This window comes from Kitasatospora sp. NPDC033851 (genome assembly GCF_055576085.1).
Genome location: NZ_JBVIRL010000023.1, coordinates 1 through 55,171 on the forward strand (window position 1 = coordinate 1; position 55,171 = coordinate 55,171).

General features: G+C 72.3%; 52 protein-coding genes and 4 pseudogenes (1 of these 56 cut by a window edge). 34 read left to right on the plus strand and 22 right to left on the minus strand.

All coding sequences use genetic code 11. The features are described from left to right. The first annotated feature begins 631 nt into the window (after positions 1-631). A complete protein-coding gene (locus tag ACZ51D_RS33020; protein ID WP_360508977.1) occupies positions 632-994 on the plus strand; it encodes a hypothetical protein in 363 nt (120 codons plus the stop codon). Positions 995-1,280: 286 nt separating this feature from the next. Next, positions 1,281-1,898: an RNA 2',3'-cyclic phosphodiesterase gene (gene thpR / locus ACZ51D_RS33025; protein ID WP_465664325.1), complete on the plus strand. Its 618-nt coding sequence runs from the start codon at positions 1,281-1,283 to the stop codon at positions 1,896-1,898. 177 nt (positions 1,899-2,075) lie between these two features. On the opposite strand, the gene ACZ51D_RS33030 is transcribed toward thpR, so the two are convergent. Continuing rightward, positions 2,076-2,393: a hypothetical protein gene (locus ACZ51D_RS33030; protein ID WP_465622441.1), complete on the minus strand. Its 318-nt coding sequence runs from the start codon at positions 2,391-2,393 to the stop codon at positions 2,076-2,078. A 274-nt stretch (positions 2,394-2,667) separates the two neighbouring features. Here ACZ51D_RS33030 and ACZ51D_RS33035 point away from each other — a divergent pair, with 274 nt between their 5' ends. The 5 genes from ACZ51D_RS33035 (at position 2,668) to ACZ51D_RS33055 (ending at position 7,236) form a co-directional block, all read left to right on the plus strand. Further along, positions 2,668-3,219, plus strand: coding sequence for a YceI family protein (locus ACZ51D_RS33035; protein ID WP_465622440.1), 552 nt, complete (start codon positions 2,668-2,670; stop codon positions 3,217-3,219). Positions 3,220-3,382: 163 nt separating this feature from the next. Continuing rightward, positions 3,383-3,967, plus strand: a complete 585-nt coding sequence (locus tag ACZ51D_RS33040; RefSeq protein WP_465664326.1) for a TetR/AcrR family transcriptional regulator — start codon at positions 3,383-3,385, stop codon at positions 3,965-3,967. A gap of 90 nt (positions 3,968-4,057) precedes the next feature. After that, positions 4,058-5,038: a zinc-binding dehydrogenase gene (locus ACZ51D_RS33045; protein WP_465664327.1), complete on the plus strand. Its 981-nt coding sequence runs from the start codon at positions 4,058-4,060 to the stop codon at positions 5,036-5,038. A gap of 214 nt (positions 5,039-5,252) precedes the next feature. Then, a complete protein-coding gene (locus ACZ51D_RS33050) occupies positions 5,253-6,482 on the plus strand; it encodes a hypothetical protein (RefSeq protein WP_465664328.1) in 1,230 nt (409 codons plus the stop codon). Next, on the plus strand, positions 6,466-7,236 hold the full coding sequence (locus tag ACZ51D_RS33055; protein ID WP_465622581.1) for an alpha-ketoglutarate-dependent dioxygenase AlkB: 771 nt from the start codon (positions 6,466-6,468) through the stop codon (positions 7,234-7,236). Before ACZ51D_RS33050 ends, ACZ51D_RS33055 begins: the two co-directional genes overlap by 17 nt. A gap of 172 nt (positions 7,237-7,408) precedes the next feature. Here ACZ51D_RS33055 and ACZ51D_RS33060 read toward each other — a convergent pair whose 3' ends face one another. Next, a complete protein-coding gene (locus ACZ51D_RS33060; protein WP_465664329.1) occupies positions 7,409-8,383 on the minus strand; it encodes an ArsR/SmtB family transcription factor in 975 nt (324 codons plus the stop codon). A 67-nt stretch (positions 8,384-8,450) separates the two neighbouring features. Here ACZ51D_RS33060 and ACZ51D_RS33065 point away from each other — a divergent pair, with 67 nt between their 5' ends. Then, the gene (locus ACZ51D_RS33065) at positions 8,451-9,704 is read left to right on the plus strand and encodes an MFS transporter (RefSeq protein WP_465664330.1); all 1,254 of its coding nucleotides are present in this window, start codon (positions 8,451-8,453) and stop codon (positions 9,702-9,704) included. 25 nt (positions 9,705-9,729) lie between these two features. On the opposite strand, the gene ACZ51D_RS33070 is transcribed toward ACZ51D_RS33065, so the two are convergent. Further along, complete coding sequence (locus ACZ51D_RS33070; protein WP_465622433.1) at positions 9,730-10,587, minus strand: EamA family transporter; 858 nt, start codon at positions 10,585-10,587, stop codon at positions 9,730-9,732. A 73-nt stretch (positions 10,588-10,660) separates the two neighbouring features. Between ACZ51D_RS33070 and ACZ51D_RS33075 the strand changes: the two genes are divergently transcribed. Continuing rightward, the gene (locus ACZ51D_RS33075) at positions 10,661-11,539 is read left to right on the plus strand and encodes a MurR/RpiR family transcriptional regulator (RefSeq protein WP_465664331.1); all 879 of its coding nucleotides are present in this window, start codon (positions 10,661-10,663) and stop codon (positions 11,537-11,539) included. A gap of 695 nt (positions 11,540-12,234) precedes the next feature. Here the strand turns inward: ACZ51D_RS33075 and ACZ51D_RS33080 are convergent. Further along, entirely contained in the window at positions 12,235-13,773 is a 1,539-nt protein-coding gene (locus tag ACZ51D_RS33080; protein ID WP_465664332.1) for an FG-GAP-like repeat-containing protein, read from the minus strand. A gap of 42 nt (positions 13,774-13,815) precedes the next feature. Then, on the minus strand, positions 13,816-15,063 hold the full coding sequence (locus ACZ51D_RS33085; protein WP_465664333.1) for an FG-GAP repeat domain-containing protein: 1,248 nt from the start codon (positions 15,061-15,063) through the stop codon (positions 13,816-13,818). A 496-nt stretch (positions 15,064-15,559) separates the two neighbouring features. Between ACZ51D_RS33085 and ACZ51D_RS33090 the strand changes: the two genes are divergently transcribed. After that, entirely contained in the window at positions 15,560-16,618 is a 1,059-nt protein-coding gene (locus tag ACZ51D_RS33090) for a helix-turn-helix transcriptional regulator (RefSeq protein WP_465664378.1), read from the plus strand. 221 nt (positions 16,619-16,839) lie between these two features. On the opposite strand, the gene ACZ51D_RS33095 is transcribed toward ACZ51D_RS33090, so the two are convergent. From ACZ51D_RS33095 to ACZ51D_RS33105, 3 genes and pseudogenes are all read right to left on the minus strand, one after another. Beyond that, positions 16,840-17,202, minus strand: a complete 363-nt coding sequence (locus tag ACZ51D_RS33095; protein ID WP_465664379.1) for a response regulator transcription factor — start codon at positions 17,200-17,202, stop codon at positions 16,840-16,842. Between the two features lie 966 nt (positions 17,203-18,168). After that, a pseudogene (locus tag ACZ51D_RS33100) lies at positions 18,169-19,101 on the minus strand (IS5 family transposase). 268 nt (positions 19,102-19,369) lie between these two features. Next, entirely contained in the window at positions 19,370-20,047 is a 678-nt protein-coding gene (locus tag ACZ51D_RS33105) for a hypothetical protein (RefSeq protein ID WP_465664380.1), read from the minus strand. Positions 20,048-20,621: 574 nt separating this feature from the next. On the opposite strand from ACZ51D_RS33105, the gene ACZ51D_RS33110 reads away from it, so the two are divergent. Next, positions 20,622-21,164 carry a hypothetical protein gene (locus ACZ51D_RS33110; RefSeq protein WP_465664334.1) on the plus strand — a complete coding sequence of 181 codons (543 nt, stop codon included), beginning with the start codon at positions 20,622-20,624 and terminating at the stop codon, positions 21,162-21,164. A 340-nt stretch (positions 21,165-21,504) separates the two neighbouring features. On the opposite strand, the gene ACZ51D_RS33115 is transcribed toward ACZ51D_RS33110, so the two are convergent. Then, positions 21,505-21,897 carry a hypothetical protein gene (locus ACZ51D_RS33115; protein ID WP_465622427.1) on the minus strand — a complete coding sequence of 131 codons (393 nt, stop codon included), beginning with the start codon at positions 21,895-21,897 and terminating at the stop codon, positions 21,505-21,507. Between the two features lie 410 nt (positions 21,898-22,307). Between ACZ51D_RS33115 and ACZ51D_RS33120 the strand changes: the two genes are divergently transcribed. Continuing rightward, positions 22,308-22,493, plus strand: a complete 186-nt coding sequence (locus ACZ51D_RS33120) for a KOW motif-containing protein (RefSeq protein WP_465664335.1) — start codon at positions 22,308-22,310, stop codon at positions 22,491-22,493. 113 nt (positions 22,494-22,606) lie between these two features. Here the strand turns inward: ACZ51D_RS33120 and ACZ51D_RS33125 are convergent, their stop codons facing one another. After that, positions 22,607-23,266 carry a TetR-like C-terminal domain-containing protein gene (locus ACZ51D_RS33125; RefSeq protein ID WP_465622425.1) on the minus strand — a complete coding sequence of 220 codons (660 nt, stop codon included), beginning with the start codon at positions 23,264-23,266 and terminating at the stop codon, positions 22,607-22,609. A gap of 111 nt (positions 23,267-23,377) precedes the next feature. Between ACZ51D_RS33125 and ACZ51D_RS33130 the strand changes: the two genes are divergently transcribed. Next, entirely contained in the window at positions 23,378-24,595 is a 1,218-nt protein-coding gene (locus ACZ51D_RS33130; protein WP_465664336.1) for an alpha/beta hydrolase family protein, read from the plus strand. Between the two features lie 41 nt (positions 24,596-24,636). Here the strand turns inward: ACZ51D_RS33130 and ACZ51D_RS33135 are convergent, their stop codons facing one another. Next, positions 24,637-24,948 (minus strand): cupin domain-containing protein, encoded by a 312-nt coding sequence (locus ACZ51D_RS33135; protein WP_465664337.1) that lies wholly within the window; start codon positions 24,946-24,948, stop codon positions 24,637-24,639. 380 nt (positions 24,949-25,328) lie between these two features. On the opposite strand from ACZ51D_RS33135, the gene ACZ51D_RS33140 reads away from it, so the two are divergent. Beyond that, a complete protein-coding gene (locus ACZ51D_RS33140) occupies positions 25,329-26,390 on the plus strand; it encodes a hypothetical protein (protein ID WP_465664338.1) in 1,062 nt (353 codons plus the stop codon). A 205-nt stretch (positions 26,391-26,595) separates the two neighbouring features. On the opposite strand, the gene ACZ51D_RS33145 is transcribed toward ACZ51D_RS33140, so the two are convergent. Continuing rightward, positions 26,596-26,967 carry a winged helix-turn-helix transcriptional regulator gene (locus ACZ51D_RS33145; RefSeq protein WP_360508949.1) on the minus strand — a complete coding sequence of 124 codons (372 nt, stop codon included), beginning with the start codon at positions 26,965-26,967 and terminating at the stop codon, positions 26,596-26,598. Between the two features lie 92 nt (positions 26,968-27,059). Between ACZ51D_RS33145 and ACZ51D_RS33150 the strand changes: the two genes are divergently transcribed. After that, entirely contained in the window at positions 27,060-27,899 is an 840-nt protein-coding gene (locus ACZ51D_RS33150) for an SDR family oxidoreductase (protein WP_465622419.1), read from the plus strand. 329 nt (positions 27,900-28,228) lie between these two features. Then, positions 28,229-28,900, plus strand: a complete 672-nt coding sequence (locus tag ACZ51D_RS33155) for a hypothetical protein (RefSeq protein WP_465664339.1) — start codon at positions 28,229-28,231, stop codon at positions 28,898-28,900. Positions 28,901-29,199: 299 nt separating this feature from the next. Here ACZ51D_RS33155 and ACZ51D_RS33160 read toward each other — a convergent pair whose 3' ends face one another. Together ACZ51D_RS33160 and ACZ51D_RS33165 are read right to left on the minus strand one after the other, a co-directional pair. Continuing rightward, positions 29,200-30,042, minus strand: coding sequence for an alpha/beta fold hydrolase (locus ACZ51D_RS33160; protein ID WP_465622416.1), 843 nt, complete (start codon positions 30,040-30,042; stop codon positions 29,200-29,202). Between the two features lie 4 nt (positions 30,043-30,046). After that, positions 30,047-30,688, minus strand: a complete 642-nt coding sequence (locus ACZ51D_RS33165; RefSeq protein WP_465622415.1) for a dihydrofolate reductase family protein — start codon at positions 30,686-30,688, stop codon at positions 30,047-30,049. A gap of 597 nt (positions 30,689-31,285) precedes the next feature. Here ACZ51D_RS33165 and ACZ51D_RS33170 point away from each other — a divergent pair. From ACZ51D_RS33170 to ACZ51D_RS33205, 8 genes and pseudogenes are all read left to right on the plus strand, one after another. Beyond that, complete coding sequence (locus ACZ51D_RS33170; RefSeq protein WP_465664340.1) at positions 31,286-32,593, plus strand: hypothetical protein; 1,308 nt, start codon at positions 31,286-31,288, stop codon at positions 32,591-32,593. A 670-nt stretch (positions 32,594-33,263) separates the two neighbouring features. Further along, positions 33,264-36,686 (plus strand): hypothetical protein, encoded by a 3,423-nt coding sequence (locus tag ACZ51D_RS33175; RefSeq protein WP_465664341.1) that lies wholly within the window; start codon positions 33,264-33,266, stop codon positions 36,684-36,686. Positions 36,687-36,710: 24 nt separating this feature from the next. Beyond that, positions 36,711-36,893 (plus strand): annotated as a pseudogene (locus ACZ51D_RS33180) (IS630 family transposase); the annotation flags it as partial. 440 nt (positions 36,894-37,333) lie between these two features. Further along, a complete protein-coding gene (locus ACZ51D_RS33185; protein WP_465622411.1) occupies positions 37,334-37,975 on the plus strand; it encodes a DedA family protein in 642 nt (213 codons plus the stop codon). 198 nt (positions 37,976-38,173) lie between these two features. Then, the gene (locus tag ACZ51D_RS33190; RefSeq protein WP_465664342.1) at positions 38,174-40,498 is read left to right on the plus strand and encodes a CRISPR-associated endonuclease Cas3''; all 2,325 of its coding nucleotides are present in this window, start codon (positions 38,174-38,176) and stop codon (positions 40,496-40,498) included. 312 nt (positions 40,499-40,810) lie between these two features. After that, positions 40,811-41,602 carry a hypothetical protein gene (locus tag ACZ51D_RS33195; RefSeq protein WP_465664343.1) on the plus strand — a complete coding sequence of 264 codons (792 nt, stop codon included), beginning with the start codon at positions 40,811-40,813 and terminating at the stop codon, positions 41,600-41,602. 73 nt (positions 41,603-41,675) lie between these two features. Next, a complete protein-coding gene (locus ACZ51D_RS33200; protein WP_465622407.1) occupies positions 41,676-42,044 on the plus strand; it encodes a winged helix-turn-helix domain-containing protein in 369 nt (122 codons plus the stop codon). A 38-nt stretch (positions 42,045-42,082) separates the two neighbouring features. After that, a pseudogene (locus ACZ51D_RS33205) lies at positions 42,083-42,502 on the plus strand (transposase); the annotation flags it as partial. A gap of 69 nt (positions 42,503-42,571) precedes the next feature. Here the strand turns inward: ACZ51D_RS33205 and ACZ51D_RS33210 are convergent. Then, positions 42,572-43,003 (minus strand): VOC family protein, encoded by a 432-nt coding sequence (locus tag ACZ51D_RS33210; protein WP_465622405.1) that lies wholly within the window; start codon positions 43,001-43,003, stop codon positions 42,572-42,574. 248 nt (positions 43,004-43,251) lie between these two features. Here ACZ51D_RS33210 and ACZ51D_RS33215 point away from each other — a divergent pair. The 3 genes and pseudogenes from ACZ51D_RS33215 to ACZ51D_RS33225 all read left to right on the plus strand — a co-directional run. Further along, positions 43,252-43,416 (plus strand): annotated as a pseudogene (locus ACZ51D_RS33215) (IS630 family transposase); the annotation flags it as partial. A 55-nt stretch (positions 43,417-43,471) separates the two neighbouring features. Continuing rightward, positions 43,472-44,041, plus strand: a complete 570-nt coding sequence (locus tag ACZ51D_RS33220) for a maleylpyruvate isomerase N-terminal domain-containing protein (protein WP_465622404.1) — start codon at positions 43,472-43,474, stop codon at positions 44,039-44,041. A 425-nt stretch (positions 44,042-44,466) separates the two neighbouring features. Continuing rightward, a complete protein-coding gene (locus ACZ51D_RS33225; RefSeq protein WP_465622402.1) occupies positions 44,467-44,898 on the plus strand; it encodes an ester cyclase in 432 nt (143 codons plus the stop codon). 197 nt (positions 44,899-45,095) lie between these two features. Here ACZ51D_RS33225 and ACZ51D_RS33230 read toward each other — a convergent pair whose 3' ends face one another. Further along, entirely contained in the window at positions 45,096-45,503 is a 408-nt protein-coding gene (locus tag ACZ51D_RS33230; protein ID WP_465622401.1) for a hypothetical protein, read from the minus strand. A 69-nt stretch (positions 45,504-45,572) separates the two neighbouring features. Between ACZ51D_RS33230 and ACZ51D_RS33235 the strand changes: the two genes are divergently transcribed. Further along, the gene (locus ACZ51D_RS33235) at positions 45,573-45,950 is read left to right on the plus strand and encodes a nuclear transport factor 2 family protein (RefSeq protein WP_465664344.1); all 378 of its coding nucleotides are present in this window, start codon (positions 45,573-45,575) and stop codon (positions 45,948-45,950) included. An 80-nt stretch (positions 45,951-46,030) separates the two neighbouring features. Here ACZ51D_RS33235 and ACZ51D_RS33240 read toward each other — a convergent pair whose 3' ends face one another. Then, a complete protein-coding gene (locus tag ACZ51D_RS33240; protein WP_465664345.1) occupies positions 46,031-46,777 on the minus strand; it encodes a helix-turn-helix domain-containing protein in 747 nt (248 codons plus the stop codon). A 48-nt stretch (positions 46,778-46,825) separates the two neighbouring features. Here ACZ51D_RS33240 and ACZ51D_RS33245 point away from each other — a divergent pair, with 48 nt between their 5' ends. Then, a complete protein-coding gene (locus ACZ51D_RS33245) occupies positions 46,826-47,155 on the plus strand; it encodes a hypothetical protein (protein ID WP_465664346.1) in 330 nt (109 codons plus the stop codon). Positions 47,156-47,237: 82 nt separating this feature from the next. Here ACZ51D_RS33245 and ACZ51D_RS33250 read toward each other — a convergent pair whose 3' ends face one another. Next, complete coding sequence (locus ACZ51D_RS33250; RefSeq protein WP_360506616.1) at positions 47,238-47,606, minus strand: hypothetical protein; 369 nt, start codon at positions 47,604-47,606, stop codon at positions 47,238-47,240. A 97-nt stretch (positions 47,607-47,703) separates the two neighbouring features. Between ACZ51D_RS33250 and ACZ51D_RS33255 the strand changes: the two genes are divergently transcribed. Together ACZ51D_RS33255 and ACZ51D_RS33260 are read left to right on the plus strand one after the other, a co-directional pair. Next, positions 47,704-48,273: a transposase gene (locus ACZ51D_RS33255; RefSeq protein ID WP_465664381.1), complete on the plus strand. Its 570-nt coding sequence runs from the start codon at positions 47,704-47,706 to the stop codon at positions 48,271-48,273. Beyond that, positions 48,227-49,492: an alpha/beta hydrolase family protein gene (locus tag ACZ51D_RS33260; protein ID WP_465664347.1), complete on the plus strand. Its 1,266-nt coding sequence runs from the start codon at positions 48,227-48,229 to the stop codon at positions 49,490-49,492. Before ACZ51D_RS33255 ends, ACZ51D_RS33260 begins: the two co-directional genes overlap by 47 nt. 28 nt (positions 49,493-49,520) lie before the next feature. Here ACZ51D_RS33260 and ACZ51D_RS33265 read toward each other — a convergent pair whose 3' ends face one another. Then, positions 49,521-49,730, minus strand: coding sequence for a hypothetical protein (locus ACZ51D_RS33265; protein WP_465664348.1), 210 nt, complete (start codon positions 49,728-49,730; stop codon positions 49,521-49,523). 195 nt (positions 49,731-49,925) lie between these two features. On the opposite strand from ACZ51D_RS33265, the gene ACZ51D_RS33270 reads away from it, so the two are divergent. Continuing rightward, positions 49,926-50,102, plus strand: a complete 177-nt coding sequence (locus tag ACZ51D_RS33270; RefSeq protein WP_465664349.1) for a hypothetical protein — start codon at positions 49,926-49,928, stop codon at positions 50,100-50,102. Positions 50,103-50,141: 39 nt separating this feature from the next. Then, the gene (locus ACZ51D_RS33275; RefSeq protein WP_465664350.1) at positions 50,142-51,800 is read left to right on the plus strand and encodes an immunity 49 family protein; all 1,659 of its coding nucleotides are present in this window, start codon (positions 50,142-50,144) and stop codon (positions 51,798-51,800) included. A 103-nt stretch (positions 51,801-51,903) separates the two neighbouring features. Here ACZ51D_RS33275 and ACZ51D_RS33280 read toward each other — a convergent pair whose 3' ends face one another. From ACZ51D_RS33280 to ACZ51D_RS33290, 3 genes are all read right to left on the minus strand, one after another. Further along, complete coding sequence (locus ACZ51D_RS33280) at positions 51,904-52,578, minus strand: hypothetical protein (RefSeq protein ID WP_465664351.1); 675 nt, start codon at positions 52,576-52,578, stop codon at positions 51,904-51,906. A 165-nt stretch (positions 52,579-52,743) separates the two neighbouring features. After that, positions 52,744-53,067: a hypothetical protein gene (locus ACZ51D_RS33285; RefSeq protein ID WP_465624593.1), complete on the minus strand. Its 324-nt coding sequence runs from the start codon at positions 53,065-53,067 to the stop codon at positions 52,744-52,746. A gap of 257 nt (positions 53,068-53,324) precedes the next feature. Further along, positions 53,325-54,260: a LysR family transcriptional regulator gene (locus ACZ51D_RS33290; RefSeq protein WP_465624595.1), complete on the minus strand. Its 936-nt coding sequence runs from the start codon at positions 54,258-54,260 to the stop codon at positions 53,325-53,327. Between the two features lie 138 nt (positions 54,261-54,398). On the opposite strand from ACZ51D_RS33290, the gene ACZ51D_RS33295 reads away from it, so the two are divergent. Beyond that, positions 54,399-55,171 carry the 5' portion of an MFS transporter gene (locus ACZ51D_RS33295; protein WP_465624597.1) on the plus strand. Its footprint extends 472 nt past the window's final position, so the window shows 773 of its 1,245 coding nt (coding positions 1-773); its start codon is at positions 54,399-54,401; the stop codon falls past the right edge of the window.

The window sequence follows — 55,171 nt, forward strand, 5'->3', positions numbered from 1 at the left end:
CAAGACCCGCACCCTCTACGACGAGGCGACCGCCTGGTCACACCACGCCCAACCCATTGCCGCTTGACACCCAACGACATGGGGTGTCTGACCTGACCTGACCTGACCTGACCTGACCTGACCACTCCCGCCCCGGGCCGACCAAGGCAGCTCGGCGACGGCCGGCGCGGACCGGGCCCGACACCGGCCGCCCGCACCGGGGGCCGGTGCAGAGGGTGGGCGTCCGTCCGTGACGATCCGTCACCGTCCCACGGGGAAGGGAGCTCCCGCAGGTCCCGTCGCCATGGCCTGTCCGGATTCGTGAGACGTCTCAACCCGCAGGTCAGTGGCGTGTGAACAACTGAGACGTTGAGACAGCGGATCAAGGTTGCCGCCGTCGTGCGCCGCCCGACAGAGTGGGTGCCGCACCCCCTGGCCGCATGTGTCACTTCAGACCCGCGGGCGACGCCCGACGACGGCGAACCCCCGCACGCGGGACGGGCATCATGCATCGCCCGACACGCCTGCACATCAAGCACGCCTGCACATCAAGCACGGCGGCGCTCACGGTGCGCGGCAGCACCGCCATCACCCGGGGGATCCCTTGCGCCGACGCGGCGGACGGACGCCCATGGAGAAGAAGAGGAAAACCATGCGAAACGTACTCAAGAAGCTGGCAGCGACCGGCGTCGTCGCCGCCTCCGCGCTCGCCATGTCAATGGTCGGGGCCACGAGCGCCGAGGCCAACAGCCAGTACGGATGCCCGTACCCGTACGTGTGCATCTACGGCGGCGGAGGCTCGTCCTACCCGATCGTCGCGGAGTTCAAGGACGTCACCGACTACTTCCAGAACACCAACCACGGGGACGTCTGGTGGGTCGTCAACACCCGGAACCAGGACTACACCCACATCCAGCGGTCCGACGGCTTCGTCTTCTGCGTCCCGCCGAACGGCAACCTCGGTGGAGGAGGCACCATCACCGGGATCATGATCAGCAACGGCGGTTCGTGCTGACCCGGCTCTGACGCCACCGCCCCGGCCGGCGGGCCCCGGCCGGCGGCGCCGACCGTCGAGGTGTCGCGCCGCCAGGCACTCACCGGGTGCTGCTGATCCGCAGCGGTACCCCACACGGCGAGGCCCCGCCTGCCCGCCTGCCCGCCCGCCGACCCGTCGGGCGGGCGGGTGCGTTTCGGCCGGCGCGGCCGTGCCGGGGCGGCCGTGCCGGGGCGGCCTGGGCCCCGGTCGGTGGTCCGCACACCGGTGGGCGCAGGCGACCTGGCCTCGGCTAACCTCCCCCCTCGTGGACGATTCCCCCGAGCCCTCGACCCTGCGCGTCTTCGTGGCACTGGCGCCGCCCGACGACGCCAAGGACGAACTGGCCCGTGCCTTGCAGCCCGCCTACGCCAGGTACCCGCGGCTGCGGTGGAACCGGATCGAGGACTGGCACATCACCTTGGCCTTCCTCGGTGAACTGCCCTCCACGGCCCTGCCGTTGCTGCGGTCGGTGCTGGCCGGTTCGGCCGCGTCGCGCCCCGCCCTGCAGCTGGGCCTGCGCGGGGGCGGCCACTTCGACGAGCGACTGCTGTGGAGCGGGATCGACGGGGACCTGGAGGGACTGCACCTGCTCGCCACCGACGTCCGGGAGCTGGTCAGGTCCTGCGGGATCGAGTTCAGGGACCGCCCGCTGCGGCCCCACCTGACCCTGGCACGGTCCCGTCGCGACGATTCCACCAGTGTGCCGCTGGCCGCGGCCGGGCTCACCGGGTTCGTGGGCCGGCCGTGGCGGACCGAGCGACTTCACCTGGTCGGCAGCAACATCGGCCGCGGCCCCGGGCCGATCCGCTATCGCGACATCGAGGCGTGGCGATTCGCCGCCGCCGTCCGGACCGGAGGCGACGGCGCTCCCACCGAGCCGTAGCCGGCAGGCGGGCGCCCGCTGGGCGGAAGGTGACGGGCAGGGGGCGACGGAACCCTGCCCGGCTGCTCCGGCCCGCCACCACCGGCCCGCCACCACCGGCTCGTCGACGGCGCCGGACTGCCGACGAGCGCCCCGGCGGTGTTCACGCCCTGGCGGGGTTCACGCCCTGGCGGGGTTTCAGGGGATGCGGCTCGGGGAGGGCGCGAACGGAGCCCCGACGGCCCCGGGGACGAGCGGGCTGCCGGCTGCGGCGCTCTGGCACGTGCTGCAGGTGGTGCAGGTGTACCGGCCCGGCCGGCTGGGCGGGTACGGGGCGATGGTCATGTCGGAGGTGGCCAGGCCGCAGAAGGTGAGGGGGCTGCAGGCGCCGGAGGGTTCCGCGGGGGCCTGGTGCGCGCGGCGCACGGCGTTCTCGGGGTCTGCCGGTGTGCGGTCGGGCTGAAGGGCCCGAACGTTGGTCGGCGTATTCATTTCCAGCACGACGACGATGTCCATCTCCCTACGGTGGCCGCGGATGCGGCGGGCCGCACCCGTACGGTGGCATCCGGATGGACGGCGGCGTCGCCGCAGCCCTGCGCACCGGAGGCCGGGACCCTGTGCGAGGAAGGCGGGCAGCGGCCGGCCGGTGGCCCGTGTTCGCCGGCCGGAGTGCATTGCGCGGGCCCCTCGGTGCGTCCGGCCGACGGGGGAATCGGCGCGCCCTAGCGTGGGCCCGGAACGATCCGGCCGTACCGGCGCCGCGATCCTGGTCTTTCGGAGGCACCTCACTGTGACTGCCACAATCTCTGAGCTCACCGGGGACTACGTCCTCGACCCCGCCCACACCCGGATCGGCTTCGTCGCCCGTCACGCGATGGTGACCAAGGTCCGCGGCGCGTTCCACCGGTTCGAGGGCACCGCCCACCTGGACGGCACCGCGCCGGCCCGCTCCACTGCCGAGGTCGTGATCAAGGCGGAGAGCATCGACACCGGCGTCGAACAGCGCGACCAGCATCTGCGCACCAACGACTTCCTGGACGCTCCCAACTTCCCCGACATCACCTTCCGCAGCACCTCGGTCGAGCCGCGCTCCGATACCGAGTACCGCGTCACCGGTGATCTGACCATCAAGGACACCACCCGCCCGGTCACCATCGACTTCGAGTACACCGGCAACGTCGTCGACCCCTCCGGCGACCTGCGGGTCGGGCTGGAGGGATCGGTGACCATCTCCCGCAAGGAGTTCGGCGTGACCTGGAACGCGGCTTTGGAAGGCGGCGGCGTGCTGGTCGGCGACAAGATCGTCCTGGAGTTCGACATCTCCGCGATCAAGAAGGGTTAGCAACGACCGGCCCGCGGACCGGACCACCGAGCGGACCAGCGAGCGCATGCTGCCCGGCGGCCGGGTCGTGCGGACGGCCCCGTGCCGGCCCGGCCGCCCGGTCCCGCAGGTTCGGCGCAGTGACGGCATTGTTCTTGAATGAGCATTCATGTATCTTCGTCCCATGCCCAGGCCTCGCGAGTTCGAACCCGACGCCGTACTGAACGGAGCCATGCTGCGCTTCTGGAAGCGCGGCTACCGGGCCACCTCGATCGAGGACCTGGTGAAGGCGACCGGCGTGAAGCCGGGCAGCATCTACAGCGTCTTCCCCGGTGGCAAGCGGGCACTGTTCCTGAAGTCGCTGGAGCGCTACTCCCGGTTGGTCGTGCCGCAGAAGCTCGGCGAGCTGGAGGCGGCCGGCGCGGGCCTGGCGGAGCTGCGGGGCTACTTCGACGGACTGGTGCGGGACCTGCTCAGCCCGGAGGGGCGGCAGGGGTGCCTCCTGGTGAACACCGCGATCGAGGACGCAGCCGAGGACGACGAGGCCGCGGCCGTCGTCCGCGGTCACCTGGCCCGACTGGAGCGCTGCATGACCACGGCGCTGGAGAACGCCCGCCGTCGCGGGGAGGTCCGCGAAGCGGTGGACCCGGCCGGCAGTGCCAAGCTGCTGGTCGCGACGTGCCAGGGGTTGATGGTCGTCGGCAAGGCCAACCCGGACGAGGCGCTGCTGCGGGCCATCACGGACAACGCCTTCGCCGCCCTCGTCTGAGGGGCGGGCGGAGCGGACAAGGGCCACCGGACAGGGTGGCCCTTCTTTCGGCCCGATAGTTGAATCACCATTCAAGAACAGGAAGCGATCATGAAGGCCATCACCATCTCCGCCTACGGCGGCCCCGAGGTCCTCGCCGTCACCGAACTGCCCGACCCCGTGCCCGCCGCCGGCGAGGTGCTGATCCGCGTCAAGGCCATCGGCCTCAACCACGCCGAGGCGTACATGCGCGCGGGCGCCTGGGGCGAGGTCGCGCCCGTCACCGGGATCGAGTGCGCCGGAACCGTCGAATCCGACCCGTCCGGCGAACTCCCCACCGGCACCACGGTCGTGGCGATCCTCGGCGGCATGGGCCGCACCCGCAACGGCAGCTACGCGGAGCTCGTCACCGTACCCGCGACCAACGTGGTACCGGTCCGCTCCACCCTCGGCTGGGCCGACCTGGCAGCCGTCCCCGAGGTCTACGCGACCGCCTGGAGCGCCCTGTTCGGCACCCTGGAACTGCGCCCCGACGAGACGGTCCTGGTCCGCGGCGCCACCTCCTCGCTCGGCCAGGCCGCCGTCGACCTCGCCGTCGACCACGGCGCCCGCGTCCTCGCCACCACCCGCAACCCCGCCCACGCCCCCCTGCTCAGGGACCTCGGAGCCGAAGACGTACTCATCGACGACGGCCGCCTGAGCACCCGGGTCCGGGACCGCGGCATCCTCGTGGACGCCGTCCTCGACGTCGTCGGCAACAGCGTCCTGCGCGACTCGCTCGCCAGCGTCCGACCCCGCGGACGGGTCTGCCAGGTCGGCTTCCTCGGTGGCTTCGCACCGGTAGCCGACTTCGACCCCATCGCCGACCTTCCCAGCGGCGTCCGGCTCAGCTTCTTCGGCAGCGCCTTCGTCCTCGGCAGCCCCGAATTCCCGCTCTCCGACATACCGTTCGACGCCATCTACGCCAAGGTCGAGACGGGTGCCCTGCGCGGCCGCCCGACCCGGACCTTCCGCTTCGAGGAGATCGTCGAGGCCCACCGCGTGATGGAGAGCGGTCAGGCCCTCGGCAAGATGACCGTCACCGTCGACTGACCGCACCGCACCGCACCGCATCGCATCGTTGGCCGGCCGGCTGGGTGGGTGGCAGAACCCGTTGCCCGCTGTCGAGCCCCCGTGAGAGCATCAAGGTTCAATGGTCCGTCTCCTTCCGTTTACGCCTTGCCGCGCAAATGAAAGAGTGCGGGCCGTTGCCATGTCCACGATTTTGAGCAATCCACCAAGATCTGCGAATGGCAGGTACGGTTTGATGTACACGGCAGGGCCGGTAGAAGCCCGCATCGAGGATGCGAGCAACATCCTGGTTGCGCCTTCGGCGTTGCAGGATCATGACGTGGTCGGGGAATTCTTCGGGTCCACAATCACGCCGGAGGACCTTGCTTCCGGTTCGCCCGACCTCGCGCAGAAGACCGTCTACCTGTGTGGCGACATATCCGGGATCAGCGGCCGCCGACTGCGTGCGGCTGCCCGGGTGTTCGTCATCCGGGAGCTGTCGCACGGCTACCGCGAGGGCCTCGACGAACCTTGGACCTTCGTCGACCTCGGCCGGGTCCCCGTCCGCGTACACGGCGTCGGCGTGTACTACCGCCGCTTTTTCGGACTCGGCGCCGATCACTTCGGACGGATCCGTGCGGAGCACGCGTTCCAGTCCCTGACGGAGTCCACGAAGCCCGGAACGGCCCATCGCAGCGGAATCTATCTGACGCCCGTCACACGGAACGGCGACGAACTGCATTTCCGCCTGCTCCGGTGCTCCACGAATCTCTCGGGGCCGACCGAGGGCTTCCGCCCGACCGACACGCACATCGTCGAGGCTCTGAACCGCGAGGCCGCCGCCGTCTTCCGGGGGCAGGCGCCGCTGAATCACGTCCTCGCTCAGATCTACCACAACACCCTTGCCACGGCCGAGCGCAAGCAGTCCAAGGCCAAGATCTCGGCGCATGCCGACAAGACCAAGGACATGCCCGACAACGGCATCATGGCCTTCTGCACCTTCTATGACGGGCTCGACAAGCTGCAGCCCCTGGCCGAAGACGTCTTCGACCACGGGGTGAAGGGCGCCAGCGGGCTGACCAAACTCCACTTCCGCCTCAAGGAGCCGACCGAAGGCCGCGACGGGGTCGCGCTCCCCCCGCAGTTCACCCTGACCCTCTATCCCGGCTCCGTGTTCTTCATGCCGCTGTCCACCAATCGCCTGTACACGCATGAAATCCGGCCCTCGGCGTTGGACGCCGAGCTGCTCCCGACCCGCCTGGGGTACGTGGTGCGCTGTTCGAGCGCCGAAGCCGTTCACAAGAACGGCCACACGTTCCTCAAAGTGGCCGGGGATCTGGTGCAGCTGGGCCCACCCACACCGGCGGGAATGGCAGAGCTGCGCAGGCTGTACGCCGAGGAGAACAGGACCTCGTCCTTCATCGACTACGGCGACGAATTCCTCTTCAGTATGAACACGGGAGACTATGTTGCCCCCCAGGTCTAGGATCTCGGACGAGATCCTCTCGTGCGCTTTGCCGGCCGAGGACAATCTCTTTGCGGAACTGTCCGCGTCGGCTCGTCTGGAAGACGTAGGAAAAGGCCGGAGGGGCGCCGTACTCGCCAAGATCGACGAGGCGGGCGGTGTTCCTCTCGTACGGACGACCACTCGGTACGGCAGTCCGACGCAGCGTTTTCTGGCAGTGCATGAGCAGCTGGCGCAACGGATCCGGGAACGCGCGGCACTTTCGGTCGGCTTCAACAACGCTCTCATCGAGAGCTACACGAACGCCTACACGACCATGGGCAGCCATTCCGACCAGGCCCTCGATCTGGCCGACGAGTCGTTTATCGCCGTCTTCTCCTGCTACCGGCGTCCCGAAGCGGGCCCGCCGAGGAAGCTGGTCTTCGAATCGAAGGGGTCCGATGGCGAGAAGTTCGAGATCCCCCTCGCCCACAACAGTATCGTCGCGTTTTCCGTCGACTTGAATCGGCGGCTCAGGCATAGAATCGTATTGGACGCGCCCGCCCACGCGGCGGACAACCAGTGGCTGGGTGTAACCTTTCGAACGTCGAAGACCTTCGTTCGGTTTCGCGACGGACACGCATACCTCCCACAGGGTGTGCGCCTCATGTCGGCCGACGAGGAGCAGAGGCGCGAATTCTACCGACTACGGCGCCGTGAGAACACCGAAACGGACTTCGTTTATCCCCCGCTGACGTACACCATCAGCGAGAGCGATCTGATGCCGCCCGTCTGACCCTGTGCTCTTGTGAACAACCCTCGTTGTCGGCGGCACGGTGCGGCCCTCGTCCCGGCTTCCGCTCCGAATTGACGCTCCGTCAGGGCGGGGCCGACCCCGGCAGGGGGCGGGGTCCAACGGGTCCAACGGGTCCAACGGGTCCAAGGCGAAAGGCCGTTCGCGCAGCCGGTCACGGCCCCAGCAGGAGCTCCGCCGCCTCGGTGCGCAGGTACAGGACCGTGCGGCCGGTGCGGTGGCGGGCGAGGAGGCCCGCGTCGTGCAGGGCGCTCAGATGGTGGGACACGTTCGGGGCGGACAGGTCGGTGCGGGCGGCGAGTTCGGTGGTGGAGGCGGGGGAGTCCAGCTCGGCCAGCAGCAGGGCGCGGGTGCGGCCGAGCACCCGGGCCAGGCCCTCCGGCACCGGCGTGGCGGCCGCCTCCCACAGCGTGGCCACCCCGCGCGGCGGATAGACCAGGCCCGGCTGCCACGGCGGGTTCTGCTGCGAGAACACCCCCGGCCAGGCGAAGACCGTCGGCACCAGGACCAGGCCGCGTTCGCCGTCCAGACGGCGGTGCACCTCGACCCGGGAGTGGCCGATCCGCAGGGTGTCGCGCTCCCAGGACACCAACGGGTGCAGGTCGGCGAAGAGCTCCGCCGGCCCGCCCGCCGACATCTGCCGGGCACGCCGCAGGATCTCGCCCTCGGTCAGCCGCAGCATCCGCGGCCAGTGCGGGGCGATCGCGGCCTCCCAGTACGCCCTCACCTCGGCCGCGAGCCGGGCCAGTCCGGCCTCCGGATCGTGCGCCAACCCAGCCACCAGCGGGTGGAGTTCGCCCTGGATCCGGGCGATGTCCCGGCGCACCACGGCCGGATCGGTCGCGGCCAGCGCGGCCGTCTGCTGCCCGATCGTCAGGTCCGGGCCCTCCGGGACCGGCGTCAGGAAGTCCACCACGTACACCGTCGGCAGCCGGACCAGCGCCGACAGCAGCTCCCAGCCCACCCCCTCCAGCCGCTTCCGCGCCTGCCGCACCCAGGGCAGGTGCGCGGCCTGCCGGCCCGGATCCTTGAGCACCTCGACGCTCGTCGTGACCTCGCTCAGCGGGGACCGGGCGAAGCGCGTCCGGGCCAGGTCCTGCGCCGAGAACTCCCAGGTCAACACGGGCACCTCCGGTGAGCATTCGATCCTGATGGAATCAATGGGCGGCGATGATCATCCCAGGCAGCCTCGGACCATGACCACCGCCACCCCGCCCCTGCTGCGTGACCGCCTCGGCCTCCCCGCCACCACCGGACACGCCCGCCTGATCGGCGCCCACGTCGTCGACAGCCTCGGCACCGGGCTGATCCTCGCCTTCACCCTCGTCTACTTCGCCGACACCACCGGCCTGTCCGTCGCCGCCGTCGGCGCCGCCGTCTCCGCCGCTCGCCTGCTCGCCCTGCCCACCGCCGTCGCCGTCGGCCCGCTGCTCGACCGCTACGGCGCCCGGCCCGTCGCCACCGCCGGCAACGCGCTCTCCGCGCTCGCCTACGGCGGCTTCCTGCTCGCCCACCAGGCCTGGCAGATCGTGCTGGTCTGCCTGCTCGCCCAGATCGGCCAGGCCGCCTACTGGACCAGCAGCACCGGGCTGGTCGTCCTCGCCGCCGACGAGGGGGAGCGGCCGCGCTGGTTCGCCCTCGTGCAGACCCTGCGCAACGCCGGGCTCGGCCTCGGCGGGGCGCTCGCCGCCGTCCTGGCGGCCGGGGGCGGCAGCGGGGCGCTGCGGCTGCTCGTCGCCCTCAACGCGGTCAGCTACGCCCTCGCCGCGGCCCTGCTGGGCACCTGGCGGCCCGCGGAGACGGCTGACGCGGCGCGGACCCGGACCGAGGCACCCGCCGGCGGCCCCGTCACCCCCGACGGCCCCGGCGGCTACCGGGCGGTGCTGCGCGACCGGCGCTATCTGCTGCTGATCGCGATCAACCTGACCTTCGTCTTCGCCTCGATGATCCTGAGCATGCTGCTCGCCGTCTACCTCACCGAGGGCCTGCACCGCGACGCCTGGACGGCCGGCGCCCTGCTCGTCCTCAACGGCGTCCAGGTGGTGCTCACCCAGAGCGCCGTCGCCCGCCGGCTCGAACGCTTCCGCCCCACCCGGGTCGTCGCCGCCGGCGCCCTGCTCAACGCACTCGCCTTCGCCCTGTTCGCCCTCGTCGCCGCCGCCCCCGGCTGGGCCGTCCTCGGCGGCCTGTTCACCGCCATGGCCGTCTACAACCTCGCCGAGACCGTCGCCACCCCCTTCCGCGAGGACCTCAGCGTCTCCCTCGCCGACCCGCACCGGCGCGGCCGCTACCTCGCCCTCTACCAACTCTCCTGGAACGTCGGCCAGGCCGTCGCCCCCGGACTGCTCACCCTGCTGCTCACCCGGGCCGCCGTCCTGCCCTGGCTGTTCCTGCTGCTCCTGAGCATCGCCGCGGTGCCAGCCCTGGTACGGCTGGAACGCACCGCCTGACGGGCCGTTGTCCGCGGGCGAAAGCTCACGCCCGGGCGAGCTCCAGGACGGCGATCCCGCCGAGGACGGTGAGCGCGGCCGTCAGCCGCAGCCGTCCGAGGCGCTCGCGGAACACCACGGTGGCGATCAGCGCGGCGATCACGATGCTGGTCTCGCGAAGCGCCGCCACCGCCGCCAGGTTGCCCCGGGACTGCGCCCAGACCACCAGGCCGTACGCCGTCAGCGACAGCACCCCGCCGAGGATCCCGACCGGCAGCACCTTGCGCACCCCGGTGAGCAGGGTGCGGCCGCGCCGGGCCCAGACGACCGCGACGAGCGTCGGCCCCTGGAGCAGGAACAGCCAGGCCACGTAACCGCCGACGGTGCCGGCGTGCCGGACGCCGCTGCCGTCCAGCACCGTGTAGCCGGCGATCATCGTCCCGGTACCGGCGGCGGCCGCGAGAGCGGGCAGCTGCGCCCGCCCGGGTATGCCCTGGGCGAAGGCCAGCCCGATCAGCCCGCAGGAGATCACCACCACACCCACCAGCTCGCCCGCCCCCAGGTGCTGGCCGAGCACCGTCACCGACAGCAGCGCGACCAGCAGCGGCGCCGAGCCGCGGGCGATCGGGTACATCTGCCCGAAGTCGCCCAGCTGGTACGCCCGCAGCAGCAGGACCGTCGAGATCGTCTGGATCACCGTGGAGGCCAGCAGGTACGGCCAGGCCGCGGCGGCCGGCAGCGGGTTGACCGCGACCAGCACCAGGGCGCAGGCGGTGTAGGTCAGGTTGATCAGCGCGAAGCCGACCATCTTGTCCGGGATCCGGTGCGCCAGCCCGTTCCACACGGCGTGCAGCACGGCGGCCGTGAGCACGACCAGCGGCACGGCCGGCCCGATTTCTGACATGGCGAAGCTCCCCTCCCGTCAGCCTGCCGGATTCCGGCGGGCCTGGAACTGAATTCCACGCTACCCTAGATCCATGGAAGAACGTTCCGAATTTTTCACGCCCCTGGAATCCCAGCTGGCCGCGCAGATCCGGGCCCGGCTCGGCGAGCTGCGCGGCACGGAGGCGAGGGTCGCCCAGGTGGTGCTGGACCGGGGCACCGCCCTGGTGCACCTGAGCGTCAGCGACGTCGCGGCGCTGGCCGGGACGGCCCCCTCCTCGGTGGTCCGGGCCTGCCAGCGGCTCGGCTTCCGCGGCTTCCAGGAGCTCAAGATCGCCGCCGCCCTGCACGCCCCCGCCGCTCACGCCCCCGCCCCGGGGCCGGCCGCGGACCCCGACGACCTGGCCGCCCGGGCGCTCGCCGACACCCTGCGCGCCGCCCGGGAGGCCCTGGAGGGCATCACCGCCACGCTCGGCCCGGACGACCTGCGCGCAGCCGCCGAACTGCTGAACGGCGCCCCCCGGGTGCTCCTGGTCGGCGCCGGGCTGTCCGGCGCGGTGGTGCTCGACCTCGCCTACCGACTGCGCGCGCTCGGCCTGCTGGTGGACGCCCCGGCCGACTCGATGACCGCCCAGCTGGTGGCCGCCGGACTCCCACCGGGCGCCGTCTGCCTGGCCGTCAGCCACACCGGTGGCACCCACAGCGTGGTGGCCGCCGCCCGCAGCGCCCGGGCGGCCGGGGCCGAGGTGCTGGCGCTCACTAGCTACGCCCGCTCGCCGCTCACCGAGACGGCGACCTGCACCCTGATCGCGGGCGGCCAGGACCTGGTCTTCGGCCTGGAGACCACGGCCAGCCGGCTCGCCCACCTGGCCGCCGTGGACGCGCTCGCCCAGACCCTGCTGGCGCTGCGCGGACCGAGCGCGGAGCAGGCCCTGCGGCTTGCCGCGGACGTCTGCGCGGACTACGTGTACTAGGGCCTGTCCGGCCGATCTTGTGGGCCGCTAGGCTCGCTCTTCCGGGAAAAGGGGTGAATCGCACGTGCACGAGCGAGGGGCAGGCAAGACAGGCCGACGTGTCCTGGTCGGTTACGGAGTGCTGGTTGCGGCCATGGCCGTCTGGACCGCCCTGGAGCCCTGGGGCAGCGACCCACTCGATACCTCGCACGCGCTGCCCGCAATCGGCCTTTCGGTGATAGCACTGCCGTCGGTGGCTCCACTCGTTGCCCTTGGCGTTGGAGGTGCGGTCGGAGGGGGCGTGTTCCTCCTGCTCGTTGTCCTGTTGGCCTGGGCGGAGGCGGCGACCGTTTGGTGGGGCCTCGGCCTCCTCCGCTCTCGTCGCCAGAACGCGCTCTAGCGGCCGTGCGTGGGCTGCCTGGGACAGGCCTGGGACAGGCGGCGGCCGCCTGCACGCAGGCGGGCGCTGCTGTGCGGCGGCGCGAGTGCGGTTGGTGGCCGCAGGAAGGTGGCATCCATCGCGGCGAGGCGCCCCGCGATTCGCCGCGGGAGGGACTGCCGCAGCTTCCGACGGCCGAGATGCCTTGGAGGCCCGTACCCCTGCGGGGTACGGGCCTCCAAGGCATCTCAGGGCGAGCGGGGTGTAAGGGCCCGGCTCGGTCGTCTCCACCGGGCCGGGTGGAGATGCCCGGCGGTAGTGGTCGACTGGTTGTGTGTCAGGCGCCGGCGGCGATGCGGCCGTAGTCGGTCCAGCCGCCGTGGCCGTCTCCGCCGTTGTTGGCGTAGGCGTTGACGGAGCCATTGGGGTTGGTGACGAGGTAGTCGGCGCGGCCGTCGCCGGTGATGTCTGCGAGGACTACGGCGTTCTGGTTGGTGGTGAGTCCAGTGGCTGTCTGGCCGTAGTCGGTCCAGCCGCCATGGCCGTCTCCGCCGTTGTTGATGTAGGTGCCGATGGCGCCGTTGGGGTTGATGACGTTGTAGTCGGCCTTGCCGTCGCCGTTGATGTCCGCCAGGCGGATCCGGCTCAGGTCGCCGGTCAGCCCGCTGGCGATCTGCCCGTCGTCGACCCAGCCGCCGGAGTTGTCGCCACCGCGGTTGAGGTAGGCGTGGATGCCGCCGTTGCCGTCCAGCAGGCAGTAGTCCGTGCGGCCGTCGCCGTCGATGTCCGCGAACCGCACCCGGCTGGAATCCGTGGTCAGGCCGGTCGCGACCCGGCCGATGTCCTGCCAGTTCCCGTGCCCGTCCTGGTTCAGGTAGACCTGCACCGAACCGTCAGGGTTGACCAGGATGTAGTCGGCCTTGCCGTCGCCGTTCATGTCCGCGAACCGCACCCGGCTGGAATCCGTGGTCAGGCCGGTCGCCATCTGGCCGTAGTCCTGCCAGCCCCCGTGCCCGTCTGTGCCCGTGTTCACGTACACGTGCACCGAGCCATCAGGATTGATGATCCAGTAGTCGGCCCTGCCGTCCCCGTTGAAGTCCGCCCACCGGACACGACCCGTCCCCGCCTCCGTACCCGCCTGGTGTGCGGCGGGGCGGTGCGCGAGTCCGTCGGTGACGGCATGGTCCAGCCCCTGGAAGAAGACACCGGCTATCCGGCTGTAGCCGGCGTCGTTCGGGTGTAGGCGGTCGTTCATCTCGGTGGACCCCAGGGCCGGGGGATCGAGGAAGCGGAACTTCTGCCCGGACAGTGCCCCGTACTGCAGTGCCTTGATGTCCGCGTTGTAGACCTGGGCACCGGTCTGGAGGTTCGCCGTGGTGGGGATCAGCCCCTGGGCCAGGACGGTAACGCCGGGCCGGTCGGCGAAGATTTGGTTGGCCAGGTCGGTAAACGCGGCGGCGGCACGGTTCGCGGCCGCCACCTTGTCGGGATCGGGGTCGCGGTCGAGGTCGTTGGTGCCGATGTGCAGCAGAACGACGTCGGGGGTGGCTGCGGAAAGCCAGGCGTCGATGCCGGCGCGGATGTCGCCGACGCGGTATCCGCTGTGGCCGTCGTTGTCCGGATCCGGGACGTTGCCGAAACTCTGAGAACCGACATAGTCGACGGTGTACCGGGACTGTGCCGCAATGGCGTTCCACAGCGGAAGGCGGTAGCCCGCGCCGGTCGAGCTGCCGGCACCGGCGGTGATGGAGTCACCCAGCGGCATCACCCGGAGAGGGGCGGTCGTGGGCGTTGCCGCGTGCGCGGCTGACGCCGTGAGGAGGTGGCCGGAGAGGAGCGCCAGTGCGGCGAGTCCAGCCTGTGCGAAGCGTTTCATCGGAGTCGAGAAGGCCTTCGTGACTTTGGCGGGCAGGGGACGTCAGGCGCCGGCGGCGATGCGGCCGTAGTCGGTCCAGCCGCCGTGGCCGTCTCCGCCGTTGTTGGCGTAGGCGTTGACGGAGCCATTGGGGTTGGTGACGAGGTAGTCGGCGCGGCCGTCGCCGGTGATGTCTGCGAGGACTACGGCGTTCTGGTTGGTGGTGAGTCCAGTGGCTGTCTGGCCGTAGTCGGTCCAGCCGCCATGGCCGTCTCCGCCGTTGTTGATGTAGGTGCCGATGGCGCCGTTGGGGTTGATGACGTTGTAGTCGGCCTTGCCGTCGCCGTTGATGTCCGCCAGGCGGATCCGGCTCAGGTCGCCGGTCAGCCCGCTGGCGATCTGCCCGTCGTCGACCCAGCCGCCGGAGTTGTCGCCACCGCGGTTGAGGTAGGCGTGGATGCCGCCGTTGCCGTCCAGCAGGCAGTAGTCCGTGCGGCCGTCGCCGTCGATGTCCGCGAACCGCACCCGGCTGGAATCCGTGGTCAGGCCGGTCGCGACCCGGCCGATGTCCTGCCAGTTCCCGTGCCCGTCCTGGTTCAGGTAGACCTGCACCGAACCGTCAGGGTTGACCAGGATGTAGTCGGCCTTGCCGTCGCCGTTCATGTCCGCGAACCGCACCCGGCTGGAATCCGTGGTCAGGCCGGTCGCCATCTGGCCGTAGTCCTGCCAGCCCCCGTGCCCGTCTGTGCCCGTGTTCACGTACACGTGCACCGAGCCATCAGGATTGATGATCCAGTAGTCGGCCCTGCCGTCCCCGTTGAAGTCCGCCCACCGGACACGACCCGTCCCCGCCTCCGTACCCGCCCGGGCGTTGTGGACGCCACCGATGAGCTGCGCGTGCGCCATCGCATTCTCAGGTGGGAAGCCGATGCTGCCGTCTATCGTGCCGGTGCTGCTCGCCCGGTACGTGACACCGAGGATCTCCGGCAGGTAGACCCTCGGTGATTCGCAGTAGGTAACGAAAAAGCCGCACGATGCGTCCTTCCCGACAATGCCGCTGTTCCCGTTGTCTCCCGAAAGGCCGACGTCAGGAGTCAGCATCCCCTTGCCCGCATCACACTTCATGATGGCGTAGGCATAGATCTGCCCGCTATCACGACCCATCACCACACTGTTGACACAGTTCGGGCCCAAGCTCGTGAACGGCGCGCCGTAGGCGGTCGTGGTCTCGGCAGCCGCCACCGCGGTGGAGCCGAAAGCCGCTGCTACCGCTCCGACCGCCACCAAGACAGCCCGCAAACTCTTTCGCATAGTAAATTTCCCCCGTTTCAAGAAATGTGGTGCCCAGAGGGGCATGCAAATATCGTTTCTCAGTTTGCACCCCTGGGGCCGTACTGGTAGAGCAGAATTACCGGTTCCGACGCGTCGATGACCCGGATGCAGGGCGAAATGCGGCGGAAGTGGCCGCCAGGGCGATCTCCCCCCATGGACACGGCGGGTCGGCGCGCCGGGTCGTGACCGGTGGCGCGGCCCAAGCCTGGCAGAGCGCTGCCGCTGCGCCTTGGCGTAGAGTCGCGACGCCTTGGCTTTGCGTCCACTGTCGGCAGCCCGTCCGCCGGCGGACGCAGGCGAGTCGTAGGGCGCCGCCGAAGCCGCCCGCAGCCACGGTTCATACGTGGGGAGCGCGTGGTGGCCGGACCGCCGGCCGCCGTTCACGGCCGGGCCGCTGATACGACCCCGCCGAAAGCGTTGTGGAACAGGAACGGCCTTGCCACGTGGGCAGGGAGAGAACCGCTTGGGGGCGGAGATGTCGGTCGTGGTGGAGAGCGTGTCCAGGGGCGACGGCCTGTCGGGGCCGGAGTGTTTCGAGTTCTGGCGCGATGCGATGGGGCAGTCCCGGGCGGCCGAGATGACCAGCGACCACGTCGACACCTTCACGGCGCAGGTGCGGCGGGTGGAGCTGGGCCCGGTGGTCCTGTTGGGGACCTCGTTCCCGTCGATCCGGGTCAGGCGCACCGAGCGGATGATCCGGCGCTGCGACGAGGAGGTGTACCACCTGACGATGCTGACGGAAGGCGGCGGCCGGTTGCTCGGGCACCGCACGGGCGGCGTTCGGACGCTCGGGGCCGGCGATCTGCACCTGGTCAGCAGCTCCCGTCCGTACGACTCGCACTTCGTCGGCCTGCCCGGCCCTGGAGCGGGGGAGGCGCAGGGGCGGGTGAACGGGCTGGGCCTGGACCTGCCCGCGTCGCTGCTGCCCGTCTCCCGGGACAGGCTGCGCGACCTGCACGGGCGGGGGCTGTCGGCCCGGGAGGGCGCCGGCGCGCTGCTGGCGCAGTTCCTGACCGGCCTGGACCGGCAGGCGGCGGCTCTCGCGCCGGCCGAGGCCGACCGGCTGGGAGCGGTGGTGGTCGACCTGGTGGCGGCCTGGATCGCCCGGGAGCTCGACGCCGAGGCGGCGCTGCCCGAGGACACCCGGCACCGGGCCATGCTGCGCAGCGTCCGGGAGTTCGTCCGGCGCAACCTCCACGACCCTGCCCTGACGCCCCCGGTGATCGCGGCCGCCCACCATGTCTCGCTCAGCCACCTGCACCGCCTGTTCACGCAGGACGCGCAGGGTGAGACCCTGGCGGCGTTCATCCGCCGGCAGCGTCTGAGGAAGGCCTACCGCGACCTCGCGGATCCCGCCCTGCACGCCGTGCCGATCCATGTCATCGCCGCACGCTGCGGCATCGCCCAGGCCTCGGCGTTCACGCGTGCGTTCAGGGCCGCCCACGGGATCTCGCCCAGCGAACACCGCCACCGGGCGATGTCCGAGCCCGCTCCCCCGCCGAGGGCCGCGACGGGGGAAGAGGCAACGCGCTGACTGTCGCGTCCGGCCGCCCTGCTGCTGTCACCGAGGTGGTGTGTCGGGTGTGGAGCGGAGGGCTGTCGTGTTCGTCGGGGATCGTCCTGGTGGGTCTGCCGATCGGCCGTGTGAGGCCAGGGGTGTTGCGTCCGGGGGGCTGGGACACCGGGTGCGGGAGGTCGGTGTCGTGCCGGCGTGGGGAGGTGTGTACGTCGCGCGTGCGGGCCGGGTGGTGCGGGTCAGAGCCAGCCTTTCTGGGTGGCTTTGATGCCGGCTTCGAAGCGGCTGGTGGCGCCGAGGCGTTCCATGATGGAGGGCATGTGGCGGCCGACGGTACGGGTGGAGATGCCGAGGCGTTGGCCGGCGGTGTCGTCGGTGGTTCCGGTGGCCAGCAGGCGCAGGAGGTGTCGTTCGGTGGGGGTGAGGCCGGTTTCGGGGTCGCCCGGTCGGGTGGCGCCGAGGGGGACGGCGGTGTTCCAGGCCTGTTCGAAGAGGTCGGTGAGGGCGGTGATGATGCCGGGTTCGGTGATGTGGAGGGCGCCTTTGCGGTTGTCGGTGGGGTCGATGGGGACGAGGGCCTGGGTGCGGTCGGTGATGATCAGGCGGTGGGGGACGGTGGGGACGGTGGGGGACGGTGGGGGTGGTGCGGACTTCGCCGCCGTGGCTGATCAGCCATTGGGCGTAGGTGGCGGTGTGGGGCTGGTGGCGGGTGGCGTCCTGGTAGAGGGTGCGCATGGCGACGCCGCGGGCGAGGACTTCGGTGTCGGCGGGGCGTGAGGCGTCGAGGTCCGCGGGGTGCTGGGTGCCGGGTTGGACGGCGAGGACCTCGAAGGCGGCTGTGCGGCCCATGTGTTCGAGGCGGGCGTGGATGGCGTCCATGCCCAGGAGGTGTTCGCCGTGGGCGGCGCGGTGTTCGGCGCGGTCGGCGACCATGCGGGTGACGGCGGCGCGGGAGGCGGCGAGGGTGGCCTGGCGGGCGGCGAGGTCGGCTTCCTGACGGGCGACCATGTCGGCGAGTCCGATGGCGGGGTCGACGGCGCGCATCTGTCCGGGGCGGTCGGCGGAGGCGCGTACCAGTATGAGCCGGCCGAGCTCGTCGAGGCTGTCGTGGACCTGGACCGCGGTCAGGGCGCAGCGGGCGGCGAGCTGGTCCACGTCGTCGGAGGGGTGGTCGAGCATGGCGGTGTAGACCGCCACGGCCGTCGTCGACAGGCCGAGTGCCTCCAGCATGTGGTCTCCCGTGGTGCAGCTGCGCCGGCGGCCGGACGGCCGTCCTTCCGGGGCGGACGATTTTCGATGGCAGGATCGGCCGAGCCTGTCAGAGCGCCGTCACCGCGCCTTGACGTGGAGTCCCAACGGCTTGGCTTTGCGTCCACTGTCGGCCGCCCCACCCAACGGCGGACGCGGACGGTTCGGGGGGCGTCGCCGAGGCGGCCGGTCCGCCTCGGCGGCTCGTTCCTTCGTGGGCGGCTCCGAGCCGTCGACGGGCCCGGCGGTGACGTCCGTCGGTGTCAGCCGCAGGTGTGTCCGGCTTCCTCTGCCTGCTGTCCTAGGTTCTGTCCGCGCGATCATGGGCGGAGCCAGATGACCAGGGCCGCGACTGTGACGGTGCCGAGAAAGATGTACACGCGCTTGTCGTACCTGGTCGCGACGGCGCGGAAGTTCTTCAACTTGTTGATCGCGCGCTCGACGACGTTGCGCTTCTTGTAGCGCTCCTTGTCGAATCCGGGTGGCCGGCCGCCGGCGCCTCCGCGCTTGCGGCGGTTCGCCGCCTGGTCCGCCTTCTCGGGGATGACGTGTCGGATCGCCCGCCGTCGCAGGTAGCGGCGGGTCCGGCGATTGCTGTACGCCTTATCGGCGCTGACGCTGTCGGGCGTGGTGCGTGGTGCGTGGACGGCCGGCCGCCAGGCGTGGAACCCGGATCTTGTCCATGACGGGCTCGAACTGGGTGCAGTCGGCGCGTTGTCCCGGGGTGATGACCAGGGACAACAGCCGGCACCGGCCTTCCGCGCTCAGGTGGAGCTTGGTGGTGTGGCCGCCCCGGGACCGTCCGAGGGCCTCGCCGGCCGCACCACCGCCACCAGGCAGTTGAACAGTTCCGTCCACACCTGAGCGTTCCGGATCGCGTGCGCGGCGCCCCCTTTGAAGACTGGTGCTGCGTGGCGGGCTCCGGCCGCGTGGTGGTGCGCGCGGACCGAGGTGGAGTCGACGGAGATGTCCCAGTCGATCCCGCCAGCGGCATCCGCCTCCGCCTGGACCCGCTGGAGCAGGCGCTCCCATGTCCCATCCGCTGACCAGCGGCGATGCCGCTCATGGACCGTCTTCCACGGACCGTAGCGCTCCGGAAGGTCGCGCCACGGCACGCCAGTCCGCGCCCGGTACACGATGCCGTCGATGACCTGACGGTGGTCCCGCCACCTGCCACAACGCCCGTTGCTCACAGGCAGCAGCGGTCGAAGCCGCTCCCACTGACCATCGGTCAGATCACCCCTACTCCCCATAGTCGTATCAACGACTCAACTGATCGGCAGGACACGGCCTAGGGCATCCCTGGCAAGTGAGACGAATTTCCGCCCAACGAGGCGTTGGTGGATTGCGTTCTGACGCAAGGTCGGAACGTGTCATCGGCGAGGTCCTCATTCGGCCGAACCAGCCGAATATCACCCATGCAGGGCGCGCCGGAACGGAGGACAGGCCGGGTCCAGCCCGGATGCCGGCAACCCCTCCGTACCCCAGTCGTGTACGACAGGTGGCGACATCCGAGGCAGGTCACGCGGGTGTGGTTGGCTTCGCACGGGTGAGTTCCACCCACCGGCTCACCTCGTCGGCGTGGCTGCCTGCGGCTGTTGCCTCCGCGACAGCCGCGACGGCCTCGGGCGTCGGCCCACCGCTGCGGAAGAGCAGGGCAAGCGGCCAGGACGGAGTGCTCGGCTGCCCGCTGTCGAACGCGTTCCAGCACCAGGGAGCGTCGAACCTCCACGCCCGCCCGTCGCGGTCGACGACCTCGTCGCCGGTCTCCAGGAACGCGTAAGGGCGGAAGAGCAGTTCGAGCTGGAACGGCACACCGCCGGCCGGGTCGATCTCGTAACCCTGCTCCTCGAGCCTGGCGTCATAGGACTCGCCCTGCCGCAGGACGTCGAGGTAGGTCGTAGGTCGTGGCAGCCAGCCTGTCTCCAGAGGCGGATCGAAACGGTGGACCGCCAGGACGTGCACCACGGTCGGGGGGATCCCCACCAGGCACCTGTCGCCGGCCTTCAGCGTGTCCTCCGCCGGCCTCGTCCGGAAGTACTCGCTCTTCCAGTCGTCGTCCGCGGGCGTCGGAAGCGCCACCTCGCCGTTCCACTCGATCCAGTCCGCCGCAGTGTCGATCTCCCACCACGGCCAGCGCACCGAGACGTGGTACCGGGAGACCCCGGTGACCGTGACCTCGGTGAACGGGCATCCCATTCTCAACACGTCGCCCGAACGGTACCGAGTGCCGTCAACGCCGCGAGCGCCGGCTCCGGCTGATGCCGCCTGACTGTCCACGATGCCTCCCCCTGAGTTCGCGAAGCGATCATCACAGAGGTGGGAAGCGATCTCAAAGGGCTGGGACGTCGCCGGCCGGCCCCTCTCGTGAACACCCGCTGTCGCCGCCGGTGCGCCGCAGTGCGCGGGGACGGGACGGTGTTCGCGGAAGCGGGGGGAGCCATAGCTTTGAGCAATTTGGCCGGCAAGTGCCGCTGACCGCCTCGCTAGACTTCGCGCACGCCATGCCGCAAGCATGGCCGTGACGCCGGGGAGGGCCCGTGACGCAAAGCGCCGTCCGACAGATATCGAAGCGCGGACGACGGAATCGCCTGACCGCCGTGGCTGCTGTAGCCGTTCTCGGTGGCGGCTTCGCGATCAACGCATGGATGAACCGGGGCCCGGAAACCAAGGTCCACGAAGGCCCCGTGGCCGGCTACCCGCTGCTGGTCAGCTCGGACGGCCAGACCCTGACACTCAGCATCGGCTGGGCTGCGAGAAGCAACCCGAGCTCGTGGCCCGCGAGTCCGCCAACGCGGTGAAGATCTCCCTACGGCACACAGTTCCCCCGGGGTTCTGCGACGATGGCGGCTACGGACAGATCACCACCCATCTGAACAAACCGCTCGGAACCGAGACGCTGAACGACGCCACCGGCAAGCCCGCCGTCCACTTCGAGGAGCGCAACCTCCTCCGGCCCGCGTTCCTGCCGGAGAACTACTACCCCTACCCTGCGGGCGAGATGGTCCAGTTGCCCGGCCTGGCCTCCCTTCCGACCGACACCCCCGCCTGGGCCGTCGGGTACACGCTGGGCACAGGGGCCGACGTGCAGGGGAGCCTGATCATCAGCCAGATCCCCCGGAACAGCACGCCGCCGGACGGCCGGGCCGCCACAGTCAAGGGCCACCCCGCGACCATCACGCCACCGAACCCTCAGAACGGTCCCCGTTCGCTGACATGGTCGGACGGGACCTATACCTTCGTCGTCACCACCGGCGCCCCACCGCGGCTCTCGGACGCGGAACTCATCCGCGTTGCCGAGAGCCTCGGCAGCTGACACCACACGGACGAGGTCTGGTGGGGCCGTTCACCGGACTGGCCCCACCAGCCTGCCGCGTTCGGTCCCTGGCCGACCGTCTACGGCAGGTCCCGGGGGCGGGCTGACCGGCAAGGTCCGCCTCGCCGTCGAACCTGCCATCGGCGGGCCGACGATCGCGTGGGTGGGGCGGCGGTCCGGCGCGAGGCCGGGTCGTCGAGGTCGCCGGCTGTCCTGGCGGCGATGGAAGACGATGGAATCGGCCGTGAAGAGTGGCTCACCTGGCCTGTCGACGGGTTGATGCGGAAGCGGTCCGCCCATGCCCTGGGCGGACCGCTTCGGCGTCATCGCGGTGAGGTCGTCACAGGCCGACCTCCGACGAGCACCGCCGGAACGGGATCGGGGGGAACCAGCCGACGGTGTCGTTGCCGCAGACGTGGACGCTCGTGATCCGCTCGTGGTACTTGACCGCGCCCGCCTCGTTCTTCCCGAGTTGCAGCTCCCGTACCTGACCGGAGGCGGTCTTCGCGTAGGCGGTCGCTCCGTTGAAGCGGGTGCCGGTGGACATCCAGATCCAGCCGTCCGAGCAGTTGTCCACCTGGACCTGGACGTCGTAGAAGCGCAGAGGGCGGGTGCAGCCCGCGGTGGCGGCGGTGCCCGCCGAGGCCGGGGTGGCCGACACGGCGGTCAGCGCGGCCACGGCGAGGCCGAGGGTGGCGGCCGTCTTCGGCAGCTTGCCCGACAGGAAGTTCATGTGTGACTCCAAGATTGCATTCCGAGGTGTCTGCTCGCGCAGTGGTTCAAGTGTTCTCCAGACGGCACACGTGTGGCATCAGTCATTTGACTGCTGGGTGTGTATACGTATGTCCGCTTCGAGGATCGGAGGTGACGGCTCGGAGCAACTCGGAGTGAACCCGGCACGTGAGACACCCGCACTGCGCATGACCTCGGGCTCGCCGCCGCCGGCTACGGCCCACCCCTGCCACGCCTCGTCGTCGCGCCGCCGCCCGGGGAACCCGTCGGAACTCCACTGGCCAGGGAGCCCGGTGCCTGCGGTCGGCTGATCGCGCGGCTCGGCTGGGGCCCTTCGGCATCGAGCAAGTCCCAGGGTAGGTTCACTCCCGCCGGCGGTGGCCGGCGGTAACAACGGTGCGAGGGAGTGGAATGCCGCACGAGTCGGATGTTCAGGAAGGTGATGACGTGCGGGTTACCGGGGGCCCGTTTACGGACTTCACGGGTCCCGTGTTGGCCGTCGACCATGCTCGGGGCCGCATTCAGTTGACGGTGGACATCCTCGGCGATGTGACCAGGATCGACATTCCCCTGTCGGATGTTGTGAGAGTCGTCTGAGCCTGTCGCTTCACCGCATTTCGAACGGTCGGCCTGCCGGTCACTCGTCCGGGTGTCCCGCGGCCGACCGACCGCCCGCCCGTCCGCCGCCCGTCCGCGCGCCCGTCAGGCCGTCAGGCGGAGAAGGCGGCGATGAGCTTGTCGGTGAGGCGGTCGAGGTAGTCGGGGGCGGTCGGGGTGTGGGTGACGGCGAGGCGCCAGTAGAGCGGGCCGGCGAGGAGGTCGAGTGCGAGTTCGCGGTCCACGTCGGCGGGGAGTTCGCCGCGCTCGATCGCCCGTTCCAGGATCCGCGTGGCCTTGGTGCGGCGGGTGTCGCGGACGGTGGTGAAGAGCGCCTCGGCCAGCTCGGGGCTGCGTCCGCCCTCGGCGATCAGGTCGGGGATGATCCTTGCGGGAAGTCGCTGGTTCAGCGCGTCGGCGACGTCCGTGAGGAAGGCGAGGACGTCGCCGCGCAGGGTTCCGGTGTCGGTGGTCCCGGAGGCGTCGACGGCGACGGCGGAGACCAGGTCGACGGTCATGTCCAGCTTGGACGTCCAGCGGCGGTAGATGGCGGCCTTGCCCGCGCCGGCGCGCTTGGCGACGGCCTCCAGGGACAGCCGCGCGTAGCCGGCCGACGCCAGTTCCTCGAAGAAGGCGGCGGCGATCGCCTCGGTGACCGAGTCCTGGAGTACGGGTCCGCCGGGTAGCCGGCGCCCGGGGGCAGGGGCAGGGGCAGGGGCAAGGGCAGGGGCAGGCGTCGCGGAGGGCGGCTGTGGTGCGGGAGAGCTGGACATGTCCCGAATCTACACGAGACGGAACGGTTGCGTCTCGACTCGGTGCGGCCTATCGTCGATCCCGAAGCCGAGACGGAACCGTTCCGTCTCGATAGCGGTCTGGGGTGCACCATGCGATTCCTGTACGAGGACGAGTCGTTCTCCTTCGAGGCCCTGCGCGCGGCCGGCTTCGCCAACGACGGCGGCGCCGACCTGGGCGAGGTCCTGACCACCCTGCGCAACGTCGCCGAGGGCGACGAGGAGGCCTGGCTGCGCGAGTGGACGAACACCGCCCGGCGCGTCCACGCCATCGGCACCCGCGCCCTGACGGCCGGCCACAGGGTCAGCGCCCGCGAAGCCCTGCTGCGCGCGTCGAACTACTACCGCACCGCCGAGTTCTACCGCCGCGACGACCCCGCCCACGACCCCGAGGTCAAGACCCTCTCCGCACTGTCCCGCGAGACCTTCGCGACCGCCGCGTCGCTGATGGACACTCCCGTCGAGGCCCTCCGCATCCCCTACGAGGACACCACCCTGCCCGGCTACCTCTTCCTCGTCGACGACTCCGGCGCCCCCCGCCCGACCGTCATCTTCACCAGCGGCTTCGACTCCACCCTGGAAGAGGCCTACTTCGTCATCGGCGCCGCCGCGCTGCGCCGCGGCTACAACGTGCTGGCCTACGACGGGCCCGGCCAGGGCGCGGCGCTGCGCGAGCAAGGGCTCGTCTTCCGTCCGGACTGGGAGGCCGTGGTCACCCCGGTGGTCGACCACGCGCTCACCCGGCCCGAGATCGCCCCCGACCGGCTCGCGCTGCTGGGCTACAGCCTCGGCGGCTACCTCACCGCCCGCGCCGCCGCCCACGAACACCGCCTGGCCGCCCTGGTCCTGGACGACGGGCTCTACGACTACCACGACGCCCACACCCGGCTCATGCCCCCGTTCCTGCGGGAATGGATCGAGGCCGGCCGCGACGACCTCGCCGACCCCGTCGCGAGCCTGCTCATGCAGGGCAGCACCCAGCTCCGCTGGGCCCTGCGCAACGGCGTGTGGGCGTTCGGCGCCGACTCCGTCGCGGACTACATCCGCCGCACCGCCGACTACACCCTCGACGGCGTCGCCCACCTCATCGACTGCCCGACCCTCATCCTGGACGCCGAGGACGACCAGTTCTTCCACGGCCAGCCCCAGCGCGTCCGGGCCGCACTGACCTGCCCCCACACGCTGGTCACCCTCCCCGAGGCCGAAGGCGCGGGCGAGCACTGCCACATGGGGGCGATGTCCCGCTTCCAGCAGGTCACCTTCGACTGGCTCGACACCACCCTGGCCCCGACCGTCAGGCCCGCCGCCTGACGACAGCAGGTGGGGCCAGGCGGCGCGGGTCATGGTGCGGGTCAGGCGCTGCGGGCCCGGAGGTGGGCGCGCTCGCCCTGGTGCCCGAAGAGGACGAGGAGTTCGACGCTCCGGTCGCCGTCCGGGCCGAGCCGGTGCGGTACGTGGGTGTCGAGCTCGGCGGCCTCGCCCGCCGTGAGGACCACGCTCCGGTCACCCAGCAGCAGGCGCAGGCGGCCGGAGAGCACGTAGACCCACTCGAACCCCTCATGGGTCTCCAGCCGGGAGAGGGTGCTCTCGTCGATCCCGGTCAGCTCGGCGAGTTCCGCCGGCGTCATCCTGCGCCGGCGGCGCATCTCCGCGGATTGCGTCATGCGTGGCGACCGCCATCAGAACAGCCGCCGGACAGCCGCGGCGCGCACAATCGGTCGTCACACAGGCGGCCACCCAACCGCGAGCGGCGCCGGCGAGCCGGTACCCCACAGCGGTGGCGGCGGACGGTTCGGGGCGCGGGGACGGGGGGCCGAGCGGGCCGCTCCCTGCGGCCGGCACCCGGCCGCGGTGGGACCCCGGCCCTGGACGCGGCGGCGACGCGGCGTGCCGATACGATCCCCCTCGCCGCGCACGCAGGTGCGAGGGCGGGGGGCTGGAGGCGCGGCGCGCCCGCGCGGTGCCCTCGTCCGCGCCCGGTGCCCGCCGAGGACCGCTCGGATCCGGGCAGGCGGCCCAACCCCTCCCGCTAGGAAAGCAGTTCATGGTTTTCGTGCTCATCGCCGTGCTCGTGGTCGTCGCGGGCAAGGTCATCGTCTCGCGGGTCTCCCGGGAACGCCGCAGCCGCAGGGAGGCCGAGCTGCGGCAGGGGCTGGTCCCGCGCGAGCAGCTGGTGCTGCAGGGCGACGAGCCGTCCGCCGAGCTGGCGGCCGTGCTCGACGCGGCCCGGGCCGGTGACTGGCGCCCGGTAGCCGCGTACCTGGGCGAGGCCGAGGGCAGCGGTGACGCGTACCGGCGCTGGATGCGGATGGCGCCGCTGAGTGCGGCGGCGGCGCAGGACGACCACTGGCTGCGGCTGTGGCGCGAGGAGGAGCCGCGCAACGCGGCGGCCGCCCTGCTGCAGACCGATGCGCTGGTCCGGCTCGCCTGGGAGATCCGCACCGCCAAGTACGCCTCCGAGGTGACCCGGGAGCAGGCCGGCGGGTTCCTCCGGGTCCTGCGCGAGGCGGAGCAGGCCGCACGGGAGGCCGTCGAGCTGGCGCCGGCCGGGGACCCCAACCCCTGGGTGGCGCAGATCGCCATTGCCATGGGACTGGGCTGGTCGCACGAGGACTTCCGTGAGCTCTGGGCCGCGGTGGTGGCCCGTGATCCGCACCACCTGCGGGCGCACGAGGGCGCGCTGCAGTACTGGTGCGCCAAGTGGCACGGCAGCCACGAGCTGATGCACGCCTTCGTCGACGCCGCGCTCGCGGACGCGCCGCCCGGCGGCCTGCTGACCAACCTGAGGGTGCAGGCGCTGTTCGAACAGAACACCCGTGACAAGGCACCGGCGGCCGCCTACCGGACGCCGGAGTTCACCGCCGCCGTGGACGCCCTGCTCGCCGACCTGGCGCAGGCCGATCCGGCGCATCCGCAGCTCCAGGGCGCCCGGGGCTGGGCCGCCTGGTCACTGGTCATGAACGCCCGGGTGGCGCCGGCACTGGAGCTGTTCCGGGTGATGGGTCGCGAGGTGGCCGGCCCCTGGCTCTCCTACGACGACCCGCAGACGGCCTTCGACCGGATGCGCGAGATCGCCGTCCGGGCGATCGCCCGGGCGAAGGCCTGACACACGCCCCGGCGCGGTCCGGTGGCCGAAGCAGCGGCCTGGTACGTCGAGCGGGCCGCCGCGGGTGCCGGCCCGCCTTCGGAGCGCCGGTGGCAGGCCATCGACGTCCTGACCGCCCGGGGCCACGACACCACCGCGCCGCGAAGGGTGCACCGGTCACCACCGCGCTATCCCGCGACCACCGCGCTATCCGGCGACCGCCGCGCTATCCCGCGCCGCGTGGCGACAGCCGCCGGGTGATCCGGTCGAACAGCTCCGTCAGCGGCTCGCCGACGTCCCGTCCGAACTCGGTCAGCCCGTAGGTGACCTGAGGCGGCGTCGTCGGCTCGACCTTCCGCCAGACCAGGCCGTCCTGGACCAGCGCGCGCAGGGTCTGGGCGAGCATCTTCTCGCTGATGCCCTGGATGCTCTCGCGCAGCTCGAAGAACCGAAGGTCGTTGCTCCGCAAGGAGATCAGCACCCAGACGCCCCACCTGCTGGTGACGTGGTCGACCACATCCCGCGCGAGGCAGTCGGTGTGAAACACGTCATACCGCTTCCCCGCCTCGACCTGTCCGGGCTGCACGCCTTCTGCCATGTCATGAGCTTACGTCAAGGTATGTCCTTACCAAGAGTTAGCCCGGGCTCCTAGCGTGCAGGCCACGGAAGACATCCGACAAGGAGCTGATCATGATCGTGGTGACCGGGGCTACCGGAAACATCGGCCGGCCGTTGACGCAGGCCCTGGCCGAGGCGGGCCGGCCGGTGACGGCAGTGTCACGGCGCGCGGCGGCGGTGCCCAACGGCGTCCGCCACGTGGCAGCCGACCTGGCCGAGCCGGCCGGCCTCAAGCCCGCCCTGGCCGGGGCGGAGGCGCTGTTCCTGCTGCTGTCCGGCGACCTGCACGCCGCCGGAGCCGACCCCGCCGGCATCATCGGCGCGGCTGCGGCCGGCGGCGTCCGCCGGGTCGTCCTGCTCTCCACACAGGGCGTGGCGACCAGGCCCTTCGGCCCGACACGGATCGCGATGCGCGCGCTGGAGGACACGCTGCGGCAGTCCGGCCTGGAGTGGGCCGTCCTGCGGCCGGGCGGCTTCGCCTCCAACGCCCTGTGGTGGGCCGAATCCGTGCGCGCGCACCAGGTCGTCGCCGCGCCCTTCGGCGACGTCGGCGTGCCGATCATCGACCCGGCGGACATCGCCGCCGTCGCGGCGGCCTGCCTGCTGGACGACCGGCACACTGGCGCCGTGTACGAGCTGACCGGCCCGGAGATGATCACCCCGCGTCGGCAGACGGAGGCCATCGCCGCCGCGCTGGGCTCGCCGGTGAGGTTCCACGAGCTCACCCGCGACGAGGCCAAGGCCGCCATGACCCGCAGCATGCCGGCGGAGCTCGCCGACGACACCCTGGACATCCTCGGCTCCCCGAACCCGGCCGAGCTGCGTGTCAGCCCGGACGTCCAGCGAGTCCTCGGCCGTGCCCCGCGCCCCTTCGCGCACTGGGCCGCCCGCAACGTGGCCGCGTTCCGCTGAGACCCCTCAGCGCCGCCGGAACCGCGTCCAGCTCAACCCGCCCTGCCCGGTGGTGAGTTCGATCACGGCCGGGTCGGCGCCGTCGCCGTCCGGGGGGCCGCGAGGTGGGCGGCGGCGCCGAACAGGGTCACCTCCGGTACCCGGTCCCACCGGTGCTCGGCCGGCAGGGCGTCGACGGTCGGCCGCCCCAGGGTTCGGACGGCGGTGGCCGAGGCCGCGCCGCTGTTCTCGGGACCCGCAGGACCGGGCGAGTGCGGCCGGACGCGGCGGACTGTCAGTCCCGGTCGGCAGGATGGGTGGTGACGCAGCAGCCCGTACCGAGGAGCACCGTGACCACCGCCACCGAACCGGCCCACCGCCCCGCCTTCCAGGCACTCTGGTGCGCCACCGACCTCGGTCCGCACCGCCCGTGCGGCGGTACGTACGAGTGGTACGACCCCGAGGCGCTGCCGCCGCTGGACCCGGCCCGCTTCGACGGCGGGTTCGGGTGGCTCGGCGGCACGGGCCCGGTGGTCCCGGAGATCGCCGGGCACCTCGACGCCGTTGCCGCCGAGCTGGCGGGCGCCGGGATGGTGCTGCCCGCCGACTTCACGGCTTTCCAGACCGGCGCCGACAGCCACCGGGCCCTGGACGCGGTGTCGGCCACGGCCTGCTGGACGGACGTCTCCTCGCCGATACCGAGCCCGGTGGAGCCAGGAGCCTTCCTGGTCCGATTCCTGCGCGACCAGCAGGACTGCGTGCACTGGTACCTCTACCTCCGCCCCAGCGGGGAGGCCTTCGTGGTGGCCTCCTCGCTGGACCTCGCGGAAGCCCCCGGCCGGGACGAACCGGGCGTGCCGGTGGACTGGTTCGGGGCCATCGCCCGGTGCGCTTCCTCGTTCGAGGAGTTCGCGTACCGCTTCTGGGTGGAGAACCGCCTGTGGTGCGCGCTGCACGGGTACGGAGAGGAGAGCATGGACGACGAACTCGCCGGGTACCTCGCGCACTACGAGCGGGCCTGACACCCCTGCCCGGGGCAGGCAGCGGGCCGCCCCACGAGGGCGACACGTGGTGCTTCGCGCGAGCCGTCGACCCTCCCGCCGCTGCCGGAGTCGCCGCCCGCCGCCCTCCTGCGCCAACTCGCGGTACCACGTGTTCGACGCACGCGGGTCGCGCTGGTCCTGGCGGTCGTTCGTCCTCGCCATGGCCTCGTCGTTCGGCGCCCTGCGAGTCGACGCCGCCGAGCAGGGCGCCGCCCTGCGGCCACTCGTGCTGTGCGCCACCGGCCCGAAGGCCGGACCCGCGCGGCACCCTGCGTCCCTTATCCGAGCGTGAGCATCGCCTCGGTGACCTCGCCGACCGCCGCATCGGGGATCGCGGTGGCGGCCTCCTCGAGGACGAGTAGCCGTGCCCCGGGGATCTCGCGCGCGATCGCCTCGCCGTTGCCGACGGGGAAGAACCGGTTGCGGCGGCCGTGGACGACGAGCGTGGGGATCCCGATCCCGGGCAGGCGTTCGCGCCAGCGGGGTTCGCAGTCGAGCCTGGAGAACACCAGGCCCATCTGGTTGGCCATCCGGACCGGGGGTGCGGTGCCGGGCGTGCGGTCCCAGATGCGCGCGGCGGTTGCGCGCGCGGTGGCGGGGTCGTCGCCGAGGATCCGTGCGCCGGCGGCGGCGAACTCCGCAACCGCCTCGCGGTCGTTCCAGTCGGGCATCGGGCGGGTGAACAGGCGGCTCATCGTCGCCTGGTCGTGGTCGGGGAGGTCGTCGTCGGGCGGGCCGGGGGCGACCGCGCGGGTGCCGACCAGGGTGAGCGCGGAGAACGCGCCCGGGTGGTCGAGCACGGCCACCTGGGCGACCATCCCGCTGACGCCGATCCCCGCGAGGTGCGCGGGCGCCCCGCCGAGCGCCCCGCCGAGCGCCGCAGCGTCGGTGGCGAGGTCGCGCAGGGTGTAGGCGGGTGCCTGCGGATCCGTCGTCGTCGACTCCCCGCTGTCGCGCAGGTCGTAGCGCACCACACGGCGGCCGCCGGCGGCGAGGCGCTCGCAGAGCGCGTCGGGCCAGGAGAGCATCGTCGGCCCGCCCGCGAGCAGGACGAGTGGCGCGTCGTCGTCACCGAACGACTCGATGCCCAAGGCGATCCCGTTGGCATGGACGGTGGTCATCGGATCACCGGGATTCGTCGTGCCCGAGGCCGCGGTCGGGCGCGCTCATGTCGCCCGTGGCGGGTGTGCCGTCGGCGAGCCCGTAGCGCAGGAAGACGGTGCCCTGCGGACCGGCCACCGGCGGTTCGAGGAGCGTGACGTTCGTGGGCACCGCGCCGCCGTCGAACACCTTCTTCCCGACGCCGAGCACGACCGGGTGCACCCAGAGGTCGAGGCGGTCGAAGAGCTTGTCGCGCAGGAGGGTCTGGACGAGGTCCAGGCTCCCGACGACCTTCACGTGTTCGTGCCGGTCGCGGAGCTCGCGTACCGCGGCGGGCAGGTCCGGGCCGAGCTGCGTGGACCCGGCCCACGGGAGCTCGGGCGTGCCCCGGGAGGCCACGTACTTCGGGACGCGGTTGAAGAGCTCGGCGATCTCGCCGTCCTTCTGGTGCGGCCAGTAGGCGGCGAAGATGTCGTACGTGCGCCTGCCGAGCAGGAGGGCGTCCGTATCCTCGTACGCGGCGAGGATCTGAGCCCCGGTGACCTCGTTCAGCAGGGGCGCCTGCCAGCCGCCGAACGGGAACCCGACCGGGTCCTCGTCGGGGCCGCCGGGCGCCTGCCCGACGAGGTCGAGGGTCGCGAACAGCTCGATGTGGATGAGTCCCATGTCTGTACTCCGATGAGTCGGTCGTTCCGGGCCGTCCCGGTCAAGATGTAGACCGGTCGGCGCCCGAAAACTCATCGCCGCGCCGCCAACCGATGTCCGCCGCCGCCCGTCCGTCTCCACCTGCGGCCGCCGCTGCCGCTGCCGGTCCCCCCTCGCCGGCGGTCACACCCGCACGGAGCGTCCTGGCCGGATCGGCATCGACGCACCGGTTCGGCGGCCGCCGGAGGGACAATCGGCTTGCGGCGGGCAGCGGCGTTCGGACATGATCCTCCCCATGCGTGACCTCGACAGGAAGGGCGGCCCCCGCCCGAGCAGGTGAGCCCCACCCGCCGCCGACGAACGGCGGCCGGCCCCGTGCCACCCCTCGCCGGACGCCCGCACCCGGCCCCGCCGCCACGGTCGGGCCGCCCCCTCGGTTCCGCTCCGCCACGTTCACCGCCACGGCCACCACCGCGACCGCGCGCGAGCGCACACCCGCCGTCGGCGCACCCGCCGTCGACGCACCGGTGCCGCGCTCCCCGCCGCCCGCACACCCGCGGCCCACGCCGCCCGCCGCCTTCGTTCCCCGACGACAACGACCCCCCGGAGGAAACCCCTGTGACGACGACCTCGCTGGACACCGCCTGGAGCCTCATGGAGTCCGGCGACCCGGGCGCCGCCATGCGCGAACTGCGCTCGGTCGCACGTGACCTGCCGGCCGCGCAGGTGGCCCCGCTGGTCGAGCGGCTGGCCGCCGACGGCGGCTTCGACGACCTCGTCGATGCCGCCCGCGCCCTGGCCGCCAAACCCACCCACCCCGACGCGCTCTACCGGTACGGCTACGCCTGCGTCGGGCGCGGCGCCTCCTTCCTCGCCGTCCCCGCACTCACCGAGGCCCTGCGCGCCGCCGAAGCCCCGCGGCGCGGCCTGCTCGCCAAGGTCCGCAGCCGCGCCGACCAGCGACTTCCGATCATCGCCGAACTCGCCACCGCCCTCGAGGACGAGGAGCACCACGCCGAGGCCGTCACCCTGCTGCGCGACCACGACGCGCTGCTCCGCGACTGGCCCGAGCGCTACCTGCTCGCCTACAACACCCTGATGGCCGGCGACGCCGCCGCGGCCCGCACCGCCTTCGACCGCCTGCCGGCCGAGGCCGGCCGGTGGCAGCCCGCCGCCGACCGGCTGCGCCGCTCCCTCGACCGCGCCGCGGCTGTCGCTGCCGCGCAGCCCGACGGCCCCGACCCGCTCCACCACCAGGCCCTGCGCGCCTGGCACTTCACCCTCACCGGCGGCCTGCTCGCCACCCTGTCCCCGTACGGGTGGGACGCGGGCATGACCGGCCGCTACGCCCTCCTACAGGACAGCTACGCGCTGTGCCGCGAAGGCCTGGAACGGCTGCGGTTGATCCTGGAGACGACCGGGACGCGCCCGCACTCGGTCTCCCTGCTGCCGGGCCGCGCGGACCGCGCGCTCGGCCTGGCCGCCGCGGGCCTGCTCGGTCTGCCCGCCCAGCCCTACCGGCCGGGCACGGCGAACGCCGTGGTGGTGGCCTACGACCTGAGCGAGGCGGACGCCGACCTGGTCTCGCGCCTGAACGAGCGCGCACCGGGCGAGGTGCTGTACGAGCACGCGACCTGCTGGACCGAGCCGCCCGGCGTCGCAGCCGACGTCTGCGGCCTGCTCGGCCAGACGATCCTCGCGCCCTGGGAGCCGCTCGGCGGCGAGCCGGACGAGCGGACCGCCGAGGAACTGGCGGCCGACATCCGCTCCGCCGACCCGACCCCTGACCCCGGCGACGGTGAGACCCCGGCCGACCCGGACGAGGCACTGGCCGTCCTCGCCCGTGCGGTCGCCCCGCACTGGCTGACCGGTCCGCGCGACCGCTGCCGCTCCGCCGGCCCGGTGCGCAGTTCCCGCTTCGCCTGAGCCACGGGACGGAACATCACGCCGCCGGGCTGACACGCCGCTTCACGACGTCGAGGCCGGACCCGCATCAGGCGGTCGGCGGAGGGCAGGTCCTCGTCCAGGGCGCCTGTCCCCCCTGGACCCCCTGCTCCTGCGTGGGAAGTCGGGCCCGCCGACTTCCCACGCGGCGCATCGCGCCTCCAACCCGGCCCGGAACGCCTCCAGCCGCTCGGCCGGCCCCTGCGGGTGGCCCAGCATCGGGAGGTGGTCGCCGGGCATCTCGTCCGGCCGGAAGCCGAGCCGCTCGTCGACGTGGCGCCGCAGGAACGCGGGCGGGAGGAACCGGCCGGGCCGGTGGCCGGCAGCTACCTGGTCGGGTACCTCCGTCCCGGCCACCCAACGGCCACGGCGTCCCGAGCGGGCTCTCGGACCGTTCCTCCTGCTCAGCGCAGCTGCTCGGCCAGTCCGACGATGGTGCCCGCCGGGCCCGCCCGGTACCCGCGCTCCCCGGCGGCCATGGCCCCTACCTGCACCTGGGTGCGTGAGCCGGCCCGGGCCCCGCGCCACCGGGAGCCCGCCGGGCAACGGCCACCGGCGGCCACCGGCGGCCACCGGCGGCCCACCGGCGGCTACGGAAGGCCCGGCGAAAATCGGGTGCGGGGCCGATGCCCGGGCGGCAGAATCGGCGGCGATGCTTCAGATCACCGCCGATCGGCTGCTGGCCGATGTCGAGTCCCTGCCCCACGCCCTGCGCCTGCGCGAGATCGCCCGCGCCGCCCACCGCCTCGCGGAAGGGGGCCGACTTGCCGCCCTTCTCGACGAGTTGGCCACCGGTGGCCCGTACGAGCAGCGGGTCGCCGCGCTCGCTGCCCTGGCCGGTAAACAACTCCCGTACCTGTCGGGAAGGTTGACCGACCCCGATCCGGTGGTGCGCCGCTACGCCCACCGGGCGGTGCGTGAACTCCCGATGCCGGACGAGGTGGTGGAGCAGGCCATCCGCACCGCCCCGACCGCGGTCCGGGACGAGCTGATCCGCGCCGTCCTGAAGGCCGGCCGGACGGCGGTGGCCGAGCACCTGGTGCCCGTCGCCCGGCAGCGGTGGGGATGCGCCGAGGCGGGGCGGCTGCTGCCGGTCTGCTCACCGGCGTTCGTGGCCCGCGAACTGTCCGATCCGGCCCACGCCGTCACCTTCACCCGGTCGCTCGGCGAGCGTCACCCGGCAGCGGTGCTGGACGAGGCGGACCGTCGGCTCACCGAACTGCCCCGCGCGGAGCGGGCGTGGTTCTGGCGGCAGAACGCCGTCGGGCTGGGCGCCGCCGCCGGCCGGCTGCCCGGGAAGGCACTGGACCTGCTGGAGCGTCACCCCGCCGCCCAGTACCGGCCGACCTTTCCCGCGCCGTTGCGCGACACGTTCGCGGCCCTGGCCGCTCACGACCCGGAGCGGACCGCCCGGATGCTGGTGGCCGCCGGTCGGCACCGGCACGATCCGGTGCTGCGTCCCGCGCTCGCCCGCCGGCTGGTGGCGGCTCCGCTGCCGCTCCTCACCGAACTGGCCCACCGCAGCGCCGCCGACCACGCGGCGCTGTCGCGCCGACTGCCGCCGGCCGCCCGGCCGGCCCTGCACGACGCGGTGGTGGCCGTGTCGAAGGTCCACCCCCGTGGGTACTCCGGAGAGGTGCTGGCCACCCTGCCCGCGCCGGAGCGGATCGCCCGGGCCCGGGCCCGGCTGGCCGAGGAGCCCGAGGCGCTGGACCTGCTCGTCCACCTCCCGGCCGCCGAGGCGCTGCCCCGGCTGCTGGCGTCGACCAGGACGGCGGAGTCCTGGGACCGGGGCTACGCCTGGGGCCAGGTGGTGGTGCACGCCGGACTGTCCGGTGCGGCGAGCGCGGTCCGGGAAGCCCTGGTCCTGCTCCAGCGCCTGCGCAACGAACAGGACCCGGTGCGGGCCGAAGCCCTGGCAGAGGTCGCCGCCGTACCGCCGAAGCTCTTCGAGGCCGACGCGGCCGCACTCCTGGCGCGCCTCACCGAGGACGCGCTGACCGCGCGCGACTGCTCGCCGTACACCCGGACCCAACTCACCCGGCTGGCCTGCTCCGTGCTGGCCGAGCACGCCGGCGGCACCGCCCGGGACCTGGTCGACTGGGCCGTCCGCACGATCGAAAGGGTCGTGCCGGTCGTGCCGACCGCGCCGACCTCGCCGACCGCTCCAGCGCCGGCCGCGCCGACCTCGCCGACCGCTCCAGCGCCGGCCGCGCCGACCTCGCCGACCGCTCCAGCGCCGGCCGCGCCGGCCTTCCCACGGGAGCGGCAGGCCGCGGTGGCGGCCGAGCTGCGGCCGGCGCTGGAGCGGTCGACCTCACTGCTGCTCGCGTTCGTCGACGGACTGCACCCTGCCTCCCGTCGGCTTCCCTCGGTAGTCGGTCTGTTGGAGCGCGTGCCGGCCGATGACCGGGAGTACGGACGGGCGGTGACCCACCTGCTCGCAGACCCCGCCACCCGCGGGCAACGGGTGGCCCGCCTGATCGAGGCCGAGCCCGCCGCCGCCGCGCTCCCGGCAGTGCGGACGGTGCTTACCAGGGACCGCACCGATCTGCTCGCACCGCTGCTCGCCCCCATGCTCGCCACCGGGAGCAGTACGCCGGGCGGGCCCGCCCCGGTGCCGCTCATGCCGGTGCCGCGCGACCTCGCCGCCGCCGACCGCTGGACGGACCGGCAGGTACGGTCCGCCGCCGCATGGGTGGCCCGGACGGTGGACGACACCACGGCGACGCCCGAGCAGCGGACCACCGCCCTGCGGGCCGCCGCGTACCTGCCCGGCCACGGCCGGGAACTGCTGCTCCGGTACGTCGACTCGACCGACGTGGTGCTCTCCGAGGCCGCCCTCGCCGCGCTGCCGTGGACGGCCCGGCCTGCCGAGGCGCTGCCCGTGCTGCTCGGGTTCGCCGGCGACGAGCGCGCCCGGGTCGCGGTGTACGCGGCCGGCCGCGCCGCCCGGTTCACCCCGGCGGACGAGCTCGGCCCGGCCCTGACCCGGATCGTGACCGACCCGACGACCAAGGTGACCAGCCGCAAGCAGGCCGTCCGGCTCGCGGCCGCCCACCTGCCACTGCCCGAGGCGACCGCGCTGCTGGAAGCGGCCTACCGGGCCCCGGAGCAGCACCAGGACGTGCGGCGGGTGGTGGTGGAGCAGGTGGCGGCCCGGCCCGCCGACCTCCCGCTCTGGGACGTGCTGACGGAGATCGCCGAGGGCGCCTCCGAGCTGCGGACGGTGCTCGCCGGGGACCTCCGCCCGTACGGACTGCCGGTGGACGACCGCCGCCGCTACGCGGAACTGGTCGGCCGGCTGGCCCTCGCCGAGGACACACTGGTCTCGGCCATGGGCGCGGGGAAGCTCGCGGTGTGGGGGCGGTACGCCCCGGAGGCGGTGGCCGCGATGGTCCCCGTGGTCACGGACCTGGCCGAACGGGAGCGGTGGCGGCCGGCCGCACGGGCGGTGGGCGCGATCGCCTGGTCGGACGCGCCGCACCCGTTCGGCGGCGTCGCCCCGGGGAGCCTGCTGGAGCAGACCCTGAGCCGCCTGATCGAGGCCGTCCGCGCCGGCGGGCCGGCGGACGACGAGGGCCGGGACGAGGCGGCCCGGCAGCGGATCGAGCAGTTCAGCAGCCGGCACTTCTACCGCGTGGAAGCGACGGCCGACGGCCGCGCGAGGGACCGCGCCGTGGCCGCCCTGCTGATGACCGAGCCGTCCCTGGTCGCGCAGGCCGCCCCCCGGCTGTGCCGCGCCATCGACCTGGACTCCGCGACCCTCGGCGACGACCTCATCGAGCTGGCAGCCGTGTTGACGGATCGCCCGCTCCTCGCCGGCACGGTGGCCGAGGAACTGCGTCCGGACGACCACCGGACACCGCCGGGGGAGCACACGGCGGCGGCCGTCCGTCGGTTGACGGAGGACGGCGGCCTGGCCGCCGGGCTGTTCGCGGCCAGACTGGTGGCCCTGTACGGCCCAGGCCGGCAGTGGTCGGCGCCGTGGCGGGCGGCCCTGCTCGCCCTGCGCCGGCATCCGCAGCCCGATGTCCGCGACCGCGCCTTGAGCACCTGGACCGCGCAGGAGTGATGGTCCGCCAGGCCCGCCACGTCCGACTGCGCCGCCAGGAAGGCCCGTGTCGAGCACCCTGATGCGATCGCCGACGGCGAGGTCATACCCGAAGACGGCGGGCCCGAAGTCGTCCTGCGCCCGGATGAGTTCGGCCCGCCCGACCTCCAGCCCCACCCGGGGCGGCAGTGGCCCGAACGCGGCGGCCCGGCGGCGCACCGACCCCCAAGGCCGGCGACTGCGTCGCCCGCTGGTGCGGTGATCGGGATGGTGGATTCGCCTCGACGGCGCACGATGCTGATGAATGCGCCGGGATGTGCAGCACCACCAGGCTGTCCCCGTCTCACACGCTTCCCGGCATCGAACTCGTCCCGCCGACCTGCGACGGGCCGGCTGCGGGGCAACCCGGGCGGGACGGGACGCCACCGCGCCGGGCCGCGCGCACGGCGTTCGGCCGGACCAGTCGCGGGCCGATGCCGCGAACGCCGCACCGGCGCCCGGGGCCCGGTCAGGAGAGCCGGGTCGACCAGGTCCGGCGCGGCCTGCGCGCCGGCCGGCCCTCCGCCCGTCCCGGAACGTGCCGTCCGCTGCCCGCCTGACGGGGCCGGCATGGGGACAAGCGTTACATTGGGGCAGAAAGGGGCCCGATTGCCGACGGGGTGTGGCCGATGCACTCGATCATCGACTGGTTGCGCGGCCTGTCCGGCCCGGTCGTGTACGCGGTCGTCGGCGGCATGGTCTTCACCGAGGACGCCCTGTTCTTCAGCTTCTTCATCCCCGGCGAGACCGCCGCCGTCCTCGGCGGCTTCCTCGCCCACCAGGGCAGGGCATCCCTGGGCTGGATGGTCCTGGTCGTGGTCTGCGCGGCGATCCTCGGCGACTCCGCCGGCTATGAGATCGGCCGGCACCTCGGTCCGGCGATCCTTCGCACCGGCCCGCTGCGACGCCATGCCAAGCAGGTCGGTACGGCTAAGGACCTGATCCGCCGGCGCGGGCCGGCCGCCGTCTTCGTCGGCCGTTTCATCGCCTTCTTCCGCCCGCTGGTGCCCTCGCTGGCCGGGATGTCCCGCATGCCGTACCGCCGGTTCCTGTTCTACAACGCCCTCGGCGGGCTCGCCTGGGGTGTCGGCTTCACCCTCCTCGGCTACTTCGCCGGAGCCGCCTACACCAGGGTGGAGGGCACCGTCGGCCGGGTCGCCGCCATCGCGATCGCCGTGATCATCGCCATCGCCCTGCTGGTCTGGCACCTGCGGCGGCACCGCTCCCGGAGGCATGAGCAGTCGGACGACAGCGACGGACAGGATCCCTGAACCGGGCGGCCCCGACCTGCCGCCCGCTTCTCCGCTCCGGCCGCCGACGTCTTCGGCCGGGTGCGGGCCGGCGGCGACCGGTGAGCGACCGGCCCGAACAGCCGGGCCAGGGCGGTCCCGCTTGCCCGGCCCGCTTGCCCGGCCCGTCGGCCGGTCCCCGTCCTACCCACCGGGCCCGCTGGGCCGTAGGTTGGGCCGATGACGGCCGAGTTCGAGACCTTCGCGCGCACCGCCACCGGATTCACCCCCCACCCCTACCAGTCGGCGCTGGCCGCCGAGGGCCTGCCCACGCTGCTCGAGGCGCCCACCGGGGCCGGCAAGACCGTTGCCGCCGTGCTGCCGTGGCTGTACCGGCGGCTGGTCGCCGCGCCGGGGGCCACGCCGCGTCGGCTGGTGTTCGTGCTGCCCCGGCACAGCCTCGCCGGCCAGGCCTTCGGCCGGATCGGGGAGTGGCTGGAGCGCCTGGGCCTCACGGGCGAGGTGGGGCTGCACCTGCTCGCGGGCGCCGCGGCGCAGGAGGGCGGCTGGCGGCGGCGCCCCGAGCGCAGCGCGATCCTGGTCGGCACCCACGACATGGTGCTCAGCCGGGCGTTGATGCGCGGCTACGCGGACGCGCGGACGATGGCGCCGGTCTCGTACGCGCTGCTGCACACCGACGCCCAGTGGGTGTTCGACGAGGCGCACCTGCTCGGGCCGGGCCTGTCCACCGGCAGGCAACTCCAGCTCCTGCGGGATGAGTTGGGAACGGCTGCGGCGACCGGGACGATGTGGATGTCGTCGGTGCGGGGGCCGGGCGGTCTCGGCGGGAGAACGGTGCGCGCGCCGGACACGACCGGGACGGTGCGGCGCATCGGCCGTCTCGACCTCCCGCCCGGGCGTTACGTCGCCGCCCTCGCCGAGGCCGTCACCGCCGCGCACGTGCCGGGCACCCGGACCGTCGTGGTGCTCAACTCCCCGGAACGGGCGCGGGCCGTGCATGCCGGCCTGGCCGCCCGGGGGAGCGAGGCACTGCTGCTGCACCCGCACTTCCGCGCCGCCGACCTCGCCCGTGTCCTGGCCGCCGCCGAGGGCGGGCACGGCCTCGTCCTCGTCGCCACCCCCGCCCTGGAGGCCGGGCTGGACATCTCCGGCCGCACCCTGGTCACCGAACTCGCGCCCTGGGCCTCGCTCGTGCAGCGCGCCGGACGCTGCAACCGCCACGGCGAGCACCCGGACGGCGGCGACCTGCTGTGGTGCACGCCCCCCGAGGGCGGCGACGCGGCCACCGCGCGCTGGCTGACCGCCCACGAGGGCCGGGCCGTCACCCCCGGCGAACTGCTGACGGCCCGCGTCGACACGCCGCCGGCACCGGCCGGGCCGGGGCGCGAGGACGTCCTGGCCCTCTTCGACTCACCCGCCGCCGACTCACCCGCCGCCGACTCACCCGCCGACGAGACCACCGCCGCCGTCGACGAAGACGCCGCCGACGCCACCGTCGGTGTGGACCACTGGATCTGCGACCCGGCGGAGGCCGCCTCGCTCCCGGCGCTGGTCGCCTGGCGCGCCTGGGAGTGTGCCGGGCAGGGCGAGGATGAGTCGGGTGAGGACGGACCGGGCGAGGACGGGCCCGGCGAGGAGGAGCCGGATCCGGCCGGCGCCGAACTCTGCCCGGTGCCGCTCGGCGAGCTCCGGCGGCTGCCCGCCGGGCGGGCCTGGCTGCGCGACGCCCTGGACCGCCGGTGGCGCCCCGCGCGGCCGGAGGACCTGCGGCCCGGCGTCCGGCTGCTCCTGGGCGCCCGCACCGGCGGCTACCTCCCGGACCGGGGCTGGACCCCGGACAGTCCGGCCCCCGTCGCGTGCGAGGCCGTCGCCCCCGGGCGCCCGGCCTACGGCTGCACCGCCTGGGTCGGCCTCGACCAGCACCTCCAGGAGACCGCGCAGGAGGCGCAGGCGCTGCTCGCCGCGCTGCCCGCCCTGCCCACCGACCTGTGGGAGGCGGTCGTCGAGGCGGCCCGCTTCCACGACCTCGGCAAGTGCCACGACGCCTTCCAGGAGAAACTGCGGGCCGGCCGCACCGACCCGCCCGGCGGCCTGCTCGCCAAGTCCAGGAACGGCGTCGGCGCCGACCCCCTGCCGCCCTACCGCTCGCCGCGCCCCCACCTGCGGCACGAGCTCGTCAGCGCCCTCCTGCTCTGGCAGGGCGGCCACCACCCGCTCGTGACCTACCTCGTCGCCGCCCACCACGGCCACGTCCGGCTCACCGTGCGCCCGCGCGGCGACGAGGCCCCGCTGCTGCTCGGCGTCGCGGACGGGGACCGCACCCCGCCCATCCGGCTGTCCACCGGCGAGCACTTCCCCGCCCGGACCCTGCACACCGCCGCCTTCCCGACGGCCTGGACCGAACGTGCCCTGTCCCTGCGCGACACTCCCGGCCTCGGCCCGTTCCGCCTGGCCTTCCTCGAAACCCTGGTCCGCGTCGCCGACTGGCGTGCCAGCGCCCGCCACGACGGGCCCCTGGCCCCGACGACGGCCCCGGCAGGCTAGGAGGAACGGGCGGCGAAGCCGGCCGAGTCGCGGTCAGCTCCGCCGGCGCCCTGGCGTCCCTGGCGCCCTGGCCACCCTGGTCGCCGGGTGGGTCCGGGACGCCCTGGCGGCAAGGATCGGCCCGTCCCGACGACCCGCGCACGGGCCGAGCCACGCGAGGCGGTGCTCAGGGCTTACCCCCGTTGTCCACCACGCCGCCTTCTTGCCAAGGGGGTTCGCCCCCGCCCCCCTTCGTGCTCCCGCGAACTCTTGACCGCAATGTACTTTGCGTTGCAAAGTTGATGCACCGACAAAGCCATTCAGGGGGGATCAGTGGGAACACCGAACCAAGGCAGCCCGGCCGAGCTGCTGGCCGCCACCGACGGGTTACGGGCAGGGGCCCGGAGCCGACTGCGCGGGGCAGGGGTCCCGCTACTCGGCTTCGGCCTGCTCGCCCTGGCAGCCGGACCGATCGCCGGACAGGCCTTCAACTTCGGCGCCAACGGGCGGGACGTCACCTCGTACCCCGCCTTCGCCTACGCCCAGCTGACCGGCCTGTGCGTGCCGCACGCACCCGACGCCGCCTGCGAGCGGGGCGAGTTCGACGGGGCGGTGCTCCGCTTCCTGGCCTGGGGGATCTGGTACGTGCTGCTCCCGCTGGCCTGGTTCGCCCTGGCCCGCTGGTACCGGCGCCGCGGCGAGGCCCGCGGGATCGTGCCGCGCCGCGCCGTCTGGCTCACCACCACGGCCGTCGTCGGCGCCGTCGCCACCGCCGTCGTCATCGCCCTGGTCCTCGACACCGGCCGACACTTCGACCTCCAACTGCTGGCCAACCGCTACGCCTCGCCCTGGTACGTCCTGGGTGCCGGGCTGCTCGTCCTCGGCCTGGTCGAACGCAGCCCGCTGGTGGCCGGCGCCGGTCTCGCCCACGCGGTGCTGCTCACCGCCTACCTCTCGGCGCCCTGGGAGAGCGGCTGGCTGCCGTGGTCCGACCGGTCCGGCGGCTGGACCGACGGCCCCGCCGTGAAGGCCCTCCTGCTGGCGGCGATCCCCCTGGCCGCCGGTCTGGCGCGGTGGACCGCCGAGCGTCACCCGCCGACGGCATCCCGTACGGTCACCCCATGAGCGAGCGCAGTGAGCGGATCATCGGCAGGTGCCCGTGGGCGAACGCCCGCGCCGAGCAGGACGAGGCCGACGCATGAGCGCTGCCGACGGAGCCGACGGAGCTGACGGAGCCGGCGAGCAGCACCCGACCCTGGCCCTGGACGACACCGTCCACCAGCGGGTCCGGCTCGGGATCCTGACCATCGCCCGCGAGGCAGACCGGGTCGAGTTCGGCTTCCTCAAGGAACAACTCGGCGCCACCGACGGCAATCTGTCCCGCCACCTCAAGGTCCTCGAGGACTCCGGCCTGATCGCCGTCACCAAGGGCTACGCCGGCCGCCGCCCCCGCACCTGGCTCTCCCTCACCCCGCTCGGTGCCGAAGCGCTCGACCGTGAACTGCGCGCCCTCCGCGAACTCGTCCGCCGCCTCGACGCGGCGGCCGCGGGCGGACGACAGGAGTAGGGAGCAGGAAGTCGGCCCGGCCGACTTCCTGCTCCGGCCACAAGGTCGCCGAGCAGTCGAAGCACTATCGCTACTCGACGAGCCACCAGGCGGTCGTCGACGCCGAAACCCGCCTGGTTGTGGTGGTCGGCCGGCCCTGCCCGGCAACCGCAACGACTGCAGGGCATGGGAGGAATCCGGAGCCAAGGCCGCCGTCGGCCGGACAACCACGATCGCCGACGGCGGCTACCCCGGAACCGGCCTCGTCATCCCCGCACCGCCGACCCCGAGACGGCGAACTGACCGACTGGCAGGCCGAACACAACCACGACCACAAACGGGTTCGCGCCCGCGTCGAGCACGCCTTCGCCCGGATGAAGACCTGGAAGATCCTGCGCGACTGCCGCCTGAGAGGCGACGGTGTGCGCCACGCGATGCACGGCGTTGCCCGCCTACACAACCTCGCTCTCACGGAATGAGTCCCGCCGTATGCGGGACCTGAGAGCCCCCCGGGAGACTGCCCCCCACCTCGCAGTCTCGGAGGAGAATCAGGCGAGGCAGAACTCGTTGCCCTCGATGTCCTGCATCGTGATGCACGACTCGTTGACGCCATCGGCGCGCTGCGTCAGCACGTGTTTCGCGCCGAGCGCCATCAGCCGTGCGCATTCGGCCTCGAGTGTGGCCAGGCGCTCATCACCCACGAGCCCTGTGCCGACCCGCACATCAAGATGCACCCGGTTCTTGACGACCTTGCCCTCGGGAACTCGCTGGAAGAGCAGGCGCGGGGCCACACCCGAGGGATCGGTACACGCGAAGTAGATCTCGTCCTCGGGCGGCAGCGAGCGGTGATACTCCTCCCACGTGGCAAAGCCCTCCGGGACCGGCGGCACGACGTACCCCAGTACCTCGCACCAGAAGGCGGCGAGGCGCGCAGGTTCCGCGCAGTCGAAGGTCACTTGGAACTGTCTGATCGTTGACATCGGCGCACAATAACAGGGGCCCTGCTCATATCCCCAGGTCGGGAGGTCCGCAGTCATCGGGAGGAGGCACCTGCCACCCGCTGCCGTGTCGTGCGGTCGCAAGGGTGCACCGAGGTCAGCGTCTCCCCAAAGGGAACCTGGGATGCGATCCCGGCCAGCCACTCTCGTGCTGCCAAAGATCAGTTACGGGACAACCCTTGGTGCTGTGACCGATAAGGTTCACCGGGTTGGCGCTGGCGGAGCCTCAGCCGAACCACACGGTCCGGACCCGCGCGCTGCACGCCTACCTGCGGTGGCGCACCGTGAACGCCCGCCACTCCGACGTCCTCGCGGCCCAGCGCAAGGAGCGGGCCGGCATCCGCAGCGAGAAGGGCGTCCGATGGGGAGGGCACCCCAGAACCCAAGCAGCGTAACCGGGTTCGCACCCACATCTCAGTCGCACAGCACGAACCTCGCGAGGAGCTCCGCATGGACTATCAGGACGTCGACACGGCCGTGGCGGAGATGCTGAGGGTGCTCGATCCCCACACCGCCGAGGACTGGACGGTGCCGGCAGGGTCGCTGGAGTGGAGTTGCCGGGAGACAGCGGCGCACGTCGGGCACGACCTCCTGGCCTACGCAGGGCAAGTGGCATCGGGTGCCGCCGGCGCTTACCTCCCCTTCGACCTGAACGTCCGACGCACCGCCTCACCGACCGAGGTACTCCAGACGGTCAACGCCTGCGGCCGGCTCCTCAGCATCGCGTTGGCCACAGCCAGCCCCACCTTGCGGGCCTGGCACTGGGGTCCGTGCGACCCCGAGGGCTTCGCGGCAATGGGCGTGGCCGAAACCTTGCTCCACACCCACGACATCACGCAGGGACTGGCCGTGGACTGGCTGCCCCCGGCACTGCTGTGCGCGGCTGTGCTCGACCGTCTGTTCCCCGACGCCCCGCTCGGAGACCCTGTCGAGGTGCTTCTCTGGTGCACCGGCCGCCGGGAACTGGACGGCCTTCCCCGCCGGACATCGTGGACGTGGAAAGCGGCACTATCCGACTGAGAGCACTCAACGGGTGAACGTTCTCGGTCAGAGCAGTAGCGAGGGGTTATGGAGGCCCCACCATCGCATCAGGCCCCCCTGGACAGGAGAGGGGCGCCCAGCTGGCGAAGCATGTGCAGATCGTCGCGGATGGCCCAGCGCTCGGCGATGCGTCCGTCGATGAGGCGGTAGACGAAGGCCACGTCTGTCGCGTAGTCACCGCTGGGCGTGGGGAAGCCGAGGAAGGGAACTGACCGCTGACAAGGGCTCCCCCTGGGACGACGTTCCCACGGCTGAGCAGTCCCCTCCACCGCTGCGGACCGCCTCGGTCAGCGGCCCGGTCACCGGGCCGGGTGAGTGTCGGTGGGGGGCTGACCGGATGATGCCCCGCGCAGTCCGGCGCGCCGGACCGCGCGGGATGCCCGGCGGGAGTCAGGCTTGCCGACATGACCGCGGAAGACAACAAGCGCCTGGTCCGACGCTTCTACGAGGAGATCGACGCGGGCAACCTCGACGCCATGGACGAGCTCGTCGCCGAGGACTACATCGACCACCATCCGCCGCCCTTTCCGGTCGCCCCCGGCCGCCAGGGACTCAAGGACGCGTTCCGGGTCTTCTGGGACGCCACCCCGGGCGCGCACCTCATCGAGGACCAGATCGCCGAGGGCGACAAGGTGGTGACCCGGCTTACCGCCACCGGCACCCACCGTGGCGACCTGCCCGGTGCCCCCGCTACCGGGAACCCGATGCGGATGACGGCGGTGGTCATCCACCGGATCGAGAACGGAAAACTGGCCGAGAAGTGGTCCGGCAAGGACGAACTCGGCCTGCTCCAGCAGATCGGCATCCTCCCGCCCCTCGGCGGCCCGACCCAATGACCGAGCCGGGTTGTCCTTAGGGGCCTGTGGCTGCCCGACACACCGCGCGCACCCCGGCCGCGGCCCCGGGCCCGGGTGGGAAACTGTGGGCCTGAGGAGAGGACGACCCGAACCCGCCACGGTTATCGGCTGCCGGTGAGCGAGCCCTGAGCAGCCCGAGCGGCCGGGAACGGCCATCGCGCCGGCCCCGAGCCCGCTCAGCGCCAGTCGTCCAGGAGGTACGAGCCAGGGTGGCTGTAGCCGGGCTGGTTGGGCCGGTGCATGGCGACCCCCTGCCGCCAGGTCCGGAAGCCGCGCTCCACCAGTCGGCCGTAGGCCTCCGGGCGGCCGAGGTTGACGCCGGTGTCGAGGCCGGCTGCTCCGCGGTCAAGAGCCAACTGCTCGCAAGCGTCCAGCAGTCGGTCGAACCGCGCGGCGCCCCCCGTCCCCGGCCGGACAGCACCGAACTTGACGAAGCAGACGTCGGGGCGGGCCTCCGAACCGGCGCCGCAGTGGCAGACGGCGAAGCCGTCGAGGCCACCGTCGCCGGGCAGCAGCACTGTGTCGCCCAGCTGGTTGGCGTGCAGTGCGGCGATCTCGTGCGTCAGATCGAGCCCCTCGTACACGGCCTCAGCAAGGTCGCGGCACTAGCCCGTGGGGTCGAGCGCACGCAAAACGGCTGGTATTACTGGGGCATGCAGGAAGAGACCGCACGCTCCGCGATCGACACGTTCATCTCCGCGTTCAACGCCACGGAGGACAGCTATGTGACTGCCCTGCTCTCCCAGGCCCTGACCTCAGACGTGGTCTTCTGGGGACCGTTGGGCCGCAGCGAAGGAATCGCGGCGGTCGAGCGGTTCGTGCTGGACATCCGGCGCCACCCGGCGGGGCCCGGCACGATGGTGCGCTGCTCAGCGGTGGACATGCCTGACGAATGGGCCCGGTACCAGTGGGTCTTCACCACGCCTGATGGAGGCCCCCGCCTGGCGGGAACGGACGTCGTCCATCTGCGACGGAGCCTCATCGACCAGTTCATCGTCTTCGCGGGGGAGACCGGGCCGTCCGCCTCCTGAGTCATCCTTCTGTCGCTGTCCTACTCCTGAACTTGCCCTGCGGTGTTGAGGGGGCGTCGGCCCCAGCGGATGCCCGCGGGTCAGCGCGGAGAAGACGAGTTCGACCTGGTTGAGCCAGGAGGCATGTGGCGGGGTCCAGCGGACGTGCCAGCGCGGGTGAGCGGCGAGCCAGGTGCTTGGCGGTGTGTGTGGGCGTTGTCGAGGATCACGTGGATGTCCTTGTCGCGGGGCATGAGCCGGTCGAGCCGGCCAAGGAAGGCGGTGAAGGTCGCGGCGTCGTTGCGCTGGATGGTGTCGGTCAGGGTCTGCCCGGTGGAGACGTCGAGCGCGGCGACGATCGAGGCGGTGCCGTGGCGGGTGAGCCAGCCGCGGACCTTGTGCGGTTTCAGGTCCAAGTCAGCCAGGATCCGGCCGACTTGGGAGGAGGAGATCGGCGCGAACACCGTGTCCGCGACCTGGTCGGCGATCGCCGCGTGGGTCCAGGTCGCGGCGGGGCCGATCGGGATGCCGGTGGCCGCGGCGACCACCGCGACGCGTACCAGGTCGTCGTAGCGGCGCGGCCGCCCCGAGCGTGCGGCGTCTTTCAAGCCCTCCAGCCCACGCTCGGCGAACCGGCCAGGCCACTTGCGGACCGTGTTCACGCTCACCGCCAGTCGGCGGGCGATCCCCGCGTTGCCCGCCCCGTCGGCCGCAGCCAGCACGATCCGGGCCCGGAGTACCTGTCTGACCTGCGCCTTCGCTGAGGACGCGATCCGCTGCAGCACGCCGCGCGTCTCTTCGTCCACGACCACGGCCGCCGCCGCGTCCCGCCCCGAACCCTCCGCCATGAACAGTGATCATGGCGGAGGGGTGGGCCGGGACGGCAGGATGGCGCCGTGCCGAAGAACCCGCCAGAGTCCATGCAGCACCACCTGCGCCAGCGGCTGAACACCCGCGCCGCCGAGCGCTGGCCGCAGCTGGCCCGGGTCCACGTCCGCTTTCGCGCGGGATTCGCCTACGTGGAAGGTGAGTTGAGGAACGGCGAACGCCTGCCGCTATGTCGCCTCCGCTTCGCCGGAGTCCTGCACACCTGGGGCTTCGCGCTCTACCCCGCCAGCCGAGGCGGCTACGAGGACAACGTGCTTCCCAGCGGCCTACCCGTCGGCGCCCCCGAAGAATGCCTGAACTGCGCCTGCGGCCTCTACCTCGACAGCCCGGCGGCCTGACCGCTCCACGAACTTGCACGGAGCAGCACTAGATCAACAAGCAGAGGGGCAGGGCGGCTGGGCCGCAGCCGGAGTCGCCGGATCAGGAGACGCGCTTCAGCTGCCAGGCGTTGTCGTTGAAGCTCGGGTTCGACCAGGCGACGCAGCTGCTGCTGTAGTACGAGCCGGTCTGGACCCAGCCCGCGGGCGGGTAGGTGGTGCCGCAGGCCTGGACCACGGTGCCGACGGGAAGTCCGGTGAGCTGCTTTATCTGCTTGATGTTCGGGCTGAAGCTCTGCGTACCGCAACTGCTGCTGTAACCCCAACTCACGTCGACGTAGCCGGTCGGAGTGAGCGTGCTTCCGCACACGGTCGTGACGTCGCCCGGGGCGGCCTGGGCGGGCGCCGCGGTCAGGGCGAACATGGCAGCGGTGCCGGCGATGGCCATACAGGTGGTGCGGAGGCGAATCATGGGTGATGGCTCCTTCGATCGGGGGTGGCCCGTCAGGCCGTGGAGCCATTCCTATGGTCTGATCACCGGTTTCGGATAGCGACTTTCAGGCCTAAAGATCCACCGTGCAGATCTCCTCTTCCGCCGGCACGGCACCGCCTCGATCGTCGCCGCCCTCGACGTGCGGGCCGGCGAGGTGCTCACCGACCCCATCGCCCGCAACAACGCGGCCACCTTCACCGCCTTCCTCGACCGACTCAACGCGGTGATCGCCTCTGACAAGGAGATCCACGTGGTGCTCGACAACGGCTCCTCACACACCGCCAAACACGCCAAGGCATGGTTCGCCTCCCATCCGCGCTGGCACGTCCCCTGGGCGCCGCCGCACGCCTCCTGGCTCAACCAAGTCGAGCTGTTCTTCTCCGCGCTGACCCGCCGCGTGCTCCGCCACGGAGACTTCGCCAACCGCGACGACCTGATCGACACGATGGACACCTACGTCCGCGGGCACAACAAGGCTGCTCGTCGTAGGCCAGGACGAAGGTGGCGCTCGACGAGGTCGGCGAAGGGAACCCCGCGCCGCACGACATACTCCCGGCGGATTACTCCGGTACCTCGCGGGGGCTACGAACGACACCAGAATGTTTGCATCCACCGGCCGACGCGACAGAGGAGCTGCGGAACCTAGCGTCGATCCCATGAAACGCAATCGCCGTATCAGCGCTGTCGCGGTGCTGGCGCTCGCCGCCCTCGTCACCGGAACCGGCGCCGGGTTCGCCGCCACGACCACACCGTCGGCCACACCGGCGGCCACGCACGCGTTCGACACCGCACCGGCCACGGCTACGGCCACCGCGCCCACGCGGTCCTTCCAAGGCACGCTCCCCGCGCCGACCGGCCCCTACGCCGCCGGTGAGGACGTCATCCACCTCACCGACGCGAGCCGTCCCGACCCGTGGGCGCCGTCATCCGGCCCCCGCCAACTGACCGTCACGATGGTCTACCCGGCCGTCCCCGGGACCGGGACGCCGGCCCCTTACATGACCCTCGCCGAGGCAGCCGGACACATCCAGCGCGCGAAGATACCGGCGAGCTCCGGCATCACCCCGCAGAACCTTTCCAGCGTCACCACTCACGCCTTCGACCGCGCGCGGCCGCAGAGGGGCAAGTATCCGCTGGTGGTCCTCTCACCCGGGTTCGGGGACCCGCGCATGGTGCTCACCGCGCTCGCGACCGACCTGGCCAGTCACGGCTACGTCGTCGCGCTCGTCGGCCACACCCACGAGGACAGCGGCGAGACGCTGGCGAACGGCCAGACGCCGCCGTGCGCGATCTGCGATGACCCGAACCTCGACATGGACACGGTCACCGCCAGCCGCGCGCTGGACGTGTCCTTCGTGATCGAGCAGTTGACGCATGGCAATACCGCGTGGCGCCTGGCACACCTCATCGACAAGCACGAGATCGGCATGGCCGGACACTCCATCGGCGGAGCGTCGGCCGCCGCCACGCTGATCGCCGACCCGCGAGTACGGGCCGGGGTGAACATGGACGGCACCTTTTTCCCGGCCCCGTTGCCCGGCCGGATCAACCGGCCGTTCCTCATGCTGGGTGCGGCCGCCTACCACTCGGCCGGCGGTGGCGACAACTGGGGGCAGGCCTGGGCCGCCCTAGGCGGCTACAAGAAGTGGCTGGCGGTCACCGGCGCCAACCACCCCAGCTTCACCGACGCGGACCTGCTCGAGGAGCAGGCCGGGTTCCCGACGCCGCCCCTCGACCCCGAACGTGGAATCGTGATCACGCGTGAGTACGTGACGGCGTTCTTCGACCAGACGCTGAAGGGGATCCGCAGTCCGCTGCTGGACGGCCCCTCGCCGAACAATCCGGAAGTACTCTTCCAGCACTAGTGCAGCGCCGCGTTGATCCTTCGGGGGTTCAAGCGGCTTTGAGTGGGCTGCCATCGTAGGTCCAGCGGTAGGGCTTGGCGTCGTGTTCGTCGTAGGCCAAGACGAAGGTGGCGATGGCCGCGGCCAGTTCGTCGCGGGAGGCGAACTGGCCGCGGCGTAGTAGACGTCGGGTCAGGGTGGAGAAGAACAGCTCGACTTGGTCGAGCCGGCTGGCGTGTTCGGGGGACGGTGTCCACATGCCGCCCGGCCGCGCGGGCCGTGGCGGCGTTCGACCTTCCCTCGGCCAGTGCCAGGACCACCGAAGCCCGCTGCACCTGCCCGAACGGCGCGGTGCGCGAGTCTGCCAGGCGTTCAAGCACCTCACGCTCGGCCTGGGGCAGTTCGATCGTGAACGCTGCAACTGTGCAGGCTCAAGGACACCGGCCACCCCGAGATGTGGGGCTTCGCTCTGTTCACCTACGGCAACGAACGCTACGAGGACAACATCCTGCCCACGGGCCTGTCCTTCGGGAGCCCCGAAGACGCCCTCGACTGCGCCGTCGGCCTCTCTACCCCGGCGACCCCGCCAGCTGACCGGCAACCCCGAAGGATCAACGCGGCGCTGCACTAGGCTGGCCGGGGTCAAGTCGATGATCAAGGGGGCAGGACCGTGCGGATCGAACGTCACCAGGTGGACGGGGCGCGGGTGACGAAGGCCCGCGAGGACTTCGTGAACCGGATCGGGAGGCAGGTCCACTCCTACTCCCGCGCCGGCCTGATGACCACCACCGAGTGGCAGCTGATCGCCGACTCCTTCCTCGACTACCTCGGCGCCCTCTCCACCACTCGGCCCGACCTCGACACCCCCGAGGCCGAGGCCGTCCTCAAGGACGCCACCGAGGCCGCGGTCGGCGCCGTCTCCTTCGCCGCCTACTACCCGCACGACGGCTTCCACGTCTTCCTCGACTACCCCAACTTCGGGATGCGCTACGACCGCGAGGACGGGCAGGACCGCGACCCCCGCCACCGGGTCACCGCCCGGGAGTGGCTCGACGCCTTCTGCCTCGCGATCGTCTCCGACAAGGTCTCCGCCCACGGCGAGGCCTTCTGCTGGGCCCGGCAGTTGATGCCCGACGAGCCGGTCACGCCCACCCTGGAGCTGGTCGACGGCTTCTCGGCCCACTTCTTCGAGGAGGTCGACCTCCCCACCCCCGCCGAGCCGCAGCCCGGCCTGCGCGCTCTGCGCGCCCTCGTCGACGGGGACCGCGAGGCCTTCGACGCCGCTCTGCTCGCCCTCCTCCAGGACGGCCCGCACGGCACCGGACCGGCCGGCCTCCTGCCGCTGGTCCCGATCGCCCTCGCCGCCCTCGCGTACCGCACCTACGGCTGGACGCCGGCGGTCGACACCGACTACCTCCCCCACGCCCCGGTCACCGGCTTCGAGACCCCAGGCCCGCGCGTCCACGGCCTCGGCCGCGACCCACGTCCCGACGCCGTCGCCCACCTCGCCGCCGGACCCGTCGACCTCGACCGGCCGAGCCCGGCCCGCCCCCTCAGCCCGGACAGCGAGGCCCGGTTCGAGCGGCGCACCCTGGAGGCCGTCACGCCCAAGGACGGCGAGCCGCTGGACGCGTGGGAGCTCACGCGCGCCCTGCGCTACCAGAGCTACCTCCTCGCGGCGCGCGCCTCGCAGTCCTGCGACGCCACCGACGCCCAGCTCGACAACCTGCGGCTCGCCTCCCGGCTGGGGGCCGCCGTGTTCCGGGTCGCCCTCGCCGAGCCGGGTACCGAGGCCGAGGTGACGATCGACGGCCGGAGCCTGCGCTTCCCCGCCTGCCGGGACACGGACTTCGGCCCGGCCTTCTGGGAGACGGCCCTCTCCTACGCCCTGATCACCGGCGACTCGGAGGACCTCGAGCCGCTCGTCCTGGCCGGCCCCACGATCGCCGCCGAGGACCGCTCCCCGTTCGCCTCCTACCGCACCGCCCTGCACGACCACCTCCGCGGCGCCGACCCGCGGCCGGCCACCGAGCGGGCCCTGAAGGAGGTGGAACGCACCAGGGACCAGGGCTTCCTCCCGCCCCCGGTCGTCCTCTTCTCCCAGCTCGTCGAGGGCGACGAGACCACCTTCAACCTGGCCCTGCTGGATGCCCTGGAAGCCCACCGCGACCACTACTGCGTCGCCGACCGCGCCACCGACACCGACGCCGCACTCAGCCTCGACATCCTCGCCCTCGCCTGCCACGCCCGCCGCAGCCGCGGCTGGACCGTCCACGTCCGCTCGCCCTACCTCCCGCCCCGCCTGCTCGAAGCGGCCGGGCGCGCCTGACGCGCAGGCCGGTCCCGGCAAGCGCACCGCCGCCGTCGCCGGCGTCGCCGCTGGCACCGCGAAGGCCCCCCGCGCCACCACCGGGGGACCCGCCTGCCTGGAGCTACCGGGTCTTCGGCTTCTCGTAGTACGTGGCGGTGAGGGTCCAGGCGATGAGGGGGCCGTGTGCCTCTCGCACCTGTTCCAGGGTCAGGCCGTCCGGGTCGGCCGAGACTTGCCGGCGCAGCATGTGCCGGTCCTTCCGGGGCAGTACCCACGCGGTCATCAGACGGTCGCCCGGAATGTCCCAGTCCACCGTGACGTGGTCCCGCCCGTCGAGGGTGGAGTGCGGGCCGGGGCTGTCGGGCTCCGGCTTGGGAGCGAGGCAGTCCGCGTACTGCAGCCGGGGCGGCAGGCGCTCGATCAGCTCGGGAATCGCCCGTTCCACGGGTGCCGACGGCGCGAAGTAGGCGACGATCTGCAGGTGCCCCGTCATTGCGGGCCCGACCAGGGAGTGGCCGGGGAGGAGGTCGACCCGTGAGGCCCGCCAGCAGTCGTCGATCGTCTGACTGAAGACGGGCCGCAGCCCGTACGTCCGCGCGATCGCCGCCAGCCGCGCCCGCAGCTGCTCCTCGGCGTCCTCGCAGGCCTGCCGGACAGGCTTGGAGCGGGCGAGCCGCCGCAGCCGCCAGGTGGCGGGCACGCCGGAGCGGAACGTTTGCAGAGCGATGATCGCGATGACGCCGACGCCGCCCAGGAACTGCTTCACCTTCGCCGTCCTGCGGCGCCCCTGGCTCATCCGCCGATGCTCGCCCAACTGTCCGGCCCCGCACGTGAGTACGCGTACTCAGATACGCGACGCCGTCCGTCCGCCGTCAGGGGGCGCCGGCACCGCTGCGCCCGCTTTCGGCCTCCACCCGGCCGGTCCCGTCCGCTCGCTTGGCCGGAGGCCGCACGCCTCGACTCAGGTGAAGGCCAGGACGAGCACGACGGCCGCCAGCAGGAGGACAACCGTCAACACCGGCGCACCGGGGCGCCCGCCGGGTTCGGAGGTGACGGCGATCCACGAGACGAGGGGGACCGCCAGCGAGAGGACGACCGCCAACCACCCCACGGTGCCCATGGGAACCCCGGCGACCTCGGCCCCCCAGACGGTCGTGAACATCACCGCCAGCCAGGCCGTCGCGGTCAACACCGCCCACGCCGCGCGCGCGGTCCACCGCTCGACCCGGTCGGCCGCGCGGAAGTTGGTGCGGGTCATCGTCAGGATCCGGGTCAAGTTCGCCATCGGAGCATCCTGTCGAACAACACCGCCGGGTACCAGGGCCGGACGCGCATCGCCCGACGCGCGTCGCCGAAGGCGGTTGCCGTTGCCCGACTCCCGATGCCCGACTCCTGCTTCCCGACTCCCGCTTCCCGGTCCGACCACCGATCCCCGCCGCCGTCCGCGCGAGCTCACTTCCCGTCGAGGGCCGCCTCCGGCCTCAACGCCTTTGTCAGTGGCCGAAGGTGGTCGGCGAGCAGCCCGGGCGGGTCCACTCGGCGTCAGACCGGCGGAATCACCCAGTCCGGCGCCCAGCTCCCGGCGTCGTGGCCGGCCGCTGTGGCGGCGAGGTGGGTGCGGAGGGTGGTCAGCGCCGGGTGGGGGTTGTCGCGGTGCCACAGGAGCGAGTGCGGGTAGACGGGTGTCGGGTCGGTCACCGGGATGCGGCGCAGGCCGTGGCCGGCGGGCCAGACGAGGCGGGTGTGCTCGCTCATGAAGGTGGCCAGGGCCGGGGTGTCGGCGATGGTGTCGAGGAGCGCGTCGGAGCCGAAGTTGGGGCCGGTCGCCTCGATGGTGAGGCCGAACGCGGCGACGAGGTCGTCGTAGTAGGCGGCCCACTCGCTGCCGGGGAGGATGCCGGGCATCCAGATCCGGTGTCCGGCGAGCTGGGCGAGTGTCACGGACTGGGCGGCGGCCAGCGCGTGGGCGGGGCCGGTGAGGAGCTGGAGCGGTTCGTCGAGCACCCGGACGGACTCGATGTCCTCGGGAAGGGGCCGGCCGGGCGCGGCGACGGCGCGGAAGGACGCGTCGATCGCACCGGACCGGATGGAGGAGACAGCCGTCTCGATGTCGAGCAGCATCAGCACGTCGAGGTCGATCTCGGGGTGCGCGTGGTGGAAGCCGCGCATCAGGCCCGAGGCCGCGCCGCGCGAGTTGATCACGTCGACGCGCAGTGGGCGGCGGCCGGCGCGCACGGACGCGACCGCGCGCTCGGCGGCGCGCAGCAGCTCGCGCGCGTGGGGCAGGAACGCCTGCCCGTCGATGGTGAGCTCGGCGCCGCGCGGCGTGCGGGTGAACAGCCGCACGCCGAGCTCGCGCTCCAGCGCCGCGATGCGCTTGGAGACGGCCTGCTGGGTGATCGACAGGTCGGCGGCGGCTTTCTGGAACTGGCCGGCTTCTGCGATGGCGGCGAAGGTGCGTACGGCTTCGAGGTCCATGCCGACCCACCTTAGTGAACAACGGATGGTTGTGGAGAGACGGCAGGGCAGTTGTTTGACCTGTGCTTGTGTGGCTCGCTTAGCTCTCACCGGTCAACGTCGGTTTGTTCGAGTGGGTCGTCGAGGGGTGCGCTGGGCATGATGGGCAGGAGAGCGTTGGGCCGGCAGTTCGGCTGGCTGTGGGCGGCGTACGCGGTGAGCGCGTACGGGTCCGGGCTGGGGTTCGGGGCACTGCCACTGGTCGCCGTGCTGGTGTTGCACGCCGGCCCCGCCGAGGTGTCCGCACTGTCCGCGGTGGGGCCTGCGGTGGGCGCGCTGATCGCGGTGCCGCTCGCGCCGTGGGTGGAGTTCCGGCGCAAGCGCCCGGTCATGATCGCGATGGACCTGACCCGGTTCGCGGCCATGGCGACGATCCCGGTCGCCTACGCCTTCGACCGGCTCGGTTTCGTCCAACTGCTCGTGGTGTCGGCCGTGGTCGCCGCAGCCAAGATCGCGTTCAACGCGGCCAGTGGCGCCTACCTCAAGGCCCTGGTCCGGCCGGAGGACCTGCTCGTGGCCAACGCGCGGTTCGAGTCCACGAACTGGAGTTCCATCGCGGTCGGGCCACCGCTGGGCGGGGCGGCGATCGGCCTGTTCGGGCCGGTCACCACCGTGGTGGCCGACGCGCTCAGCTACCTGCTCTCGGCGCTGGGCATCACCGCGATCCGCGGCCGGGAGGAAGCGCCGCAGGCAAGCGGCAAGAGCCCGGTCCGGGCGGGCGCACTGCTCGACGGCTGGCGGCACATCATGGGCGATCCCGGTCTGCGGGCGCTCTACCTGAACAACATGCTCGTCTCCGGCCTGATCATGGCCACCGAGCCGTTGCTCGCGGTGCTCCTCCTGGGCCGGCTCGGCTTCCCGCCCTGGCAGTA

Bases quoted from the DNA above. Each gene is read 5' to 3' on its own strand.
- ACZ51D_RS33020 (WP_360508977.1), top strand. From the start codon at position 632: ATGCGAAACGTACTCAAGAAGCTGGCAGCGACCGGCGTCGTCGCCGCC.
- ACZ51D_RS33030 (WP_465622441.1), bottom strand. From the start codon at position 2,393: ATGGACATCGTCGTCGTGCTGGAAATGAATACGCCGACCAACGTTCGG.
- ACZ51D_RS33040 (WP_465664326.1), top strand. From the start codon at position 3,383: ATGCCCAGGCCTCGCGAGTTCGAACCCGACGCCGTACTGAACGGAGCC.
- ACZ51D_RS33045 (WP_465664327.1), top strand. From the start codon at position 4,058: ATGAAGGCCATCACCATCTCCGCCTACGGCGGCCCCGAGGTCCTCGCC.
- ACZ51D_RS33050 (WP_465664328.1), top strand. From the start codon at position 5,253: ATGTACACGGCAGGGCCGGTAGAAGCCCGCATCGAGGATGCGAGCAAC.
- ACZ51D_RS33065 (WP_465664330.1), top strand. From the start codon at position 8,451: ATGACCACCGCCACCCCGCCCCTGCTGCGTGACCGCCTCGGCCTCCCC.
- ACZ51D_RS33070 (WP_465622433.1), bottom strand. From the start codon at position 10,587: ATGTCAGAAATCGGGCCGGCCGTGCCGCTGGTCGTGCTCACGGCCGCC.
- ACZ51D_RS33075 (WP_465664331.1), top strand. From the start codon at position 10,661: ATGGAAGAACGTTCCGAATTTTTCACGCCCCTGGAATCCCAGCTGGCC.
- ACZ51D_RS33080 (WP_465664332.1), bottom strand. From the start codon at position 13,773: ATGAAACGCTTCGCACAGGCTGGACTCGCCGCACTGGCGCTCCTCTCC.
- ACZ51D_RS33085 (WP_465664333.1), bottom strand. From the start codon at position 15,063: ATGCGAAAGAGTTTGCGGGCTGTCTTGGTGGCGGTCGGAGCGGTAGCA.
- ACZ51D_RS33090 (WP_465664378.1), top strand. From the start codon at position 15,560: ATGTCGGTCGTGGTGGAGAGCGTGTCCAGGGGCGACGGCCTGTCGGGG.
- ACZ51D_RS33105 (WP_465664380.1), bottom strand. From the start codon at position 20,047: ATGGGATGCCCGTTCACCGAGGTCACGGTCACCGGGGTCTCCCGGTAC.
- ACZ51D_RS33115 (WP_465622427.1), bottom strand. From the start codon at position 21,897: ATGAACTTCCTGTCGGGCAAGCTGCCGAAGACGGCCGCCACCCTCGGC.
- ACZ51D_RS33120 (WP_465664335.1), top strand. From the start codon at position 22,308: ATGCCGCACGAGTCGGATGTTCAGGAAGGTGATGACGTGCGGGTTACC.
- ACZ51D_RS33125 (WP_465622425.1), bottom strand. From the start codon at position 23,266: ATGTCCAGCTCTCCCGCACCACAGCCGCCCTCCGCGACGCCTGCCCCT.
- ACZ51D_RS33130 (WP_465664336.1), top strand. From the start codon at position 23,378: ATGCGATTCCTGTACGAGGACGAGTCGTTCTCCTTCGAGGCCCTGCGC.
- ACZ51D_RS33135 (WP_465664337.1), bottom strand. From the start codon at position 24,948: ATGACGCAATCCGCGGAGATGCGCCGCCGGCGCAGGATGACGCCGGCG.
- ACZ51D_RS33140 (WP_465664338.1), top strand. From the start codon at position 25,329: ATGGTTTTCGTGCTCATCGCCGTGCTCGTGGTCGTCGCGGGCAAGGTC.
- ACZ51D_RS33145 (WP_360508949.1), bottom strand. From the start codon at position 26,967: ATGGCAGAAGGCGTGCAGCCCGGACAGGTCGAGGCGGGGAAGCGGTAT.
- ACZ51D_RS33150 (WP_465622419.1), top strand. From the start codon at position 27,060: ATGATCGTGGTGACCGGGGCTACCGGAAACATCGGCCGGCCGTTGACG.
- ACZ51D_RS33160 (WP_465622416.1), bottom strand. From the start codon at position 30,042: ATGACCACCGTCCATGCCAACGGGATCGCCTTGGGCATCGAGTCGTTC.
- ACZ51D_RS33165 (WP_465622415.1), bottom strand. From the start codon at position 30,688: ATGGGACTCATCCACATCGAGCTGTTCGCGACCCTCGACCTCGTCGGG.
- ACZ51D_RS33175 (WP_465664341.1), top strand. From the start codon at position 33,264: ATGCTTCAGATCACCGCCGATCGGCTGCTGGCCGATGTCGAGTCCCTG.
- ACZ51D_RS33185 (WP_465622411.1), top strand. From the start codon at position 37,334: ATGCACTCGATCATCGACTGGTTGCGCGGCCTGTCCGGCCCGGTCGTG.
- ACZ51D_RS33190 (WP_465664342.1), top strand. From the start codon at position 38,174: ATGACGGCCGAGTTCGAGACCTTCGCGCGCACCGCCACCGGATTCACC.
- ACZ51D_RS33200 (WP_465622407.1), top strand. From the start codon at position 41,676: ATGAGCGCTGCCGACGGAGCCGACGGAGCTGACGGAGCCGGCGAGCAG.
- ACZ51D_RS33210 (WP_465622405.1), bottom strand. From the start codon at position 43,003: ATGTCAACGATCAGACAGTTCCAAGTGACCTTCGACTGCGCGGAACCT.
- ACZ51D_RS33220 (WP_465622404.1), top strand. From the start codon at position 43,472: ATGGACTATCAGGACGTCGACACGGCCGTGGCGGAGATGCTGAGGGTG.
- ACZ51D_RS33225 (WP_465622402.1), top strand. From the start codon at position 44,467: ATGACCGCGGAAGACAACAAGCGCCTGGTCCGACGCTTCTACGAGGAG.
- ACZ51D_RS33235 (WP_465664344.1), top strand. From the start codon at position 45,573: ATGCAGGAAGAGACCGCACGCTCCGCGATCGACACGTTCATCTCCGCG.
- ACZ51D_RS33240 (WP_465664345.1), bottom strand. From the start codon at position 46,777: ATGGCGGAGGGTTCGGGGCGGGACGCGGCGGCGGCCGTGGTCGTGGAC.
- ACZ51D_RS33250 (WP_360506616.1), bottom strand. From the start codon at position 47,606: ATGATTCGCCTCCGCACCACCTGTATGGCCATCGCCGGCACCGCTGCC.
- ACZ51D_RS33260 (WP_465664347.1), top strand. From the start codon at position 48,227: ATGTTTGCATCCACCGGCCGACGCGACAGAGGAGCTGCGGAACCTAGC.
- ACZ51D_RS33265 (WP_465664348.1), bottom strand. From the start codon at position 49,730: ATGTGGACACCGTCCCCCGAACACGCCAGCCGGCTCGACCAAGTCGAG.
- ACZ51D_RS33270 (WP_465664349.1), top strand. From the start codon at position 49,926: ATGTGGGGCTTCGCTCTGTTCACCTACGGCAACGAACGCTACGAGGAC.
- ACZ51D_RS33280 (WP_465664351.1), bottom strand. From the start codon at position 52,578: ATGAGCCAGGGGCGCCGCAGGACGGCGAAGGTGAAGCAGTTCCTGGGC.
- ACZ51D_RS33285 (WP_465624593.1), bottom strand. From the start codon at position 53,067: ATGGCGAACTTGACCCGGATCCTGACGATGACCCGCACCAACTTCCGC.
- ACZ51D_RS33290 (WP_465624595.1), bottom strand. From the start codon at position 54,260: ATGGACCTCGAAGCCGTACGCACCTTCGCCGCCATCGCAGAAGCCGGC.